General features: G+C 37.9%; 61 protein-coding genes (2 of these 61 cut by a window edge). 36 read left to right on the forward strand and 25 right to left on the reverse strand.

All coding sequences use genetic code 11. The annotated features are described in order from the left end of the window. From porW to LB465_RS08920, 16 genes are all read left to right on the forward strand, one after another. A protein-coding gene (gene porW, locus LB465_RS08845; protein ID WP_224469417.1) for a type IX secretion system periplasmic lipoprotein PorW/SprE crosses the window boundary here: on the forward strand, positions 1-1695 show its 3' portion. The gene continues 819 nt to the left of window position 1, outside the view; 1695 of the gene's 2514 nt are visible here — the last part of the coding sequence; its start codon lies off the left edge, out of view; the stop codon is at positions 1693-1695. Between the two features lie 17 nt (positions 1696-1712). Next, positions 1713-1943 carry an AtpZ/AtpI family protein gene (locus tag LB465_RS08850; protein ID WP_224469419.1) on the forward strand — a complete coding sequence of 77 codons (231 nt, stop codon included), beginning with the start codon at positions 1713-1715 and terminating at the stop codon, positions 1941-1943. Beyond that, on the forward strand, positions 1933-2316 hold the full coding sequence (locus LB465_RS08855; RefSeq protein ID WP_224469421.1) for a hypothetical protein: 384 nt from the start codon (positions 1933-1935) through the stop codon (positions 2314-2316). Before LB465_RS08850 ends, LB465_RS08855 begins: the two co-directional genes overlap by 11 nt. A 134-nt stretch (positions 2317-2450) precedes the next feature. Beyond that, entirely contained in the window at positions 2451-3536 is a 1086-nt protein-coding gene (gene atpB, locus LB465_RS08860) for a F0F1 ATP synthase subunit A (protein WP_224469425.1), read from the forward strand. A 23-nt stretch (positions 3537-3559) separates the two neighbouring features. Then, positions 3560-3790, forward strand: a complete 231-nt coding sequence (atpE, locus tag LB465_RS08865) for an ATP synthase F0 subunit C (RefSeq protein WP_224469428.1) — start codon at positions 3560-3562, stop codon at positions 3788-3790. A gap of 88 nt (positions 3791-3878) precedes the next feature. Next, positions 3879-4373 carry a F0F1 ATP synthase subunit B gene (locus tag LB465_RS08870; RefSeq protein ID WP_224469430.1) on the forward strand — a complete coding sequence of 165 codons (495 nt, stop codon included), beginning with the start codon at positions 3879-3881 and terminating at the stop codon, positions 4371-4373. Between the two features lie 6 nt (positions 4374-4379). Beyond that, entirely contained in the window at positions 4380-4934 is a 555-nt protein-coding gene (gene atpH, locus LB465_RS08875; RefSeq protein ID WP_224469432.1) for an ATP synthase F1 subunit delta, read from the forward strand. 130 nt (positions 4935-5064) lie between these two features. Next, a complete protein-coding gene (atpA, locus tag LB465_RS08880; protein WP_224469435.1) occupies positions 5065-6645 on the forward strand; it encodes a F0F1 ATP synthase subunit alpha in 1581 nt (526 codons plus the stop codon). 111 nt (positions 6646-6756) lie between these two features. Beyond that, positions 6757-7617 carry an ATP synthase F1 subunit gamma gene (atpG, locus tag LB465_RS08885; RefSeq protein ID WP_224469437.1) on the forward strand — a complete coding sequence of 287 codons (861 nt, stop codon included), beginning with the start codon at positions 6757-6759 and terminating at the stop codon, positions 7615-7617. A gap of 115 nt (positions 7618-7732) precedes the next feature. Next, a complete protein-coding gene (locus LB465_RS08890; protein WP_224469439.1) occupies positions 7733-8173 on the forward strand; it encodes a hypothetical protein in 441 nt (146 codons plus the stop codon). Positions 8174-8198: 25 nt separating this feature from the next. Further along, positions 8199-9650: an oligosaccharide flippase family protein gene (locus LB465_RS08895; RefSeq protein ID WP_224469441.1), complete on the forward strand. Its 1452-nt coding sequence runs from the start codon at positions 8199-8201 to the stop codon at positions 9648-9650. Between the two features lie 2 nt (positions 9651-9652). Then, positions 9653-10087, forward strand: a complete 435-nt coding sequence (dut, locus tag LB465_RS08900; protein WP_224469443.1) for a dUTP diphosphatase — start codon at positions 9653-9655, stop codon at positions 10085-10087. A gap of 89 nt (positions 10088-10176) precedes the next feature. Then, on the forward strand, positions 10177-11193 hold the full coding sequence (locus LB465_RS08905; protein ID WP_224469445.1) for a sugar phosphate nucleotidyltransferase: 1017 nt from the start codon (positions 10177-10179) through the stop codon (positions 11191-11193). 170 nt (positions 11194-11363) lie between these two features. Next, on the forward strand, positions 11364-12740 hold the full coding sequence (locus tag LB465_RS08910; protein ID WP_224469447.1) for a tetratricopeptide repeat protein: 1377 nt from the start codon (positions 11364-11366) through the stop codon (positions 12738-12740). After that, complete coding sequence (locus LB465_RS08915) at positions 12741-13511, forward strand: DUF4292 domain-containing protein (protein ID WP_224469449.1); 771 nt, start codon at positions 12741-12743, stop codon at positions 13509-13511. It begins immediately after the preceding gene. After that, positions 13511-14734: a murein hydrolase activator EnvC family protein gene (locus LB465_RS08920; RefSeq protein WP_224469451.1), complete on the forward strand. Its 1224-nt coding sequence runs from the start codon at positions 13511-13513 to the stop codon at positions 14732-14734. Before LB465_RS08915 ends, LB465_RS08920 begins: the two co-directional genes overlap by 1 nt. A gap of 142 nt (positions 14735-14876) precedes the next feature. Here LB465_RS08920 and LB465_RS08925 read toward each other — a convergent pair whose 3' ends face one another. Further along, positions 14877-15389: an acyl-CoA thioesterase gene (locus LB465_RS08925; RefSeq protein WP_224469453.1), complete on the reverse strand. Its 513-nt coding sequence runs from the start codon at positions 15387-15389 to the stop codon at positions 14877-14879. Positions 15390-15446: 57 nt separating this feature from the next. Then, positions 15447-16376, reverse strand: a complete 930-nt coding sequence (locus tag LB465_RS08930) for an HU domain-containing protein (RefSeq protein ID WP_224469456.1) — start codon at positions 16374-16376, stop codon at positions 15447-15449. 98 nt (positions 16377-16474) lie between these two features. Between LB465_RS08930 and dprA the strand changes: the two genes are divergently transcribed. After that, positions 16475-17575: a DNA-processing protein DprA gene (gene dprA, locus LB465_RS08935; RefSeq protein WP_224469458.1), complete on the forward strand. Its 1101-nt coding sequence runs from the start codon at positions 16475-16477 to the stop codon at positions 17573-17575. Here the strand turns inward: dprA and trpS are convergent. Then, entirely contained in the window at positions 17572-18540 is a 969-nt protein-coding gene (gene trpS, locus LB465_RS08940) for a tryptophan--tRNA ligase (protein ID WP_224469460.1), read from the reverse strand. The two genes, dprA and trpS, sit on opposite strands and share 4 nt — an antisense overlap. Positions 18541-18614: 74 nt before the next feature. Between trpS and LB465_RS08945 the strand changes: the two genes are divergently transcribed. Next, positions 18615-19373: a lysophospholipid acyltransferase family protein gene (locus LB465_RS08945; RefSeq protein WP_224469463.1), complete on the forward strand. Its 759-nt coding sequence runs from the start codon at positions 18615-18617 to the stop codon at positions 19371-19373. A gap of 33 nt (positions 19374-19406) precedes the next feature. Here the strand turns inward: LB465_RS08945 and LB465_RS08950 are convergent, their stop codons facing one another. The 4 genes from LB465_RS08950 to recA form a co-directional block, all read right to left on the reverse strand. Continuing rightward, positions 19407-20873, reverse strand: a complete 1467-nt coding sequence (locus tag LB465_RS08950) for a hypothetical protein (RefSeq protein WP_224469466.1) — start codon at positions 20871-20873, stop codon at positions 19407-19409. Then, positions 20870-21412, reverse strand: a complete 543-nt coding sequence (locus tag LB465_RS08955) for an RNA polymerase sigma factor (RefSeq protein ID WP_224469468.1) — start codon at positions 21410-21412, stop codon at positions 20870-20872. The genes LB465_RS08950 and LB465_RS08955 overlap by 4 nt, the downstream gene beginning before the upstream one ends. A gap of 12 nt (positions 21413-21424) precedes the next feature. Further along, positions 21425-21904 (reverse strand): hypothetical protein, encoded by a 480-nt coding sequence (locus tag LB465_RS08960; protein WP_224469470.1) that lies wholly within the window; start codon positions 21902-21904, stop codon positions 21425-21427. Between the two features lie 160 nt (positions 21905-22064). Continuing rightward, positions 22065-23081 carry a recombinase RecA gene (recA, locus tag LB465_RS08965; RefSeq protein WP_037318463.1) on the reverse strand — a complete coding sequence of 339 codons (1017 nt, stop codon included), beginning with the start codon at positions 23079-23081 and terminating at the stop codon, positions 22065-22067. 466 nt (positions 23082-23547) lie between these two features. Between recA and trhO the strand changes: the two genes are divergently transcribed. From trhO to LB465_RS08995, 6 genes are all read left to right on the forward strand, one after another. Beyond that, a complete protein-coding gene (trhO, locus tag LB465_RS08970; protein WP_224469473.1) occupies positions 23548-24579 on the forward strand; it encodes an oxygen-dependent tRNA uridine(34) hydroxylase TrhO in 1032 nt (343 codons plus the stop codon). A 205-nt stretch (positions 24580-24784) separates the two neighbouring features. After that, positions 24785-25945, forward strand: coding sequence for a PSP1 domain-containing protein (locus LB465_RS08975; RefSeq protein WP_224469475.1), 1161 nt, complete (start codon positions 24785-24787; stop codon positions 25943-25945). Continuing rightward, complete coding sequence (locus LB465_RS08980) at positions 25938-26426, forward strand: gliding motility lipoprotein GldH (protein WP_224469477.1); 489 nt, start codon at positions 25938-25940, stop codon at positions 26424-26426. Before LB465_RS08975 ends, LB465_RS08980 begins: the two co-directional genes overlap by 8 nt. A gap of 11 nt (positions 26427-26437) precedes the next feature. Continuing rightward, positions 26438-28750 carry a penicillin-binding protein 1A gene (locus tag LB465_RS08985; protein WP_224469479.1) on the forward strand — a complete coding sequence of 771 codons (2313 nt, stop codon included), beginning with the start codon at positions 26438-26440 and terminating at the stop codon, positions 28748-28750. A gap of 107 nt (positions 28751-28857) precedes the next feature. After that, positions 28858-29556, forward strand: a complete 699-nt coding sequence (locus LB465_RS08990) for a CoA transferase subunit A (protein WP_224469482.1) — start codon at positions 28858-28860, stop codon at positions 29554-29556. Between the two features lie 49 nt (positions 29557-29605). After that, positions 29606-30259: a CoA transferase subunit B gene (locus tag LB465_RS08995; protein WP_224469484.1), complete on the forward strand. Its 654-nt coding sequence runs from the start codon at positions 29606-29608 to the stop codon at positions 30257-30259. A 57-nt stretch (positions 30260-30316) separates the two neighbouring features. On the opposite strand, the gene LB465_RS09000 is transcribed toward LB465_RS08995, so the two are convergent. From LB465_RS09000 to hemA, 14 genes are all read right to left on the reverse strand, one after another. Beyond that, on the reverse strand, positions 30317-30676 hold the full coding sequence (locus LB465_RS09000) for a DUF6616 family protein (protein ID WP_224469486.1): 360 nt from the start codon (positions 30674-30676) through the stop codon (positions 30317-30319). A 112-nt stretch (positions 30677-30788) separates the two neighbouring features. After that, positions 30789-31502 carry a 3'-5' exonuclease gene (locus LB465_RS09005; RefSeq protein WP_224469489.1) on the reverse strand — a complete coding sequence of 238 codons (714 nt, stop codon included), beginning with the start codon at positions 31500-31502 and terminating at the stop codon, positions 30789-30791. Then, complete coding sequence (locus tag LB465_RS09010) at positions 31486-32640, reverse strand: serine hydrolase domain-containing protein (protein WP_224469491.1); 1155 nt, start codon at positions 32638-32640, stop codon at positions 31486-31488. The genes LB465_RS09005 and LB465_RS09010 overlap by 17 nt, the downstream gene beginning before the upstream one ends. Positions 32641-32652: 12 nt before the next feature. Next, entirely contained in the window at positions 32653-33147 is a 495-nt protein-coding gene (locus LB465_RS09015) for a methylated-DNA--[protein]-cysteine S-methyltransferase (protein ID WP_224469493.1), read from the reverse strand. After that, a complete protein-coding gene (locus LB465_RS09020; protein ID WP_224469495.1) occupies positions 33080-34210 on the reverse strand; it encodes a CNNM domain-containing protein in 1131 nt (376 codons plus the stop codon). Before LB465_RS09020 ends, LB465_RS09015 begins: the two co-directional genes overlap by 68 nt. 130 nt (positions 34211-34340) lie before the next feature. Then, positions 34341-34814: a hypothetical protein gene (locus LB465_RS09025; protein WP_224469498.1), complete on the reverse strand. Its 474-nt coding sequence runs from the start codon at positions 34812-34814 to the stop codon at positions 34341-34343. 91 nt (positions 34815-34905) lie between these two features. Beyond that, a complete protein-coding gene (locus LB465_RS09030) occupies positions 34906-35253 on the reverse strand; it encodes a hypothetical protein (protein WP_224469500.1) in 348 nt (115 codons plus the stop codon). Between the two features lie 123 nt (positions 35254-35376). Then, positions 35377-36366, reverse strand: coding sequence for a porphobilinogen synthase (gene hemB, locus LB465_RS09035; RefSeq protein WP_224469502.1), 990 nt, complete (start codon positions 36364-36366; stop codon positions 35377-35379). Between the two features lie 36 nt (positions 36367-36402). Next, a complete protein-coding gene (gene hemF, locus LB465_RS09040; protein ID WP_224469504.1) occupies positions 36403-37305 on the reverse strand; it encodes an oxygen-dependent coproporphyrinogen oxidase in 903 nt (300 codons plus the stop codon). 2 nt (positions 37306-37307) lie between these two features. Next, positions 37308-37766: a DUF6973 domain-containing protein gene (locus LB465_RS09045; RefSeq protein ID WP_224469506.1), complete on the reverse strand. Its 459-nt coding sequence runs from the start codon at positions 37764-37766 to the stop codon at positions 37308-37310. A 26-nt stretch (positions 37767-37792) separates the two neighbouring features. Then, positions 37793-38821 (reverse strand): uroporphyrinogen decarboxylase, encoded by a 1029-nt coding sequence (gene hemE / locus LB465_RS09050; protein WP_224469508.1) that lies wholly within the window; start codon positions 38819-38821, stop codon positions 37793-37795. Then, the gene (locus LB465_RS09055; protein ID WP_224469511.1) at positions 38818-39465 is read right to left on the reverse strand and encodes a uroporphyrinogen-III synthase; all 648 of its coding nucleotides are present in this window, start codon (positions 39463-39465) and stop codon (positions 38818-38820) included. Before LB465_RS09055 ends, hemE begins: the two co-directional genes overlap by 4 nt. Before the next feature lie 20 nt (positions 39466-39485). Then, positions 39486-40406, reverse strand: a complete 921-nt coding sequence (hemC, locus tag LB465_RS09060; RefSeq protein ID WP_224469513.1) for a hydroxymethylbilane synthase — start codon at positions 40404-40406, stop codon at positions 39486-39488. After that, on the reverse strand, positions 40403-41659 hold the full coding sequence (hemA, locus tag LB465_RS09065) for a glutamyl-tRNA reductase (protein WP_224469516.1): 1257 nt from the start codon (positions 41657-41659) through the stop codon (positions 40403-40405). Before hemA ends, hemC begins: the two co-directional genes overlap by 4 nt. 201 nt (positions 41660-41860) lie before the next feature. On the opposite strand from hemA, the gene LB465_RS09070 reads away from it, so the two are divergent. The 10 genes from LB465_RS09070 to LB465_RS09120 all read left to right on the forward strand — a co-directional run bounded on the left by LB465_RS09070 (position 41861) and on the right by LB465_RS09120 (position 51571). Beyond that, positions 41861-42760, forward strand: a complete 900-nt coding sequence (locus LB465_RS09070; protein WP_224469518.1) for an AraC family transcriptional regulator — start codon at positions 41861-41863, stop codon at positions 42758-42760. A gap of 3 nt (positions 42761-42763) precedes the next feature. Further along, positions 42764-43516 (forward strand): ThuA domain-containing protein, encoded by a 753-nt coding sequence (locus LB465_RS09075; RefSeq protein ID WP_224469520.1) that lies wholly within the window; start codon positions 42764-42766, stop codon positions 43514-43516. An 88-nt stretch (positions 43517-43604) separates the two neighbouring features. Next, on the forward strand, positions 43605-44639 hold the full coding sequence (hemH, locus tag LB465_RS09080) for a ferrochelatase (RefSeq protein WP_224469522.1): 1035 nt from the start codon (positions 43605-43607) through the stop codon (positions 44637-44639). Next, the gene (locus LB465_RS09085; RefSeq protein ID WP_224469524.1) at positions 44639-45994 is read left to right on the forward strand and encodes an MATE family efflux transporter; all 1356 of its coding nucleotides are present in this window, start codon (positions 44639-44641) and stop codon (positions 45992-45994) included. The genes hemH and LB465_RS09085 overlap by 1 nt, the downstream gene beginning before the upstream one ends. A 255-nt stretch (positions 45995-46249) precedes the next feature. Next, a complete protein-coding gene (locus LB465_RS09095; protein WP_394370926.1) occupies positions 46250-46570 on the forward strand; it encodes a type II toxin-antitoxin system RelE/ParE family toxin in 321 nt (106 codons plus the stop codon). A gap of 27 nt (positions 46571-46597) precedes the next feature. Beyond that, a complete protein-coding gene (locus LB465_RS09100) occupies positions 46598-47146 on the forward strand; it encodes a CopD family protein (RefSeq protein WP_224469611.1) in 549 nt (182 codons plus the stop codon). 39 nt (positions 47147-47185) lie between these two features. Beyond that, positions 47186-48640, forward strand: coding sequence for a sensor histidine kinase (locus LB465_RS09105; RefSeq protein WP_224469527.1), 1455 nt, complete (start codon positions 47186-47188; stop codon positions 48638-48640). Between the two features lie 27 nt (positions 48641-48667). Beyond that, a complete protein-coding gene (locus LB465_RS09110) occupies positions 48668-49450 on the forward strand; it encodes an enoyl-CoA hydratase/isomerase family protein (protein ID WP_224469528.1) in 783 nt (260 codons plus the stop codon). A 91-nt stretch (positions 49451-49541) separates the two neighbouring features. Continuing rightward, positions 49542-50618 (forward strand): PA0069 family radical SAM protein, encoded by a 1077-nt coding sequence (locus LB465_RS09115; RefSeq protein WP_224469529.1) that lies wholly within the window; start codon positions 49542-49544, stop codon positions 50616-50618. Positions 50619-50785: 167 nt separating this feature from the next. Beyond that, positions 50786-51571, forward strand: a complete 786-nt coding sequence (locus LB465_RS09120; RefSeq protein WP_224469530.1) for an Fpg/Nei family DNA glycosylase — start codon at positions 50786-50788, stop codon at positions 51569-51571. A 2-nt stretch (positions 51572-51573) separates the two neighbouring features. On the opposite strand, the gene LB465_RS09125 is transcribed toward LB465_RS09120, so the two are convergent. The 3 genes from LB465_RS09125 to LB465_RS09135 all read right to left on the reverse strand — a co-directional run bounded on the left by LB465_RS09125 (position 51574) and on the right by LB465_RS09135 (position 53727). After that, positions 51574-52227 (reverse strand): HD domain-containing protein, encoded by a 654-nt coding sequence (locus LB465_RS09125; protein ID WP_224469531.1) that lies wholly within the window; start codon positions 52225-52227, stop codon positions 51574-51576. A gap of 136 nt (positions 52228-52363) precedes the next feature. Continuing rightward, the gene (locus LB465_RS09130; RefSeq protein WP_224469532.1) at positions 52364-53095 is read right to left on the reverse strand and encodes a lysophospholipid acyltransferase family protein; all 732 of its coding nucleotides are present in this window, start codon (positions 53093-53095) and stop codon (positions 52364-52366) included. A gap of 221 nt (positions 53096-53316) precedes the next feature. Beyond that, the gene (locus tag LB465_RS09135; RefSeq protein ID WP_224469533.1) at positions 53317-53727 is read right to left on the reverse strand and encodes a BrxA/BrxB family bacilliredoxin; all 411 of its coding nucleotides are present in this window, start codon (positions 53725-53727) and stop codon (positions 53317-53319) included. A 218-nt stretch (positions 53728-53945) separates the two neighbouring features. Here LB465_RS09135 and LB465_RS09140 point away from each other — a divergent pair, with 218 nt between their 5' ends. Next, positions 53946-54683, forward strand: coding sequence for a TerB family tellurite resistance protein (locus tag LB465_RS09140; protein WP_224469534.1), 738 nt, complete (start codon positions 53946-53948; stop codon positions 54681-54683). On the opposite strand, the gene LB465_RS09145 is transcribed toward LB465_RS09140, so the two are convergent. Then, complete coding sequence (locus LB465_RS09145) at positions 54680-56950, reverse strand: TonB-dependent receptor (RefSeq protein WP_224469535.1); 2271 nt, start codon at positions 56948-56950, stop codon at positions 54680-54682. The genes LB465_RS09140 and LB465_RS09145 overlap by 4 nt on opposite strands. A gap of 98 nt (positions 56951-57048) precedes the next feature. Here LB465_RS09145 and LB465_RS09150 point away from each other — a divergent pair, with 98 nt between their 5' ends. After that, positions 57049-57671, forward strand: partial view of a metal-dependent transcriptional regulator gene (locus tag LB465_RS09150; RefSeq protein WP_224469536.1) — the 5' portion only. 34 nt of this gene lie beyond the right edge of the window; 623 of the gene's 657 nt are visible here — the first part of the coding sequence; its start codon is at positions 57049-57051; its stop codon lies off the right edge, out of view.

The following is a 57671-nucleotide window of genomic DNA, read 5'->3' on the forward strand; positions in this document are numbered from 1 at the left end:
CAAAAAGCAAGAAACTTTGAAATGGGGCAGGGGAATAATTATGAATTACGGGAAATGCTTCGGGAACTGGAAGAAGACCGCGAAAACCGACCGTTTTTGGATAAAATATATTTTCAAATTGGCGAATATTATAACCGTTTAGATTCCATAGATACAGCAGTAGATTATTATAAAAAATCCCTACGGGAACCCGCAAGTGATATTTTTTTACGTTCCATTAATTATGAAATCCTGGCCAATATTAATTTTGACCGCAGCAATTATCTTGCAGCCAGCAAGTATTATGATAGTACGCTGGCAGAAATGGATCCTCAACTAAGGGAATTCAGAACTATAAAAAAGAAAAGGGATAACCTGGAAGACGTTATAAAATATGAAGGCATCGCTTACAAAAACGACAGCATCCTGCAGTTAAGTCAGATGATGCCTGCTGAACAACTGGATTATTTTAAAAATTACACCACAGATTTACGTGCAAAATTGGAAGCCGATGAAAATGCAGCCGTAATGCCGGTAAACTTACCTGCAATAAATACCACGCAGGCACAGGGTTCTGCACGTACCTTCTATTTTTATAGCGAAGCAAGGGTGCAACAGGGAAGACAGGAGTTTTTAAACCAATGGGGAGATCGCCCGCTGGCCGATAACTGGCGCTGGGCAGAGGTAAGTTTCGAGAGAGAAGATGCTGTAGCTGAGGAAACCGGACTTTCACAACAGGTTTTAGATAACGATCCAAGGTTAGATCCTTATACGTATATCGATCAAATTCCTACAGATTTAGCTGTATTAGATACCATAACCCGAGACAGGGATTTTGCGTATTACCAGCTGGGGATTATTTATAAGGAGAATTTTAGGGAGTATGGAATGGCGCAAAATAGGTTAGAGGCGGTGCTGGAAATATCATCAGATGAACGACTTATCTTGCCTTCCATGTATAATCTGTACCAGATTTATCAAACCACAAATCAAAATTTCAAGGCCGAAGAAATGAAGGCGGAAATTTTGAACAATTATCCTGATTCCCGTTATGCCGCTTATATTTTGAATCCGGAAAGTATTCGAGAAGATGAAAATTCTCCTGAAGCAATTTACGCAGACCTTTATCGGGATTTTGAAGCACAAAATTTTAATGAGGTGATTGCTGAAACGAATCGTTACATTTCAGAATTTGCCGGTGATCCTATTGTTCCCAAACTCGAACTTTTAAAAGCCCAGGCCAGCGGAAGACTTTTGGGCTTGGAAGCTTATAAAAGCGCATTAAATCACGTGGCTTTAACCTATCCACAAACCCAGGAAGGTAAAAAAGCCCAGGAAATTTTAAATAAAACAATTCCGCAGCTAAGCGGACTGGAATTTAATACCGATAGCCTGCAGCAAAATTATAAATTGCTTTATAGGTTTGATGTTTCAGAACAGGAAGCGGCTTCAGCTTTAAAAGAAAAGATAGAAACTGCAATTTCAGATATTAATTATGATCATCTTTCGGTTTCTATAGATGTTTATGATCCAGATGAGGTTTTTGTAATGGTTCACGGCTTGCAAGATATTAACCGAGCTAATGGTTTTGCGGAGCTGCTTCAGATAAACGAAGATTATTTAGTTGAAAAAGAATCAATGCCTATTTCAACGGAAAATTATAGAATTGTACAAATTCAGAAGAATTTAGACGATTTTCCGCGTCCGGTTGAATAAGTTTTTTCAGAAAAACTATGAAAAACAAAGAGCTAAATAAATACCTGGGCTTTGTAAATATTGCCTTCCAAATGGGAATTATTATTGCCGGCGGTGTTTTTCTTGGAATTTGGCTGGATGAGAAATTTCCGAATAAATATTCAGCTTTTACCATTTCCCTGTCGTTATTGGGTGTTTTTATTGCCCTTTATCAGGTATACCGAGCTGTAAGTAAAATGAGTGAAGAAGACGAAAAAAATGAAAAATGAATTACTGGCTTTCCTAAAACGATTGCTTCCTTTTAGTATTTTACTATGGCTTATTCAGTTCCTTTTACAACGCTATGTATTGGAAATAGAATTCTATTACAGCAGTTTTAGTATTTACCTTTTCCATTTCCTGGCAACATTTCTTATTTATTTAAGCCTGGTTTTTGTTTATAAGAATTTTGCCGATAAAACCGGATTTGCCTTTATGGGATTAAGCTTATTTAAGATGTTTGCAGCAGTTATTTTTTTGCTTCCCTTAATCTTAAGGGGGGTAAATGCTGTGTTTGCCAATATTCTTGCTTTTTTTATTCCTTATTTTTTGTTTTTGGTCTTTGAGACCCTGTATGCGGTAAAACTTATAAACAAGGCTTAATTTCCTGTTTATCAGTTATAATGATAAAAATAACGCTTTTGCTAAAATTTTAGTTTGGGTGCTTTTAAATAACAATTAAAAGTATACCTTTGCACCCGAATTTAGAGCCCATAATTTTAAGCAGAACAGGTACTATGATAGCACATAAATCTTTAAAGATTATAGTGACGTTTACACTAGCCTTAGCCTTACTTCCTTTTAACGCTTTTGCCAAAGCTGATCCTCAGGCAGAAGAATCTGAAGAATTTAATCCTACCGACATGATCATGCACCACATTGGTGATTCTCATGGGTGGCACTTTTTTGGCGAAGGAGACAGTTCTTTTACATTGCCATTACCGGTAATTCTTTTTACTGATAACGGGGTGGTAACATTTATGTCTAGTGAATTCCATCACGATACCGAAGGGCAATACGTGGTAGAAAAAGACGGGATGCGCTTTGTGAATTATCACGAAGATATTTACAAATTAGATGCTGCTGCCGAGAGCGTAGAGTTTGATGAGAAGCATAATGTTATAAATGCCAGTAAACCCTGGGATTTTTCTATAACCAAGAATGTAGCCGCAATGCTTTTAACGGTTATTTTAATGTTGGTATTCTTCTTTGGATTGGCCGGGCATCATAAAAAGAATAAAAATGCTCCTGCAGGCTTCAATAATATTTTGGAAACCTTAGTGCTTTTCGTAAGGGATGAGATTGCAAAACCTCAAATTGGCGAAAAAAAATATATGAAGTTTATGCCGTTTTTGCTGACCGTATTCTTCTTTATCTGGATTACAAACCTTTTAGGTTTGTTGCCTGGTGCAGCCAACGTAACAGGAAATATTGCGGTGACTGTTTCTTTAGGACTTTTTACCCTCGCTTTAATATTGATTAATGGAAATAAAGATTTCTGGAAGCATACTTTATGGATGCCAGGGATACCTACTTTCGTTAAGCCTATTTTAGCAGTAGTAGAGGTGCTTGGTTTAATTATTAAGCCAGTAGCGCTAATGATTCGTTTGTTTGCGAACATTACTGCGGGCCACATTATTATTTTGAGTTTAATTGGATTGATATTTATACTGGAAAGTGCTGGAGTAGCCGGGATTTCGGTTCCTTTTGCCCTTTTCATCACAATACTGGAATTGTTAGTAGCATTCCTTCAAGCGTTTATTTTTACAATGCTGTCTGCCCTGTTTATCGGAATGGCAGTTGCGGAACATGAACATCATTAATTTTAATTTTTAATTTCTATACTATGGAGTATTTACACATTGGACTTGCAGCTTTAGGAGCTGGTTTAGCAGTTGTTGGAGCCGCTATTGGCGTTGGTAAAATTGGCGGTGCCGCAATGGACGCTATTGCCCGTCAGCCGGAGGCTTCTGGAAAAATCCAGACTGCAATGATTATCGCTGCTGCACTTGTAGAGGGTGTTGCCCTTTTTGGAGTTGTTGCTGCATTATTAGGGGTACTTACAGTACCGGCTTAGTCCTAAAATTTAAAAGCCTGTTCGTAACGGTTGGTTGCGAACAGGTTTATTTTAATGATTGAATAAGTAAAATATTATATAAATAATTATGGATTTAATTACTCCTGAAATTGGACTGTTGTTCTGGCAAACCATCGTATTTTTAATACTGATGCTTATTCTTGCCAAATTCGCCTGGAAACCAATTCTTGGTGCGGTAAGAACCCGTGAAGAATCTATTAATGAGGCCCTTGCTTCTGCTGAAGATGCCCGCAAAGAAATGCAGAATCTTAAGGCAGATAACGAAAAGTTATTGCAACAGGCCCGTGCCGAAAGAGATGAAATTCTTAAGGAAGCTCGGCAGTTGAAGGAGAAGATGATTGCTGAAGCTGAAGGTGAGGCTCAGAAAAAGGCAGATACTATTGTAGCGAAGGCTAAAGAAAGCATCGAGATGGAAAAACGTGCAGCGATGGCCGATATCAAAAATCAGGTAGCTACACTTTCTATTGAAATTGCTGAAAAAGTAATTGGAAAAGAATTATCTACCGAGGAGAAACAACATCAAATGATAGACAAGATGTTGAATGATGCTACCTTAAACTAAGATATAATGAAAGGAACCAGGGCAGCACAACGTTACGCCAAAGCGATCTTAGACTTGGCAAAAGAGAAAAATTCCGCAGATACTGTTTTTACAGATATGCAGCAAATTTCTCAAACTATCGCCAAGAGTGCAGATCTTGCCGATATGCTTAAAAGTCCGGTTGTTAATTCATCGGTTAAAAAAGCCAGTTTAAAAGAAATTTTTAAAAATGCCGGCGAAATTACCCAGGGCAGTTTTGATGTGCTTATTGAAAACGGAAGGATTAATATTCTTGATCTTGTAGCTAAAAATTATATAGTTCGTTACAATACGTTAAACAAGTCTCAGGAAGCCATTGTAACTTCGGCTGTTCCGTTAACAGCAGAATTGGAAGAAAAGATTTTAGCCAAGGTTAAAGAATTAACCGGAACCGGTGCTAAGATTAAAAATGTTATCAATAAAGATATTATAGGAGGTTTTATTTTAAGGGTTGGCGATTTGCAGTATGACGCCAGTGTATCCAGAAACCTCAGTAGATTAAAAAGGGAGTTAACAAACAACTCATATATTTCGTCTATATAAAATTACCGGCCATAAACCTGTTTTTATACTGAAGTGTTTTTGGTCTTATTTATAAAATGCCCATAATGGGCTTTGAAAATTTTAATAAAAACAGTCACGAGATTATAGTGGCATTTTATCTTAAATAATTATGGCAGAAGTAAATCCTGCTGAAGTATCAGCAATATTAAAGAAACAATTATCAGGTTTTGAAAGCGGAGCCTCTTTAGACGAGGTGGGAACTGTGCTTACTGTTGGTGATGGTATCGCCAACGTTTACGGTTTAGCCAACGCGCAATACGGAGAATTGGTTCAGTTTGACAGCGGCCTTGAAGGAATGGTGTTAAACCTTGAGGAAGACAATGTAGGTATTGTTTTACTGGGACCCTCTAAAGGTGTTAGAGAAGGATCTGTAGTAAAAAGAACCGAAAGAATTGCTTCCATCAATGTTGGTGAAGGTATTGTAGGTCGAGTGGTTGATACTCTTGGAAGTCCAATAGACGGGAAAGGAGCTATTGAAGGGGAAACTTTTCAGATGCCATTAGAGCGTAAAGCCCCTGGTGTAATTTACCGTCAGCCGGTAACTGAACCATTGCAAACAGGAATCAAATCTATTGATGCGATGGTACCTGTAGGTAGAGGACAGCGTGAGCTTGTGATTGGTGACCGTCAAACCGGTAAAACTACTGTTTGTATTGACACCATTCTTAACCAAAAAGAATTTTATGATGCAGGAGAACCTGTACATTGTATATATGTAGCGATTGGGCAAAAAGCCTCAACCGTTGCGGGTATTGCAAAAGTGCTTGAAGATAAAGGTGCTTTAGCTTATACTACCATAGTTGCCGCAAACGCATCAGATCCTGCTCCAATGCAGGTTTATGCTCCTTTTGCAGGTGCAGCTATTGGTGAGTACTTTAGAGATACCGGTCGCCCGGCTTTGATTATCTACGATGATCTTTCTAAACAAGCCGTTGCATACCGTGAGGTATCTTTGCTTTTACGTCGCCCACCGGGACGTGAAGCTTATCCTGGTGATGTTTTCTTCTTACACTCAAGATTATTAGAGCGTGCAGCGAAAGTTATTAATGATGACGAGATTGCACAAAATATGAACGATCTTCCTGAATCCCTTAAAGGAAAAATAAAAGGAGGAGGTTCTTTAACCGCACTTCCAATTATTGAAACTCAAGCAGGTGACGTTTCAGCATATATCCCAACCAACGTAATTTCGATTACCGATGGTCAGATCTTCTTAACTTCAGATTTATTTAACTCGGGGGTTCGTCCTGCGATTGATGTTGGTATTTCTGTATCTCGTGTAGGTGGATCGGCGCAAATTAAGTCGATGAAGAAAGTTGCCGGTACTTTAAAATTAGACCAGGCACAATATCGTGAACTAGAAGCATTTGCTAAGTTCGGTTCAGATCTTGACCCTACAACTTTAAGAGTTATTCAAAAAGGTAAGCGTAACGTAGAAATCCTTAAGCAGGCTGAAAACGATCCGTACCCGGTAGAAGACCAGGTTGCGATTATCTATGCAGGTTCTAAAAACTTGCTAAGAGATGTACCGGTAGAGAAAGTAAAAGAATTTGAAAGAGATTATTTGGAGTTCCTTGATACTAAACACAGGGATGTTTTAGATACTCTAAAAGCTGGTAAATTAACCGATGAGATTACAGACACTCTTACTCAGGTGGCGAAAGAAATTTCAGAGAAATATAAGAAGTAGTATTGAGTATTGAGCTTTTAATAGTTAGAAACTAAAGTTCATATTTAAACTTTAAATAATTGTAGGTATCGAGTATTTTGTCTAAATACTCGATACTCAATACTAAATAAAATGGCAAACTTAAAAGAATTACGTAGCAGGATTACTTCGGTATCTTCAACGATGCAGATCACCAGCGCCATGAAAATGGTGTCGGCGGCAAAGTTGAGCAGGGCTCAGGATGCGATTACGCAAATGAGGCCTTATTCTGAAAAATTAACTCAGCTGTTACAGGATTTAAGTGCGACCCTTGATGATGATGCCAGCAGCAAATACGCCCAGGAACGCGAAGTTAAAAACGTTTTGGTTGTTGCTATTTCATCTAATAAAGGGCTTGCAGGTGCTTTTAATACTAATATTGTAAAAGGCGTTAGATATAAAGCCAAAAATGATTATAAGTCTAATAATTTAGCACTTTATACGCTTGGTAAGAAAGCAAACGATGTGCTTAAGAAGGACCACGAAGTTTATAAGAACAATAATGAAATCTTTGAAGACCTTTCTTTTGAAAACGTTTCAGAGATCGCTGAGGAATTAATGCAGTTGTTCTTAGATGAGAAATACGACAAGATCGTATTGGTGTATAATCAGTTTAAGAATGCTGCTACTCAAGTTGTGCAACACGAACAATTCTTGCCTATTGAGCAATTTGATACCGATGAAGAAAAACAACTGGATTACATTTTCGAACCATCAAAGATCGAAATTGTAAAGGAACTTATTCCTAAGTCTTTAAAAATGCAATTGTTTAAAGCCCTTCGGGACTCATTTGCTTCAGAGCACGGCGCACGTATGACGGCGATGCACAAAGCAACAGATAACGCTAAAGAGCTTAGAGACGATCTTAAACTGTCTTACAACAAAGCAAGACAGGCTTCTATTACCAACGAGATCCTCGAGATTGTTGGTGGTGCCGAAGCATTAAATGGATAAAAGTATTTAATAATATTCCGGAAGTAATTCCGTTCTAAAAACCCGTAAGTTAACTACGGGTTTTTTATTTGGTATGCGTTTTGTTTTTGTATTTTTAAACATCAAACTTTCTATTATGAGGAAACTACTTTTTTTATTCAGCAGTATATTCGCTTTAAGTCTTGTTACCGGTTGTGGTAGCAATAAAGAACTTCAGGAGCGAGCTCCCGCCCAGTTTCAGGATATATATTATACACAGGATGAAAATGGTTTAGATCTTAATATTCCTGTTGCGGCTATTCAGGATAATCGTGTGAATTTGGAAAGTGTTTATTTTAGAGGAATGAAATCTCCCCTGGTTCAGGATAGCGAACAAACCAATCTTTTTACGGCAAATTTTAGCACAAATGGGATGGATATAATGAGTTCTGATCCTGCGGAAGAAAACAAAAACAGGGTTCCACAGAAACCTGAGAAAATGCCTTTTGAAATTGAAGACGATGAAGCTATTCTCATATTTGCGCAAAACGATAAAACCAAATATTATAAATTAACAGGAATAAAAGAGCAAAACTAAGCCTTAAATCTAATTTTCCCTCCTGTTGAGTACCTTTAAGAAACTCTTTCAGCAAACATTTGTCTACGGCCTCGCTACGGTGTTGCCGCGTATGCTTAATGTTTTATTAATACCGCTTTATACCCACGTTTTACCGAAAGAAGAATATGGCGAAGTTTCAATAATCTTCGCCTATTTTGTATTTTTTAATGTTATCCTGGCTTACGGGATGGAAACCGCCTTTTTCAGGTTTTACAATAAAATGAAAAATAGTAAGGAGGTTTTAAGTACTTCCGGCTGGTCTATTGTTGCTACTTCTTTAGTGTTTTTCGCAGCGGCATTTTTAATGCAGGATTTTATTGCTGAAATGGCCAGTATTCCGGTTAAATACATTCAACTCGTCATTTGGATTCTATTTCTGGACGCGCTGGTGATTATCCCGTTCACCTGGTTACGGGCAGCTGAAAAACCTATGCGTTTTGCTATAATTAAAATTATAAATGTTTGCATAAATCTTGGATTAAACATCTTCTTTTTACTATTCTTAGGAGATCTGGCCGAAGAAAATTCAGTTTTTCACAGTATTTATGTACAAGATTTTGAGATCAGTTATATCTTTATTTCCAACCTGGTGGCCAGCGGTGTCACGCTCTTAATTATGCTGCCTTTCTATTTTAAAATAGATTTCAGCTTTAATATCAAGCTTTGGAAATCCATGATGTCTTATGCGTTTCCGGTCTTAATCGCCGGACTTGCTTTTTCAATAAATGAAGTTTTTGACAGGATAATGCTTGATTATCTGCTTCCACAGGATATAGCTCGAGAGGAAATTGGTGCTTACGCGGCCTGTTATAAATTGGCTTTGTTTATGACGCTTTTTGCAACGGCTTTTAGATTGGGTATAGAGCCCTTTTTCTTTAGCCATGCTGAAGCTAAAAACGCCCAAGAAACCTATGCGATAATCACCAAGTATTTCGTGGTTTTTGGTAGTTTTATTCTTATTGCCGTAATCGTCTTTATAGATTTTTTAAAAGAACTTTTAATTCAGGATAGCTCCTATTGGGAGGCAATGCATATTGTACCTCTTATTTTATTAGCAAACCTTTTCCTGGGGATATACCACAACCTTTCGGTTTGGTACAAAATTACAGATCGTACCCGGTTTGGGGGCTACATTTCAGTAGTTGGTGCTTTATTTACCCTTGCGCTCAATATTTTGCTAATTCCGATTATTAGTTATACCGGTTCTGCGATCGCAACTTTGGTGGCTTACGGGGTAATGATGCTGCTTTCTTATTTCTATGGAAGAAAATATTATCCCATTCCTTATAACGTTAAAAAAATAGGCGGCTATTTAATGCTTTCCGTCTTATTTTCGGTATTTTCATTTTATGTTTTCCGCGGAAATTATTTCGTGGGAATTAGCTTATTAATCATATTTCTTGGAACGGTATATGTTTCTGAAAGAAAAGAACTTGTCAAAATTTTACAATCTTAACTATGCAAGTAAAGATCATCAATAAATCGGCACATAAACTGCCGCATTACGAAACTGAAGCTTCAGCAGGAATGGACCTTCGTGCCAATATTTCCGAAGCGATTACGTTAAAACCTTTGGAGCGTACCATTGTGAAAACCGGGCTTTTTATCGAACTTCCGGTAGGTTATGAAGCCCAGGTAAGACCAAGAAGTGGTCTTGCAGCTAAAAAAGGAATTACTGTACTTAATTCACCCGGCACCATCGATGCCGATTATCGAGGGGAAATTGGGGTAATTTTAGTGAATTTGTCCAACGATGAATTCACCATAGAAAACGGCGAGCGCGTCGCTCAAATGGTCATTTCCAAACACGAACATATTTCGTGGGAAGAAGTTGAAGTGCTAGGGGAAACCATCCGTGGTGCTGGTGGCTTTGGAAGTACGGGAAATAAATAAGAATATAATTTAGCCGGTTAATACCGGTTGTGCGGAAAATTAATATGAATAGGGATTTTCAAGAATTGAAGATCACAAAAACTAAATAAATGAAAATTATAGTACCTATGGCGGGTCGTGGTTCACGACTTCGTCCTCATACCTTAACCATACCAAAACCTTTAATTCCCGTAGCGGGAAAACCTATCGTGCATCGTTTGGTAGAAGATATTGCAAAAGTTCTTAACCAACCTATAGATGAAATCGCTTTTATTCTTGGCGATCCTGCGTTTTTTGGAGAAGACGTAGTAGCAAGTTTAAAAGATTTGGCAAAGGGCTTAAATGCGAAAGCTTCAATCTACAGGCAAGATCAACCTTTGGGAACCGGTCACGCTATTATGAGCGCCAAAGAATCGCTTTCAGGTCCTGCTGTGGTTGCTTATGCGGATACATTGATAAAAGCTGATTTTAAACTGGACAAAGATGCCGATGGCGTGATCTGGACTAAGAAAGTAGATAATCCCGAAGCTTTTGGCGTAGTGAATCTTAACGAAAAAGACGAGATTATAGAATTGGTTGAAAAACCTACAGAATTTGTAAGCGACCAGGCCGTTATTGGTATTTACTATTTTAAAGATATTGCGGTTCTAAAAGAGAAATTGGAAGAAGTGCTTAATGAAAACCTAATGCACGGCGGCGAATACCAGATCAACGATGGTATCAAGAAAATGATGGCTGAGGACAGAGTTTTCAAAACCGGAACGGTAGACGAATGGATGGATTGCGGGAACAAAAACGTAACCGTAGAAACCAATGGCAGAATGCTGAATTTCCTCCACCAGGATGGCGAAAAATTGATTTCAGATTCTGTAAAAATCACTAATTCTGAAATAACCGAGCCTTGTTATATTGGCGAAAACGTAGAATTGGTGAATGCCAAAATTGGGCCTAATGTTTCTGTTGGGGACGGAACAAAAATCACCGATGCTGAAATAAAAAACAGCTTAATCCAAACTTTTGCTGAAGTAAAAAATGCAAAACTTGATAACGCGATGATCGGGAATTTCGCGAAATTCAACGGCAAATTTACCCAGATCAGTATTGGTGACTATTCAATTTTAGAATAAGCTTGCTTGAGAGGTTGTATGAAAAGTTTTAAAATCGTCATCCTGAATTCATTTCAGGATCTAAAATATTGATAGTTAAAAAGATGTTAGAGGCTGAAATAAATTCAGCTTGACAAAACGAGACTTTTCAGACAGCCTCTTTATTTCATTTTTGTCCTGATAATTTATTTATGAAAAAGAACTTCTTCATTATTGCTGTGCTTTCAGGAGCTTTATTGACTTTTCAGGGGAGTTTTGCCCAGGAAGAGGAAGTTGTGCTAGAAGATGTAAATCAGGACGATCTTGGCAACGTAACCGACGAATTTCAGGAGCAATTCTTTGAAGCCTTAAAACAGAAAGGCATTGAGAATTACGAAAAAGCTATACTTGCATTAGAAGAATGCCAAAAGTTAGAACCTGGTAATCCGGTGGTGTATTTTGAAATGGCCAGAAATTATAATGAATTAGAGAATTATGATAAGGCGATTGCAAACCTTGAAAAAGCCCATCAGTTAGCCCCAGAAAGAGAAGATGTTTTAAATGAACTTTATAAAAGCTACACCCGGGCGCAGCAATATAATGCTGCTATAGAAACCCTGGTAAAACTTCAAAAGTTTGACGATGATTATAAAGAAAAGCTTGCCAATATTTATTTACTGAATCAGCAGTATGACGAGGCATTGCAAACTATAGATGAACTAGACCAACAGGAAGGCCCCAGCACTTACCGGAATAAATTACGAAGACAAATTTTTGCCCGCACCGGTGATACCGCGGCACAAATAGAAAATCTGGAAGAAAGTATTAGAAATAATCCTGAAAACGAACAGAATTATCTCAACCTCATTTATATCTACAGCGATTTAGGGGAAAATGAAGAAGCTTACAATACTGCACAGGAATTATTAGCTGCAAATCCTGGATCAAGCCTTGTACATTTGGCACTTTATAAATTTCACCTGGAAAGGGAAGAACCAGAAGACGCTGTAAATTCAATGAAAATTGTTTTTGAAAGTGAAGAAATAGATCCCGAATCTAAATTTAAAGTACTAAATGATTTTCTGCTTTTTGTAGATAATAATCCAGAATTTGAAGAGGAATTAATGGAGGTAAGCAAAATGCTTAGTGAACGTGAGAATGCTCCAAAACTCTATGGCCAATTGGGGCAATATTATTTAAATAGAGGTGAAATTGAAGAGGCGCTTAATTTTTTTGAAGCCGGGCTGGCAGAAAGTACCGAAGATTTTCAGTTCGTTAAAAATACTATTTTATTGCAAATAGAGTTAGAAAAGTATAAAGAGGCCCGGGATTTGAGTAAGGAAATGCTAGAGGTATTTCCCGCACAGCCTGTTTTGTTTTTATTACAGGGAATTGCTTTAAATCAACTGGAAGAATATCGGGAAGCCATAGAAATACTTACATTTGGCCTGGATTATTTAATAGATAGTCCCAAAATGCAGGTAGACTTCTATACCCAATTAAGCAGATCACATGAAGCACTGGGAGAAGAAGAAAAATCGGTTGAATTTTTGAAGAAGGCCGAAGCATTAATTAAAGAAATTGAATAGATGTATAGAAAGATTTTAGGATTGGTATTGTTAAGCCTTTTTGTTGTTTCCTGCGGAAGCCGAAGGGGAGTAAAAGGGATTGCTACTAAAAATGCCGAAGCCGCTAATATTATAGAAAGTCATTATAATTCTGAAACCGATTTTAAAACTCTTAGCGGAAAATTAAGAACGGTTTATCAAAGCGAAGAACGCACCCAATCGGTAAATCTTAGTTTTAGAATGGAAAAAGATAAGGCGATTTGGATGAGTGCTTCAGTGCTGGGATTCCCGGTGGCAAAAGCCTATATTACCCCTTCTCGAGTGAGCTACTACGAAAAAGTGAGTCAAACTTATTTTGATGGGGATTTTAGATTGTTAAGTGATTTGTTGGGAACACCTTTAGATTTTCAAAAACTTCAAAATTTGCTAATAGGGCAGGCAATTTACGATCTTAGGGAAGAAGAATTTGAATTCTCTCAAACAGCCAAAGGCTTTCAATTTATGCCTGCTGAAGAAGGATTAATAAAGAAAATGTTCCTGTTGAATCCCAAAAATTTTAAAACCGCTGCCCAGCAACTGGCGCAAACCCAGGAGAATAAAAGTGTAACGGTAACTTATTCAGATTTTCAGGAAGTAGAAGGAAAAATTTTCCCAGAAGAAATAAGGATTATTGCCAACGAAGCCGGTAGAAGTACAAGAATAGAACTTACTTACCGTTCACTGGAATTCGACCGCGGAGAATTGAGTTTCCCGTTTGATATTCCGTCAGGTTATGAAGAAATTAGTTTATAATGAAGCTTAAGCAATTTTCTGAAATTTTATTTTGCATTGGTTTTTTACTGCTTTCCGCAGGGAATTTGTCAGCTCAAACAACTCGTGAAACCCTTGAGAAAAAACGGATAGAACTTCGAAATGAAATTCGTAGAATTAACGAACTAAGAAGCAGTAATAAGCAAAAGGAACGTTCGGTTTTAAGTCAGGTAGAAGACCTGGATCAACAAATAAGAAGTACAGAAAACTTAATAAAAGTAACCAACCAGCAGGCGAATCTTTTAACCAATCAAATTAGTGCCAATACCAATAAAATTTCCCGACTTAGGCAAGAATTGGAACAGCTTAAGGAAGATTATGCCCGGATGATCGAGAAATCTTACAAAAGTAAATCTACCCAAAGCAGGATAATGTTTTTACTTTCTTCAAAAAACTTTTTGCAAGCTTATAAGCGCCTGCAGTATATGAAGCAATATACAAACTACAGGAAACAACAGGGAGACGAAATTCAAGCGCGTACAGAAGAATTGCAGCAGCTAAACGCCAATCTAGCCGATCAAAGGGAAACCAAGGATGCACTTATTGCCGAAAACAGGCAAACCCGTGCGCAATTGGAAAAAAACAAAAAGGCACAGCAGGATTTAATGCAGAATATTAGAAGTAAAGAAGGTGAATTCGCGGCACAGATTAGACAAAAACAACAGGAAATAAATAAAATAGACGCGCAAATTGAGAAAATGATTCGTGAGTCTATTGCGAAATCCAACGAAGAAAGCGGTTCTGCTGAAAGGGATGTTTACGAGTTAACTCCTGCAGCAAAAGCGCTTGCAGCCGATTTTGTTAAGAACAAAGGCCGTTTGCCCTGGCCGGTGAGATCTGGTGTTGTTACTTCCCGTTTTGGAAGGCAACCGCACCCGGTGGTAAAAACTATTTCCATTAATAATAACGGGGTAAACATCGATACCGATCCAGGTGGAAAAGCCCGTGCTGTTTTTAATGGTATGGTGAGTGAAGTGCAAGTGCTAAAAGGGGCAAATAAAGCCGTAATGGTGAGGCACGGAGATTACATTACTATTTACGATAACCTTGAACAAGTTTTTGTAAAAAAAGGAGATGTGGTAAATACAGGGCAGGAACTTGGCGCAGTTGCTACTAGCCGGACTTCAGGGAAAACTACCTTACATTTCCTGATTTATAAAAATATGCAGAAGATGGATCCGGCAGATTGGATCCTGGAAATGTAGTTTTTAAGATTTTTAGCTTCGGTTAGGTTAGATAGAATGGTTAAAGTCCATACTACTCATGTTTTTTAACCGATTACCTTAACAAATATAGTATACTAATAATTTTATTTAGAGTAAGGCTTCATTTACAAAATCCAAACGGTTAGTCTTTAAACAAAGCTTTAAGTTCTGTGGCTTCGTTGGGTTTCATTTTACCGGCGAGTACGAGGCTAAGTTGTTTTCTTCTTAAAGCGGCATCGTAGCGTTGTTTTTCGAGCTCTGTTTCGGGTTCTAAAGGTGGTACGGCAACAGGTGCACCTGTTTCATCTACGGCTACAAAAGTATAAATAGCTTCATTGGCTTTAGTTCGGTTTCCGCTTTCGCGATCTTCTACCCAAACATCGATAAAGATTTCCATAGAAGATTTAAAAGCACGGGAAACTGCTGCTTCTACGGTAACAACACTTCCTAAAGGAACGGCTTTATTAAAGGCAACGTGATTTACCGAAGCGGTAACAACTATCCTGCGGCTGTGTCGCCTCGCGGCAATACTGGCAGCGCGATCCATTCGCGCAAGGAGTTCTCCTCCAAAAAGATTATTGAGTGGGTTGGTTTCACTGGGTAAAACCAAGTCGGTTAAAGTAGTTCTGGATTCTTTTGGGTGTTTTGCCTGCATTTTGCCAATTTTGGGCAAAAATAAGGTGCTTTGCGCAATTTACGGCTTAAAGAACTATTAAAGTTCCTGTACCAGTAACCACGCACCTTCGTTAGAAGATTTTACTTCGCGTAGCATATTTATGGCATCACGTCTTTTTTCGTGGCTGGCGTAAACAACCTGATGTAGACCATATCTGTTTTCGCCAAGTAGATGTGCTTTAAAACCTTCTTTTCTAAGTTCTGCGACCTTTGTTTTCGCATTTTCTTCTACGCGAAATGCACCGGCTACAATATGGTAATTTCCGGTTTGTTTAGCTACGTTAAAAGTTACGGCCGGTAAAGGATTATCAATTATAAAAGTAGCCTGCTGAATTTGCTCCTGAAGTTGTTCTTGCGCTTGTTGTTGCTCGGCAATATTGTGTTTAGAAACCTGGCTGCTATATATATTTAAACCCGCAAAGCCTGAAATTCCCAGGGCAATAAGACCAATAGCAGCATGCTTAAGATAAGCAGGTGATTTTCTTCTTTCCGGAGTGAAATGTATTGGAGCCTTTTCTTCAAGTTCTTCAACTTGCTTTTTATAAACTTCCCGACTAATCGCAGATGCTTTTACGTTTTCCAGGCCAAAAGAATCGGTTAGGTAATTTACCTTTTCAACAGGTTCAAATTGAAGTTTTTCTTCAGCATAATAAAAACGGCCAATATTTTCCAGTTCAACCTTTCCGTCTTCCTTAAAAGACTCTTCCAGTTTACCCACAAATTCAGTAATCTTATTAACCGCAGTGGAATAAGATACATTTTGTGTGGCAGCGATGTAGTTGGCTAAAAGTCCATCGTTCTTTTTTAATTGCGAATTAAAGGAAACTACCTTCTTGGGCGGATGTAAAACCTCACTTTCTTTGTCTATATAAGCCGGCTCTTTTTGGGAAAGGAAAGCCCCGAAACCGGGTAATATTACGCATTCGTAACGATAAAGTAAATCCTGGATGTAGTTAGCTATCTTCATTGCCGCAAAAATAAGGTGTTATTTTGAACCTCCTAAAGTTACCCAAAGAAATTTTATTAACAAACCTTTTTTTCTGTAATTTTAATGAAAATAGAATTATGTCTACTGAAGAGTTACAGTATGTCTTGGCGTTACAACACATTAAAAATCTGGGAGATACCCTTTCGAAAAAATTAATCAGGCATTTTGGATCGGCAAAAAATGTATTACAGCAAAAGAAGCAAACTTTGCTTAAAATTGATGGAATTGGTATTGCCCGATTGAAAGACTTCTTTGATGCTTCCCACCTAAAAGCAGCCGAACAAGAGCTGAAATTCATTGAAAAGAACAATATTAAAACGCTTTATTTTAAAGATGAGCGCTATCCTGAAAAATTAAAACATTGTATAGACGGCCCGGTATTGTTGTTCCAGCGCGGAAATATCAATCTAAAGAAACAGAGAATTATTAGTGTGGTGGGAACCCGAAAAATCACTCAAAGTGGAGTTGCATTTTGCGAAAAATTCATTGAAGAATTAAGTCCGTTAAATCCGGTTATCGTCTCGGGTTTTGCATACGGAGTAGATATTACAGCGCAAAGAGCGGCTATCGCCAATAATTTGCAAACCATTGGTTGTTTGGCGCACGGGTTCGATCAGATTTATCCCAAAGTGCATCATAAGTATGTGCCTTCAGTTGAAGAAAACGGTGGTTTCTTTACCGATTTTTGGAGCAGCGATGATTTCGACAGGAATAATTTTTTAAAAAGAAACCGAATAATCGCCGGTCTAAGCGAAGCAACTGTGGTGATAGAAAGTGCCGAAAAAGGCGGTTCGCTGGTCACTGCCGATATTGCCAATTCCTATAACCGGGAAGTTTTTGCTGTTCCGGGAAGACCTTCAGATAAATTGAGCAAAGGCTGCAATAATTTAATAAAATCGCAAAAAGCGCATCTGTTGAATTCCGCCGCAGATTTGGTTTATATGCTTAACTGGCAACTGGAGGAAGCTGCGAAACCGGTACAAAAACAATTATTTATAGATCTTGATGAGGAGGAAAATAATGTGTTCGGATTTTTGCAAAAGGAAGGGAAAGCCCAGTTAGACAGCATTGCACTAAACTGTGACTTTCCCTCTTATAAAACTGCGGGTATTTTAATTAATATGGAATTAAAAGGCGTGGTGCGCCCATTACCCGGTAAATTATTTGAATTAATCTAGTAACCTACTTTTGTTCTAACTCTATTAATAACCTCATTGGCCACATTCCTGGCTTTTTCGGCGCCAACTTCCAGGGCTTTATCCAATTCTTCCAGGTTATTCATATAATATTCATACTTTTTTCTTGGCGTTTCAAACTGCTCTAAAAGTACTTCGTATAAGGCTTGTTTTGCGTGTCCGTAACCAAAGCCTCCAGCTTCATAATTCTTTCGCATTTCTGCAATTTGTGCTTCAGAAGCTACTAATTTGTACAAGTTGAAAACATTGCAGGTATCAGGATTTTTAGGTTCTTCCAAAGGCGTACTATCGGTTGCGATAGCCATAATTTGTTTCCTGAGTTTTTTATCGGTGACAAAAAGATTTATCGTGTTACTTTTAGATTTACTCATTTTGGCACCATCAGTGCCCGGAACGTACATCGTGTTTTCTTGAACTTTTGCTTCAGGAATTACAAAAGTTTCGCCCATTTTTGAATGAAAACGGGAAGCTACATCTCGCGTAATTTCCAAATGCTGAAGCTGGTCTTTTCCTACCGGTACAATTTCGGCATCATACAACAAAATATCTGCGGCCATTAGCATTGGGTAAGTGAAAAGTCCGGCGTTTACATCTTCTAACCTATCTGATTTATCTTTAAAAGAATGCGCCAGAGTTAAGCGTTGATAAGGAAAAAAGCAGCTTAAATACCAGGAAAGCTCTGCCGTTTGCGGAATATCGCTCTGGCGGTAAAATACCGTCTTTTCAATATCAATTCCACAAGCCAGCCAGGTTGCGGCCACAGAGTAAGTGTTATTTCTTAAAGTTTCGGCATCTTTTATTTGGGTTAGCGAATGCATATCGGCAATAAAAATAAAAGAATCGTTATCGGGTTTATTGGCCATTTCTATAGCCGGTAAAATTGCTCCCAATAAATTTCCCAGGTGGGGAGTTCCTGTGCTTTGTACTCCTGTAAGAATTCTGGACATCTGCTTTTTCTGTTTTCTGCAAAGGTACTTTTTTTACCGAATTCCCTCGGTTCAATTTAGTACTTTTGGTTCCTATGAGCATTCTACGCACAATACTTACTTTTTTATGGAGAATCTGGTTTTATATTCTTCTGGTATTACCAATTTTAGTAATGTTCCCCGTGCTTGTTGTTTTCTCTTCTTCTGAAAGACTTTATCCTAAATATTATGTTTGCGCCCGTATTTGGGCTAAATGTATCTTATACGGAATGGGTTTTTATCCTGAAATTAAAAGGATGCAGCAACTTGACCCGAAGAAGAATTATATGTTGGTGGCCAACCACACTTCTATGATAGACATTATGATGATGCTGGTAATAATTAAGCAACCATTTATTTTTGTTGGAAAGAGGGAACTTGCTAAAATTCCGGTTTTTGGTTTTTTCTACCGGAAAACAAACATAACCGTAGATAGAAATTGCGCTAAAAGCAAACAGCATGTAGTGACCGAGGCCCGAAGAAGATTAGATATGGGAATGAGTATTTGCATTTTCCCTGAAGGCGGAGTTCCTGAAGATAGATCGCTTGTTTTAGATACTTTTAAAGATGGTGCATTTAGATTGGCAATTGCGCACCATATCCCTATTGTTCCGATAACTTTTTACGATAATAAAAAGCGATTTTCCTATAAGTTCATTTCCGGTGGGCCGGGAAAACTCAGGGTGAAAATCCAAGAATTCATTAGCACCAAAGAAATGCAGCCGGGTGACAGGAGGGAGTTGAGAAACCAAACGCGGCAGGTAATTTTTGAGGAGCTCACTAAAGATTTGGAGAAAAAAAATCCTTCAAAATAAATATTCTGAAGGATCTAATTCATTTCATAGGTGTTAAAAATTAAAACTTATCCCCGAATATATACCAAAGTAAAACGGTCTAACGCCTGGAGCATCATCAAAAGTATCTAGCTGATATTTAAAGATCGGTTCTAAATTCAGCATAAAACTGTCGGTAATTTTATAATCCAGCCCCACGCCAACATTTGTGCTAAAGCTAACTTTATTGATGTTATTGGCTTCGCCAATTCTGGTGTTCTGATTATTGGTATTTACCTTTATACTGTTTTCATCTAAAAATAGGCTACTTCCTCCTGCAATTAGGTTAAGACCAATTTTACTGTCAATAAGATTATATTCTATTTCTAATGGAATTTCAATAAAACCGAACTGCTGATTGATCTCTCCCGGTAATGCCATATTATTGACAGAGGAAAAGTTAGAATTATTGTCACTATCAATATTGCCGGGAAGACCGCTTGGAGCCGCATTTTCTAATTGAACATTGTTCCCTGAAGATTCATAATTTATAGAACTAATAGTATTTGGATTTAATGAGGCAGAAAAAACGATGTCTTCTACATTATAGCTCATTGCTACCTTAGAAATCCCACTTCTTATCTTTATTTTTTCTGATATTGAATAAGCTAAATTCATACCATAGGCCATACTTACCTGGGAGCTGGTATTATTACTGGAAAATTGAGGGTCTATAGCATTCCCGCTGCCTATATTGTCATAAAAAACAGGAGCCGCAAAAGTGCTTAACCTAAGTTTCTTTTTAGAAGCTTCAGCAATAAGTTCTTCTTCCTTATCGAGATTTTTTTCTTCTTCTATTTGTGCTAATTGTTCTGCTATTTCAAGGCTGTCTTTGAGGGAAATCGCTTCTTCTTTTTCATTATTTTCTTTACTGTTTTCGGCGATTGCTTCAGGCTTCTGTTCGTTTTTTGATTTTGGATTGATGAAATCCTGATTTTGAATTTTTTCTTCTTCTGAATCTTGATGATCTTCTCCCACTATTGCTGAATTTTGCTCATTTAATTTACCTGCGGTATTTTCTGAATTTTGTTCTTCAGCTGAATCATTAGAAGTTTTTATGGCTTCTGAATTAGTATTTTCTGAAGCTATAGCCGAATTGTTATTAGCTGATGAGGTGTTGGCACCTTCAGCAGTTGAATAAGCAGCTTCATTAACATCTTTCAAGATTTTTGAAGCATTTATAAACTGTTCGTTTTTATTGATTTCGGGTAAATTTATTTGGGGTTTTGCAGTTTCTTCTACTTCAAAAACTACTTTGGTATTGGTAAAATTATTTTGACTAAAAAAATAACCGCCAAGCATTAAAGCTAAAACCGCGGCCACACCGCCAACTTTAAACCATAACGGAATTATAAAAGGCTTTTTCTTATCTTTCTCTTGCAGTTTGCCAGCAATATTATCCCATAACTCAGGTCGCGGTTCGGGGGCAAAATCCCTGAACTTTTCCTGGTAGAGCCGGTCTATGTTCTTTCTTTCTTTCATAGTGATTGCACCTTATTATCGTTGAGGTGGTTTTCTATTTTTTCTTTCAAAATATTCCTGGCGCGGGCCAGATTAGATTTTGAACTTCCAACACTTATGTTTAGCATATCGGCAATTTCTTTGTGAGAAAACCCGTCTAACGCATAGAGGTTAAAAATTTGTCGGTAGCGTTCAGGTAACTTATGAATGCTTTCTAATAGAAAATCGGTAGTAATTTCTTCGTCATCAATTTCAACTACTGGATCTTCCAGTATATTCTCATTAATGATTTCAAAATATTTTTCTTTTCGGTGCTTTTGTAGGGTGGTATTTATCACAATTCGTTTCATCCAACCTTCAAAAGATCCCTTGTCTCCATATTGATCTATTTTATTGAATATGGTCATGAAACCATCCTGCAGGTTGTCTTCGGCCTGCTGGTAGTTATTAGAATACTTAAGGCACAGGCCAAAAAGTTTACCGGAGTACATACGGTAAAGCTTTTCCTGTGCCCTAATATCCTGTTTTTTACACTGAAGTATGAGTTTTTCTAAACTCACTAACTTAGATTGTTATTCGTTAGTATTCTCTTGTGGGGTTTCCGGCTCCGGTTCTCCTACCGGAACATCAACGATTAAAAATTCCCCTTCGTCATTTTCATCAAAACCTGTAAGAAGCTTAAACTGGTAATTGTTATAGTCTTCACTGGTAATTCTTAGGTCTCTAATAGTTTTGGACTCATTTAAATCTCCTTCTTCTGTGCATTCTGTTAGATTGGCATCATAAGAAGTTACCGCATAAATTTCTATAACATAGATAGAGTCATTTTCTTCATCGATATATTCGTCGAAATCAAATGTGACGAAACTGTGGCAAGCGTTGGGCAACTCATAACTAACTTCCAGATCATAACTTTCGCCAATTTCAAAAAAACCAGGAAGATCTGCATCGGTTATTTTTGCGAAGTCATAATTTACATTCGGGCCGTCATCATTCGTATCACAACTGTAGATACTTACGGCTAAAATCATTAATAAAGCAATTCTTTTCATTTTAGATATATTATTTAGGGTTATCTATTTCATAGATGCAGCATGAATGAAAAGGTTGCGTCCGGAATCAAAAAAATCCCTCTTTTTAAGGGATTTTTAAGATTTGGTTATTTTTTACTTTTAAAATGCTAACAGGCTTAAGTGACGTTAGTCACTGATTTTAAGCTTCTTTGGCTACTTTTATAGCATTTTTAATTTTTTCTTCAAGTTCCTCCATTAAATCAGGATTGTCTTTTAGCAGTATTTTCACCGCATCACGACCCTGACCTAATTTTGTGTCTTCGTAGCTAAACCAGGAACCGCTTTTCTTCACGATCTCATAATCTACCCCAATATCTATAATTTCACCAATTTTAGAGATTCCTTCGCCATACATAATGTCGAATTCAGCCATTTTAAATGGTGGAGCTACTTTGTTTTTCACAACTTTCACACGAGTTTTATTACCCATTACATTGCTGTTGCTGTCCTTAATTTGCGTAGAACGTCTAATATCTAAACGCACCGAAGCATAAAATTTAAGGGCGTTACCACCGGTAGTAGTTTCGGGATTTCCAAACATCACCCCAATCTTTTCCCTAAGCTGGTTAATAAAGATTACGGTACAATTTGTTTTACTAATAGAAGAAGTAAGTTTTCTAAGAGCCTGAGACATTAAACGGGCGTGTAATCCCATTTTAGAATCTCCCATTTCTCCTTCAATCTCACTTTTTGGAGTAAGCGCTGCAACCGAATCTATCACGATAATATCTATAGCACCAGAGCGAATTAAATTATCGGTAATCTCTAAAGCCTGCTCCCCGTTATCGGGTTGAGAAATAATTAGGTTTTCTATATCTACGCCTAAGTTTTGAGCATAAGTACGGTCAAAAGCGTGTTCTGCATCAATAAATGCGGCAATTCCTCCTTTTTGCTGGGCTTCAGCTATTGCGTGTAATGTTAAAGTTGTTTTTCCTGAAGATTCCGGTCCATAAATTTCAATAACCCGTCCTCTTGGATATCCGCCTACACCCATAGCCAGATCTAAGCCTAAAGAACCCGTAGATATTGCATCTACATCGGCTACGGCCTGGTCACTCATCTTCATTACGGTACCCTTTCCGTAGGTTTTATCCATTTTATCCAGGGTAAGCTTTAAGGCCTTTAATTTTGCTTCTTTTTCTTTATCGTTGCTCATAATTTGAATAATCTATTTAGAGAGTTGCTAAATTACTATAAGTTTTGCTGCATCACAATTTTATATGCGCGGCTTTTGTATATTTACTTTTCTAGGGAGATTTAAAACAGTTTTACCCTTACGCTTAAGTGTTTTAAATTTTTTACATTGTGCCTTGCGGACTTGCTCCGGGCTATTTTACTTAAACAGAAATTTAAAAATTAACCCTGCCTATGAGATTTTTGAAAAAGAGTCTGTTTACGCCTGGTTTTGGTACTTCAGTTATTATTTTGCTGAATGTAAACTGCCGGGTAGATGGTGGCTAGAATTTAAAAATCTAATTTATGAAGCAAAGTAAAAAAGATTACAAACCGAATTAGCCACACAAAAAATACCCTGGGAAATCACTTTTCAGGGCATTTTTTCTTCCTTGAAATTTAAACGTATCTTTGCAAAAATTTTTCTTTAACCTTAACATTAGTATAGCATGCAACTGTACAATAAATTAAGCGCTAAAGAGAGGGAAGCACTTATAGACGAAGCGGGAGAAGACCGTTTAACGCTCTCTTTTTATGCCTACGCCAAAATTGGCAATCCACACTTATTCAGAAATCATCTTTTTATCGCCTGGGACCACATGGACGTGCTTGGCCGCATTTATGTTGCGCACGAAGGGATTAATGCCCAACTTTCAGTTCCGGCAAAACGATTTGAAGAGTTTAAAGAATTTATAGATAATATTTATTTTCTTGAAGGAGTTAGGCTAAATATTGCCATAGAACACGATGCCAAGGCCTTTTTAAAATTGAAGGTGAAAGTGCGTAAAAAGATTGTAGCCGACGGGCTTAACGACAGTACTTTTGATGTAACTAATAAAGGGGTGCATGTAGACGCTCTCAAATTCAATGAACTTATTAACGATCCCAACACTGTATTGGTAGATATGCGAAATCACTACGAAAGTGAAATAGGTCATTTTCAGGGTGCGATTACCCCAGATGTAGATACGTTTAGAGATTCGTTGCCGATTATAGAAGATGACCTAAAAGATTATAAAGAAGATAAAAACCTAGTCATGTATTGCACCGGCGGAATTCGGTGTGAAAAGGCCAGTGCATATTATAAACACAAAGGTTTTAAAAATGTGTATCAGCTGGAAGGCGGTATTATTGAATACGCTCGCCAGGTTGAAAAACAAAAACTGGAAAATAAATTTATAGGAAAGAACTTCGTTTTTGATCATCGCCGGGCTGAGCAGATTTCAGATGAAGTGATTGCGCATTGCCACCAGTGCGGTAAAGCTTGCGATAAGCATGTAAACTGTGCTAATGAAGCCTGTCACCTGCTTTTTATTCAGTGTGAAGAATGTGCAGAGAAAATGGATAATTGCTGTTCTAAAGCCTGTCAGGAAATTGCCGCTTTACCTTACGAGGAGCAAAAAGCTTTGCGAAAAGGAAAGGGAAACAGCAATAAAATATTCAAAAAAGGACGTTCTGAAGTTTTAAAATATAAAAGTTAACACAGCGTTCTAAAAAGGGAGTGCCAATTAATATTGGTATATTTACTCGATAATCCAGATTTAATTGTTCTGAGGCTTTTCTCTGTTCTAATTAATATTTTTTGTATCATAACTCTCGGGATTACCCGAGGTTCTTGATTAGAAACTCAATATAAACCCAAAAGTCTGCAAAGCAATTTGCAAGACTTACAACATATAAATATTTATGGCTTGTAGCAGTTGCTCAACCAAAGACGGAACACCAAAAGGATGCAAAAGTAACGGGACCTGCGGTACAGATTCCTGTAATAAACTTTCTGTATTCGATTGGCTTGCAAATATGTCTATGCCCAATGGCATAGAACCATTCAATTACGTAGAAGTTCGTTTTAAAAACGGAAGAAAACACTTTTTTAAAAATGTAGAAAACCTAAGCCTAAGTATGGGCGATGCAGTAGCTGTTGAAGCTTCTCCCGGCCACGATGTGGGTATGGTAAGCCTTACCGGCGAGCTGGTAAGGGTGCAAATGAAAAAGAAAAAAGTTAAACCCGATAGCGAAGAAGTACTTAAAATTTACCGAAAAGCGACCCAAAAAGATCTTGATGTTTGGGAGGAAGTTCGGAGCAAGGAAGAAGCGATAAAGAAAAGAGCCCGCGAGATTGCAATTAGGCTAAATCTAAGTATGAAGATTAGCGATATTGAATTTCAGGGAGATGCTTCAAAAGCAACTTTTTACTATACAGCAGATGATCGTGTAGATTTCCGCCAGTTAATCAAAGAATTCGCAAGGGAATTCAATACCCGAATTGAAATGCGGCAAATTGGTCTGCGCCAGGAAGCTGCCCGACTTGGCGGAATTGGGTCTTGTGGTCGTGAACTATGTTGTTCTACCTGGCTTACCGATTTTAGATCGGTAAGTACTTCTGCAGCGAGATATCAGCAATTATCTTTGAATCCGCAGAAATTAGCTGGGCAATGCGGTAAGTTAAAATGCTGTCTTAATTACGAGCTGGATTCTTATCTGGAAGCTTTAAAGACTTTTCCACGAACAGACACGAAACTTTTCACTAAAAAAGGAACTGCGGTTTGCCAAAAAATTGACATTTTTAAAGGCGTGCTTTGGTATGCATACGAGGGTGAGTGGATGAACTGGCATCAATTAACAGCAGAACAGGCGAATAAAATTATAGCTTCAAATCGTAAAAAAGAAGACGTTGCGAGCCTTGAGGAGTTTGAAGTACAGCTTCAGTTAGAAGAAAAACGAGATTTCAATAATGTAGTGGGGCAGGATAGCTTAACGCGTTTTGATAAACCTAAAGGTCAGAATAAAAAAAGTAAGTCTAAAAAGCGAAGAAAACGTAAAGGAAAACCTTCGAATAATGCGTAAAGCAGTGTTTTTAATTTTTATTGGCGCTTTTGCCTTATTTGCTTCCTGTGATAAAAAGCGGGTTTATGATGAATATAAACCTATAACAGGGGGCTGGGAAAAAGATTCTACTTTGGTCTTTAATTTAGGAGAGCTTGATTCTTTGCAAAACTATAATCTGTTTCTAAACGTTAGAAATAATAAAGACTATAATTACAGTAACCTGTTTTTAATTACCGAAATGCGATTTCCGCAAGGAAAAGTTATTACTGATACCCTGGAATATGAAATGGCTGCGCCAGATGGAACATGGCTTGGTACGGGTTTTGGTGATGTAAAAGAAAGTAAACTCTGGTATAAAGAAAATGTGAGTTTTACTGAACCCGGCGAATATAAAATTGCCATAAAACAGGCAATGCGTAAAAACGACGAGGTTGAAGGAATAGAAAATTTAGAAGGAATTACTCACATAGGTTTTAGAATAGAAGAAAACCTGCAATAATTTTTGAATAAATGGCCGCAACACAAAGGAAGCAGCAAAAGCCCAAAACCAGCAAGAGATCTTATATAATTGGTTTTTGGACGATTTTTGGTATAGGTTTATTAGCTGTAGTTTTAATATTCTTACTGGCTGGCTGGGGCGCGTTTGGTAAGATGCCCGATTTTGAAGAACTCGAAAACCCTGAAACCAATCTCGCTACCGAAATTTTTTCTTCAGATGGAGAGACTTTGGGTAAATATTACAGTGAAAACCGTACACCTATAAAGTATGATGATCTTCCCGATCACCTTATTGAAGCTCTTGTAGCTACTGAAGACGAGCGTTTTTATAAACACGCCGGGATTGATGCAAAAGGTACACTTAGAGCTGCTTTTTACCTGGGAACCCGTGGTGGGGCAAGTACCATAACTCAACAGCTTTCGAAACTTTTGTTTACCGAAGATGTTTCTAATAATACTTTTGCCAGACTTTTGCAGAAAGTAAAGGAATGGAATATCGCTACACAACTGGAAAGACAATACACAAAAGAAGAAATTATTACCATGTATTTTAATAAATACGATTTTGTGTATCAGGCTGTGGGAATTCGCTCAGCCTCAAAAATTTACTTCGGAAAAGAAGCTAAAAACCTTAATATAGAAGAATCTGCGGTTTTAGTAGCAATGCTAAAAAATGCTGCTTTGTATAATCCGGTGCGTAGACCGGAATTGGTAAAACAGCGCCGGAATCAGGTTTTTGTTCAAATGAATAAAAACGGGTATCTCTCTGAACAGGAAAAAGATTCTCTTCAAAAATTACCTCTTACCCTTGATTTTTCTCCCGAAGGTCACGATGAGGGAATGGCGACTTACTTCCGTGTTTACCTGCAAGGATTTATGAGAGATTGGATTGAGAAAAACCCAAAACCCGATGGTACTGAATACAGCCTTTACCGCGACGGATTAAAAATTTATACCAGCATAGATTCTAAAATGCAGCAATATGCTGAAACTGCGGTAGAAAAACACATTTCCCACCTGCAGAAGGAATTTGACAGGCAAAATAAAAACAATAAAACGGCCCCTTTTCGGGATTTAGAACAGGATCAGATTAATAATATTGTAAGAAGCGCTATGCAACGCTCGGTGCGATGGAGAGAGATGGAAGATCAGGGGAAATCTGAAGAAGATATTCTGGCTTCTTTCGATAAAGAAACCAAAATGCGTGTTTTTTCCTGGGATGGAGTAAAGGACACGATTATGACACCTAAAGATTCAATCTTTTATTACAAAGGATTTTTACAGGCCGGTTTAATGTCTATGACGCCTCAAACAGGGGAAGTAAGAGCCTGGGTTGGTGGAACCAATTTTAAGCATTTTAAATACGATCACGTAAAACAAGGAAAACGCCAGGTAGGTTCTACCTTTAAGCCTTTTGTATATGCAACAGCTATAGATCAGTTAAAGCTATCTCCTTGCGATATGATGCCTAAAAATAAATTTACTATTGAAGCCGGGAAATACGGGAATATTAAAGATTGGTCTCCGGCAAATGCTAACGGCGAATATGAGGGGATGATAAGCTTGAAAAATGCCCTGGCGCAATCGGTGAATACCGTAACAGCCAGATTGATCGATAAAACAGGACCTGGACCGGTTTTAGACTTAGTAAAGAAATTAGGTGTTGATACCGAAAACTTTTCTGAAGGCCCGGCAATTGCTTTGGGTACCGAGGATATGAGTCTTTTTGAAATGGTTTCGGCTTACAGCACGTTTGTAAATGAAGGTGTGTATGTAAAACCGGTAATTGTAAACCGAATAGAGGATAAAAACGGAACCGTACTTTATCAACACGTGCCGGAAACGCGAGATGTGCTGAACAAAGAAGCCGCTTATGTAACGGTAAATATTTTAGAAGGTGTTACTCAAAACGGTTCAGGGGTTCGCTTACGCGGAACATATGCTAAAGAATTTGATCATTATAAACGTGGGGTAACCGGTTATCCTTACGATTTTAAAAATCCTATTGCCGGTAAAACCGGAACCACACAAAACCAAAGTGACGGTTGGTTTATGGGCATGGTTCCCAACCTCGTAACCGGCGTTTGGGTTGGTGCCGAAGATCGTGCGGTGCATTTTCCGAATTTAACTTACGGCCAGGGTGCTACTATGGCGTTACCAATTTGGGGAATGTATATGAAAGATCTTTATGCAGATGAAGAACTGGATATTTCACAAGATGCTTTTCCAAAACCCGATAACCTATCTATTGCAATAGATTGCAGCGAGTATAATCAGGAAAATCAATCTGAAACCGATAGTGTTCCTGATGAGTTAGATTTTTAAGATTTAGCAAAAATCTTTCGTTATTTTTCAGAAAAATATAATCTACCAGGCTAAAAGCATTGTAGCAGCATTTTTATTTTCGTATTTTTCGGTAAAATTAAATACCGATGATTAGAAAAACTGTAGCAAATGTAGAAGATGCTTTGCAGGGCGTAGAAGATGGTATGACGTTTATGCTGGGTGGTTTTGGCCTTAGCGGGATTCCTGAAAACGCCATTTCAGAACTTGTGTGTCTTAATGTAAAAAACCTTACTTGTATATCAAATAACGCAGGGGTAGACGACTTTGGCCTCGGACTTTTACTTCAAAAAAAGCAAATAGATAAAATGGTTTCTTCCTATGTGGGGGAAAACGACGAGTTTGAGCGGCAAATGCTTAGCGATGAACTGGATGTAGAACTAATTCCGCAAGGGACTTTGGCAGCGCGTTGCCAGGCAGCCCAACAGGGATTTCCCGCAATGTATACACCAGCCGGTTACGGTACCGAGGTTTCGCAATTTAAAGAAACCCGTGAATTTGATGGTAAAATGTATGTGCTGGAGAAAGCTTTTAAAGCCGATTTTGCTTTTGTGAAAGCCTGGAAAGGTGACAAAGCCGGAAACCTTATTTTTAAAGGAACCGCCCGTAATTTTAATCCGTTAATGTGTGGTGCTGCAAAAATCACCGTTGTTGAAGTTGAAGAACTGGTAGAACCGGGAGAATTAGATCCTAATCAAATTCATATTCCTGGAATTTTTGTTCAGCGTATTTTTGAAGGAAAGAATTACGAAAAACGCATTGAAAAAAGAACGGTTAGAAAGAAGTGATTTGAAGATATAGATTTCCGCCTTCGCGGAAATGACAAAATACAAGTTTATGTTAGATAAAGAAGGAATAGCAAAACGCATTGCAAAAGAGGTGAAAGACGGGTATTATGTGAATCTGGGAATTGGGATTCCTACTCTTGTAGCCAATTTTGTGCGTGACGATATAGAAGTAGAATTTCAGAGTGAAAATGGAATCCTGGGAATGGGACCTTTTCCTTTTGAAGGCGAAGAAGACGCCGATCTTATTAATGCAGGAAAACAAACTATCACCGCGCTTCCCGGGGCGAGTTTCTTTGATTCGGCAATGAGTTTTGGAATGATTCGCGGCCAACACGTAGATCTTACTATTTTAGGTGCTATGGAAGTTGCCGAAAATGGCGACATCGCCAACTGGAAAATACCGGGGAAAATGGTAAAAGGTATGGGTGGTGCTATGGATCTTGTAGCCAGTGCTGAAAATATTATTGTAGCGATGATGCATACCAACAAAGCAGGTGATTCTAAATTGCTTAAAAAATGTTCGCTGCCTTTAACCGGCGTTGCCTGTGTAACCAAAATTGTAACTAACCTTGCGGTTATTGAAGTTACTAAAAATGGATTTAAACTGTTGGAAAGAGCTCCCGGAGTAAGTGTAGAAGAAATCGAAAAAGCAACAGAAGGGAAGTTACTTGTAGAGGGTGATATTCCTGAAATGCAGTTATAAAAAAATCCGGCAGTAACTTTAAATTACTGCCGGAAAATATTTCTATTTTAAATCACATTAAGTTAGTGAAGTTGATTCAGCTTCAAGATCTACTAAGAAATCAATAGCTTCTTTTTGCGAAATAATTTTTCCACGCGTATTGGCCTGGGAGAAATAATCGTACCAACCTACTTTCTTTAAGTTCTCTTCCAAAGTTTCTACATTATCTATAGAAGGCATTTTCCAAACCGTAAAGTAGCGGTACTGGCTTCTGTAATTAGTATGTTCATCATTTAAAGCCCAGCCTAGATTTTCTACACCATTCTCTTTCAAACCGGTAATTCTATCCTGCATATTTTCCATGAGCTCCCGTCTTTTATCTTTAGACAGGTCTATCCACTTTCCGGTTACATTCCACATTTCAATATACAAATACATAATTTTATGGTTTTAATAGTTATATACTTCAAGTTAGTGAAAAAATTATGAGAAATTCTTTAGCTTAGGTTAAAATGCTCTGGAAATGATAAAACTCATAAAAGGTGATATTTTAAACATTTACAACCTCTGAAGCTTCTAATAACTTTTCCTGGCGTAGTTTTAGAATTACCTGGGCGATAGCCAGGACATCTTTCTCGCAGTAGCTAACAATACGATTAAGATCTTTATCATTATAAAACACATTTCTAACATCACTACCCGAAATATCATCTTTTGGCGACGGGATTTTCAATACATTGGTAAGCAATTTAAGGGAAGTAAAATGCTTATAGTCGCCAAATTTCCATAATTCCAGCGTATCCAGATGAGGAACTTCCCATGGCTTTTTTCCAAATAGATTGAGTTTTAAAGGCAGTGCATGGTCGTGAATTAACATCCTACGCGCGATAAATGGGAAATCGAACTCTTTACCGTTATGTGCACAAAGTAAATGCTGAGGTCTTGCAAAATGCTCATTTAATAATTCAGAAAATTGCTGAAGCAGGGTTTTTTCTTTATCTTTAAATGTGGTGAGCCTAAATGTCCTGTCCCCATTTTTAAAGCTGAAAAACCCTACCGAAATACATACAATCTTACCAAATTCTGCCCAAATTCCCGCACGGTCATAAAACTCTTGTGCGGTAAATTCATCTTTTCGTTGATAATGGGTCTTCTCTTCCCAAAGCAATTTTTTTTCTTCAGAAAGTTCATTGAAATTTTCAAATTCGGGCACGGTTTCAATATCGAGAAAAAGGATGTTCTCGAGCTTAATTGTTTGCAGCATCGTTTAACATTTTATAAGTCTCATCAATATACTTATAGAAATCTGGAGCGTGTTCTTCATCTTCCTCTTTTTTAATAAGGTTTTCCCCCAATCTTACAATAATTAAATCGTCTTCAGGGATAACAATAACATACTGCCCATGAATACCACGCATATAAAAAATGTCTTTTTCTTTATAATCACTCAACCAAAATCCATAACCATATTGCGGATTATCATCAAAACGGGGTTCGGTAGATCTGGCTACAAACTCTGAATCCAGAAGCTGTTGACCCTTCCATTTTCCTTTGTTTTTGTATAGTTTCCCGAACCTTGCAAAATCGCGTGCGTTGGAGGCGATACAGCAATAAGCTTTTTCCATTCCGCTTTCTTCACTGTCTAATTGCCAAAGCGCATCTTCTTTCATTCCCAGGGGCTTCCAGAAACTTTTACTTAAATATTCTGAAAGATTTTCTCCAGTGGCTTCTTCTATGACCATACCTAAAAGAATAGTGTTTCCGCTAAGGTATTTAAAGCTTTCTCCGGGGGTACCGGTAACCTGGAGTCGAAGAACCAATTCCCTTATGTTTTCGTCGAAATAAGCCCTCGCAGTCATCCCAAACGGATTATAATAGTTCTCGTTCCAGTTTAAACCTGAAGCCATAGAGGCCAAATCCCCAACTTTTAATTCTTTTTTAAACTGCGGAAAAAAGTCTGAAACCGGCTGATCTAAACTTGTAATGTAACCATCCTGAATAGCCTTTCCCAAAAGTGCTGAAACAATACTTTTAGCCATAGAAAACGAATTCGTCTTAGAATCAGGGCCATATTCCTGGTAATATTCTTCAAACCAAATACTATCGTTTTTAATGATTAAAAAGGCTGCAGTTTCCAGTTCTTCGTTTAATTCAGCAAGATCATCAGTGGGCGTTGCAGAGTTATAATTTGAATGTTCGGGCCACGCATCAGCTTCAGTTCCCGCTTCAATAAGTCGGTTGTCAAAATGGGGATAATCGTCTATAAATGCCGTTTTTTCACCCTGAAAATAAGTAGCCTGCATTCCGCGGAAAATATATCCAAAATCGAAAATAATAAGAATAATAACAGCGATTAGAAGTACAAAAATTACGGTTCCGGAAATTTTTAAAAATCTAATCATAAAGCTGAAAGTTTAGAACATTGAAAGTTGCGAAGTATTATTTTCGTGATTTAAAAGCCACTGTTTTCTATGTAAGCCGCCGGCATAGCCTGTTAAAGATCCGTCGCTGCCAATTACACGATGGCATGGAACAACCACCCAAAGCGGATTTTTCCCGTTGGCAGAAGCTACGGCCCTTATCGCTTTTTCATCGCCTAATTTTCTGGAAAGTTCCAGGTAGCTGCAGGTTTTTCCAAAAGGAATTTCACTTAAAGCTTTCCATACTTTTTGCTGAAAATCGGTGCCTTTTGGGCTTAGCTTTAAATTGAATTTCTCAAGATTTCCTTTAAAATAATCGTTTAATTGTTGTGCCGCCGATTGAAGAAAATCGGGGATTTCTTTTGAAGAAGAAATTTCTTCATCCAGAATCTGAATTGCAGAAACCCCGGCTTCGTCGCCACTAATTTTGGCTGTCCCGAGTGGAGTTTTCAGAAATATCTGATTTTGGTGACTCCGTGTTTTCTTCATTATCTTTTCTTTGAATTAATCCAAGGCGTTTTGCGCGTTTTTCCCAGTTTTGGCGGGCCAGCATCTGCATATCTTCAATACTGTCGCTCTCGTCCATAATTTCAAGGCCCAGCAAGGTTTCTATTATGTCTTCCATAGTTACTAAACCAACGGTATTTCCGTATTCATCTACAATCATGGAAATATGTCCCCTTTTTTGAACAAAATTCTCGAAAAGTTCGGGAATTGGCGTGTCTGCAGAACTCATAAAGATTTCCCTTTTTAGCTTGCTTAAAGGTTCAGGACCCCTATCGTCTATCATTTCTTCCAGTACATCATCTTTCAAAATAAAACCAGTTACATTGTTGGTTTTATTTTTATAAACGGGAATTCGGGAGAATTTAAGGTTTTTATGCGTACGGTGAAATTCTTCAATACTGGTATCTTCATCTTCTATAATGGCTACAGAATAGGGAGTCATTACATCTTTTGCTTTAACCGATCTAAATACGAGAAGGTTTTTTATAACCGTGGTTTCACTTTCATCGAAAACGCCTTCTTCTTCGGCAGCATCGGTAATTGCGGCGAACTCTTCTCTATTCATAGAAGATACGTGTGCCGATTTTCCTATTAATTTTGTTGTAAGCATCATAAGCCAAAGTATCCCAGCATACTTCAGCGGAAAAATCATAAAAGAGAGGGTTTTTGCTGTAAAGTTTCCCAAAGACTGCCAATAGGTAGCACCGATAGTTTTGGGAACTATTTCTGATAAAATCAAAATAGCCAGTGTCATTACTGCTGAAACAATACCAACGGCATTACCACCATCGCCCCAAACTTTTTCAGCCTGTACCCCCACTAAAATTGCTCCAACGGTGTGAGCAATTGTGTTCACAGTTAAGAGTGCGATTAATGGTCTGTCTATATCTTGTTTGAATTGTGCCAGGGTTTCAGCATAACCCTGCCCTTCCTGTTTTTTAACCTTAATAAACGAGGGTGTAAAACTTAATAATGCGGCTTCTAAAATGGAGCACAAAAATGAGAAAAAAATAGAAATTAACGCATAAAAAATAAGTAAGCCCATATTGGTTTTTAGTTGTTTGAAAGACTAATTTAAAGATAATTCTATCAATCTCTAATAAAGAAATGGTAAAACATAAAAAACAGCCCCAACCGATTAAGGATGGGGCAGGACAAATTGTATTTAGAAAGGTTTAAGCAGAAAGTTTCTCGCTAATTATTCGGTTCCATTTTTGGGCGACGATCAGCCTTTCTGAAGCATTGTTGTTGGCGTTATCGTCCTCATCATAAAAAATAATTTCGGTGAGTTTTTTGTTGTTTCTGTTTTCAGAAAGATCCAGGCTAATCCTTTTTATAAGCTGGGCATTATCTGGAAAAGGATGCGAACTTACTGTGGTATTTTTTATATAGCTAAGATCCAGTACCTGATGTTTCATATTGTTTGTAGGTTCTATAACCAGCAATTTCTTGGCTTTACTGTCTAACCCCAATAGCAAAGTAGCGGAAAGTTCAACAATATCGGTAGTTAAATTATTTTGATTGCTTAATTTTTTAAGGTTTTTAAGCCTGTTTTTCTCTTTGTTGTTTTGTTGCCAGATTAAGAATAATATTGGCAGCACGAAAACTGCTAACAGCCCCAGGCCTATTAGCGTAGATGCGGTGTCCATTTTTTAATTATTTAAGTGAAATTTTTCTTATTTGCCTTTTTAAAAGCTTTTTGAGTATGAAAAACATAAAAGTTTTTCAGAAGAATTCATTTCACCAGAAAAAATGAAAAGGATAGATATGTTGAAGTATTAAGTATCGCTGATCTAGAAAGTTAAAAAATGAATGCTTTTCAACAGAAATCTGTAATTCTTTTTTTGAAGTAAAAGCAGAAGCTAAATCACCCGAAAAACCAGTAAAATTTTCTTCTGAAAAAATATTTTCAGAAGTGATAATTTCAGCAAATAATACGGCCTGCTGATTTTGCTCAGCTTGCAGATAATCATAGTTTCGGGAATCGAGATTTACAACCGTAGCCGAAAAAGCAAAAACTTTATTACCGGTGCTATTTAAAAGCAGACCGAGTAATAAAGTTATAATATAGAAATTCTGATTTTTCATAAAATCAAATACCCCGATTTAAATTCACAAGGTATTAAGTTGACAAGAGAATTTTTTCAATCTTATCAAACAGCAAAACTAGCTAAAAATCAGATTAGAAAATGATAAATTTTAGTTATAAAATCAGGAAATTAATTTCACGGCATCTTTGGCAAAATAGCTTGCAATCATAGAAGCACCGGCGCGTTTTATGGCGGTTAATTGTTCTAAAACTACGGCATCGTGATCTAACCAGCCTTTTTCGGCTGCAGCTTTAATCATCGCATATTCACCGCTTACCTGATAAACTGCTATGGGAATATTTACTACGTTTCTTAGGTCGCGTACAATGTCAAGATAACACAATCCAGGTTTAACCATTATAATATCAGCGCCTTCCTCAATATCCATAAGGGTTTCCTTAACTGCTTCTTCACGGTTTGCAGGATCCATTTGATAAGTTTTTTTATCCTTCGGAATATTTTCGGCATCTACGGGAGCAGAATCCAAAGCATCCCGGAACGGTCCGTAAAACGCCGAAGCGTATTTGGCACTGTAGCTCATAATCCCGGTTTCGTGATAACCTTCGTCTTCAAGCAGGCTGCGCATTTCAAAAATACGGCCGTCCATCATATCGCTGGGCGCAAGAATATCGGCTCCAGCTTTGGCGTGGGAAAGTCCCATCTCAGCCAGAATTGCCGTAGTATCATCGTTAATTACTTTCCCGTGAGCAATAACTCCGTCGTGCCCGTAAGCCGAATAGGGATCCAGGGCAACATCGGTCATGACCAGCATTTCGGGGACTGCATTTTTTACTGTTCTAATGGTGCGTTGCATTAGTCCGTCGTTGTTTAAAGCTTCGGTCCCGGCATTGTCTTTCAGGTTGTCGGGAACCTTTACAAACAACAAAACCGATTTTATGCCGAGGCTCCAAAGTTCTTTAACTTCTTTCTCCAGTAAATCCAGACTAAACCTAAAATAATTCGGCATAGAAGCGATTTCTTCCTTTTTATTTTTTCCTTCAACCATGAAAAGCGGCGCGATAAAATCGTTTGGAGTAATTGCAGTTTCACGCACCAAACTACGTATAGCTTCGCTGGTTCTTAATCTTCTATTTCTTCTTAATGGATACATAATTTCAGTTTTCGGTTCTCAGTAATCAGTTTTCAGTTAAACCCAATTTCGTGGGTTTTTCAAAACCTTCAATAATTTTTCTTCTTCGCTGCCGGGTTCGGGATGGTGGTCGTAAACCCATTGCACATGCGGAGGTAGGCTCATTAAAATACTCTCAATCCTTCCATTGGTTTTCAAGCCGAAAAGGGTGCCTTTGTCGTGTACCAGATTGAATTCCACATATCGGCCGCGCCGTATTTCCTGCCAATTGCGGTTTGCTTCAGAATATTGCAAGTTTTTACGTTTCTCTACAATAGGAGTGTAAGCTTCAAGGAAACTATCTCCAACTTCGGTTACAAAATTGTACCAGTGTTCAATACTTTTTTCTTCAGAGGCTTTTAAATAATCAAAGAATAAACCTCCAATTCCACGGGATTCATTTCGGTGGGAATTCCAGAAATATTCATCACATTTTTTCTTGTATTCCGGATAAAACTCCGGGGAATGTTTATCACAGGCTTCTTTTGAAACTTTATGAAAATGTTCGGCATCTTCTTCAAAAAGATAATAAGGCGTAAGGTCCTGCCCGCCTCCAAACCACTGGTCTAGAACGGTACCGTTTTTATCATACATTTCAAAATAGCGCCAATTGGCATGAACCGTTGGTACCATCGGATTTTTAGGATGAATAACCAAACTGAGTCCGCAGGCAAAAAAATCTACATCACCAACTTTAAAATATTGTTGCATTGCCGGGGCAAGAGGGCCGTGTACCGCGGAAATATTTACCCCGCCTTTTTCAAAAATCGCCCCGTTTTCTATAACCCGGGTTCTGCCGCCACCGCCTTCTTCACGCTCCCAAAGGTCTTGTTGAAATTTCGCCGTACCGTCTATTTCTTCTAGTTTTTTACAGATGCTATCCTGTAAATCTTCGATATATTTATAAAATTCCGCTCTCATTTTCAACCTTCGATATAAACCAGTTTATCTTTCGTTTTTCCTATTTCTTCTACTTTGGAAACCTTAATTGCCAATTTCATTTTTTGCTGAAAAAGATGAATGATTTCTTCAGTTGGAATTTCATTTCCTTTAAATAAAGCCTGCCCAAACCGGTTGTTGTGTAAATCCATTGTTTTGGCCAGTTTTTGGTTTGGAGAAAGTTTTTCGTGCAAACCAGTAAAATGGTCGCTCCAAATTCTGGCAGCTTCAACCGATCTGGAAATTTTAAAACATTTCTGGCAAATTAAATAATTCCACAGGGCGTGTCTAAAGGCATTTTCTTTTCCGTTGTTATGATGTTCTTCTGCATAGAGATCGTCACAAATTTTGATCGTCTGGATTGTTGCCCGGTAGGTTGGGAGAATATAGCGCGGTTTTCTTATAAAAACTTTAGAAACCGAAAACAGTTCCTTAAAATCCATATTTTTAATCCGCGCCCAGACTGCCACTAATTAGCTTTATATTCTTTTACCGCATCTACAAAAGCTTTTGCATTTTCTACCGGAATATCGGGTAAAATGCCGTGCCCAAGGTTTACGATATATTGGTCCTTTCCGAACTCATTAATCATTTGGGTTACCATTTTCTTGATCTCGGCTGGTGGTGAATACAATCTTGCAGGATCAAAATTACCTTGCAGGGTGATTCTGCCGCCACTTAAATATCGGGCATTTCGTGCACTTAAAGTCCAGTCTACTCCTAAAGCCGAAGCGCCTGAATTTGCCATTTCGTGAAGGGCAAACCAGCATCCTTTTCCAAAGGCTATAACCGGGATTTCATCCTTTAAAGCATCAATGATCTGCTGAATATATTTCCAGGAGAATTCCTGGTAATCTACGGGACTTAGCATTCCACCCCAGGAATCGAAAATTTGCACCGCATCTACACCTGCCGCAACTTTGGCTTTTAGGTAAGCGATGGTTGTGTCGGTTATTTTCTGCAATAACTGGTGGGCGGCTACCGGATTGGTGAAACAGAATTTCTTTGCTTTATCAAAATTCTTGGAGCCCTGACCCTGTACGGCATAACATAAAATTGTCCACGGGGAACCTGCAAAACCAATTAACGGAACTTCATTGTTCAATTCCTGTTTGGTCATCTTAATGGCGTCCATTACGTAGCCTAAAGTTTCCTCGATATCCGGAACAATTACATTGTCTACATCTTTTGTCGTCCTGATAGGGTTTGGCAGCCAGGGGCCAACACCGGGTTTCATTTCCACTTCAATATTCATCGCCTGCGGAATTACCAAAATATCGCTAAAAAGAATTGCCGCATCGGTCCCTACCTGGTGGATTGGCATCACCGTGATTTCGGTCGCGAGTTCAGGAGTTCTACAACGTGTAAAAAAGTCGTATTTTTCTTTAAGCTTCATAAAATCGGGGAGGTAGCGGCCTGCCTGGCGCATCATCCAAACCGGCGGACGTTCTACAGTTTCTCCTTTTAAAGCTTTTAGAAATAGATCGTTTTTTATCATTTTTTAAAATATTTCACCACCTGCACAATCACATTTTCAATAGAAGGTTTGGTGGCGGTTATTATATGGTTTGTATGTTTTTTAGCCTCTGAGGCAGTTGTTTTTCCTATGCAGAAAGCCGTAGTATCTTTTAGTTGATTTTCAGAAGTAAAACTTTGTACTGCACTCGGACTAAAAAATAAAATTCCGTCAAATTCCTGGGGAAATGGCTTCGGATTTAGTCTTGTTTTATAAACTTCAATTTCGGTAAATCCAATTTGATTTTTTTGCAAAATTTCCGGGATTTCATTCCTTCTTTTATTTCCACAGAAAAAAGTAAAGGTTTCTTCAGTATAATTCTGGACAATTATATCAGCCAAATCTTTCCCGTAATCTGCGATTTCCTGAATGTGAAATCCGTTTTCACTGGCTAAGTCTGCGGTTTTTTCGCCTACACAGAAGCAATTTTCAACCTGAATTTTTCCTGAAACCGCATTTATCGAATTTTTACTGGTGAAAATCGCGTTTTTAATCTTTTTTGAAGGGAATTTAAAATCGGTGGCTTTAGTAATAATCGCATTATATTCCACTAAACTCAAGCCCGAATTTAGAAACAATTGTTTCTGGGAATTACTAAGTTTTTTAGTGGTGAGAATGCTCTTCATTCAGGAGTATTTAAATGAGGTCAGCCTTCAGCATTGATTTCGGCTTTAATTTCCTGCATCAATTTTGCGCCGCCATTGTTTAAAATCTCTTCGGCACAGCGTTTTCCAAAATCCTCAATTTCGTCTATGGATACGGTTTTTTCTACGCCAATTTTTTCCTTTCCGTCCAAACTAAAAAGTGCACCTTTAAAATAGATAAGATCTTTATCTACCGTAGCTAAAGCTCCAATTGGTGCGGTACAGCCGCCTTCTAAAACCTTTAAAAACTCACGTTCAATATGTACGGTAATTTCAGATTCTTTATGATTTAACAGCGCGAGAGCTTTTCGGGTAAACTCATCATCCCCCATCGCTACCACAAGCATTGCTCCCTGGGCAGGGGCAGGAATCATCCAGTTAAGATCTATAAAATTATCTGGTTTTAATGCGATACGTTCCAATCCGGCAGCGGCGAAAATAGCTCCGTTCCATTCATTATCATCCAATTTTTTCATTCGGGTATTTACGTTTCCACGTAAATCTACCACTTTGTGAGTTGGATATTTGTTAAGCCATTGTGCTTTACGTCGCAAACTCCCGGTGGCAATGGTACCATCGCTTTCCATGAAATCGAGGCCTTTATGGATAAGAATATCTTTGGTGTTGGCACGTTTTAACACTGCAGCTTCTACAATTCCTTTAGGAAGTGCAGTGGGAACATCTTTCATAGAATGCACGGCAATATCAACATCGCCTTTAATCATCGCTACGTCCAGGGTTTTTGTAAAAATCCCGGTAATTCCCATTTCGTAAAGTGGCTGATCTAAATTAAGATCACCGGTTGATTTTACGGGAACTAATTCGGTTTTATGACCGGCTTTTTCCAGCGCGTTTTGCACTGTTTTTGCCTGCCAAAGTGCGAGTTCGCTATCCCTGGTGCCAATGCGGATTACTTTGTTCATTTTGCCTGTTCTTCAAGCTGAAATACTTTCTGGATCAATTCCAGGCTTTCATCGGTCGTGGTAGAATCTCCTTTTAAATGATTCGCAAAGTGTTTCATTATTTTTTGAATAATCCTGTCGCTAACAATTTCGGCCTGTTCATCGTTGAAATCTGAAATTTTTCTACGTTGAAAATCAAGTTCATCATCTTTCATACTTCTAAGCTTTTTCTTTAAAGCTTTTATGGTAGGGGCGAATTTTCGGGTTTCCAGCCATTTATTAAAATCGGTTTCTACTTCTTTAATAATAGCTTCAGCTTCAGGAATAAATTGCTTTCTGCGTTCTAAATTTCTATCGGTAATTTTTGAAAGCTGATCCAGATGAACCAGTTTCACATTAAGCAAATGCGCTACATCTTCTGAAACATTCTTTGGTATAGAAAGGTCTAAAACCAACAAATCCTTATTAGAATAAATTAATTCTTTAGAAATAGTAGGGTTATGCGCCCCGGTGGCGACAATTAGAATATCGGTATTTCTTATTTCCGCCTGTAAATCGGCGTAATCTTTTACAATAAGGTTGAATTTACCCGCAATTTTTTCCGCTTTATCTTTGGTGCGGTTAATAAGAGTAATATGTTCGTTTTGTGTATGTTTTATAAGGTTTTCGCAGGTGTTTCGTCCAATTTTACCTGTTCCGAAAAGCAAAATATTTTTGTCAGAAACGTTAGGAACATTATCTAAAATATATTGAACCGAAGCAAAAGACACCGAAGTGGCACCTGTAGAAATTTCGGTTTCATTTTTAATACGTTTACTGGCCTGGATAACCGCATTTGCCAGTCTTTCTAAAAAAGCATTTACCAACCCAAGTTTTTTGGAACGGGTAAAAGCAACTTTTAACTGACTTATAATTTCAAAATCACCAAGAATTTGGCTATCTAAACCGGTGCCAACCCTAAACATATGCGAAATAGCTTGCTTGTTTTTATGAACATAAGCAACTTTTTCAAATTCTTCTACAGTGCCGTGCGTATGTTCGCAAAGCAATTTAATAAGCTGAAAAGGGTGTTGGGCAAATCCGTAAATTTCGGTACGGTTGCAGGTAGAAGTGACTAGAATAGCATCAATACCTTCCTCTTTGGCTTGTTTTAACAAACCATTTTTAGCTTCTTCGTTTAAACTGAAATGTCCTCTTATCTCTGCATCAGCCTTTTTATAACTAAGACCTATGGTGTAAAAATGTTTTCCGCTTGCGATGTGATAATCTTCCATGTACCGATTTAGGGTATTTGGGACAAAATTAAGCTAATGTGAAAGCAAAAAGTAACGCTCAAAGTACTTTTTGTATCGCTTTCAGTTATTTTAAGTTTTTTATATCTTTAAAAATTAGCAAATACTTACTTTTGCAGTAGTGGTAGTCAGTTTGGAGCAATTAGTTTAGAACTATTCTAAATAGACTTAAAATTAAAAAATATGATCTCAGAAGATAAAAATAACGCTGTAGGATTTATTGAAGAGTTGAAAATTGAAGATGGTTTTTATCTTTTAAAGTTTCAAAATGAAACTACTGATAATCAGAAAATTATTAGGGATATAGACAGTAGCTTTATTCAGTTTCATTTCAATTTAAAAGGAGCCAGCAAGTTTCTGTTTAATAACAACAAATACGAACTGCCACTGAATGCAGAGAGCTCCCTGCTGCTATATAATCCGCAGCAAGATCTTCCGCTTAATTTAGTATTGGAACCAACTTCCTGGTTAATTTCCCTTGTGATTTCTATTAAAAAATTCCATTCTCTTTTTTCGCAGGAAGCCGGATATATCACTTTTTTAAGTGCCGATAACAAGGATAAAAAATATTATAAAGATGCGCCAATTTCTCCATCTATGGCTATTGTACTAAATCAGGTTATGAATTTTAACCTCACCCCAAGTATTAAAAATCTTTATTTTAAAGGGAAAGCTTACGAGCTTTTGAGTTTATATTTTAACAGAACCGAAGATCCTAATGTAGAACAATGTCCTTTTCTTAGTGACGAAGAAAATATTATTAAAATAAGAAAAGCCAAGGATATTGTGATTTCCAGAATGGCAGAGCCGCCATCGCTTCAGGAATTATCAGATGAGATTGGGCTAAGTCTTAAAAAACTTAAAGAAGGTTTTAAGCAAATTTATGGAGATTCGGTTTACAGTTTTCTTTTCGATTATAAGATGGAATATGCCCGAAAACTTTTAGATAGTGGCGATTATAATGTGAACGAAGTTGGTTTAAAAGTGGGCTACAGTACCGCAAGTCATTTTATTGCTGCTTTTAAGAAAAAATTCGGCACAACGCCCAAGAAATATATTATGTCTTTAACTTCAAATTCTTAGGTTATGTTTAAAAAATTTGTTGCAATTTATCTTCTCATCTTTTTCGGTTTAAATTCTGGATATGCCCAGGAAATAGAAGATGAAGACGAGAAAGATAGAAAAGAAGTACTTGTTTTCTATAAAACCGAAGGCTTCTGGCACGAATCTATTCCCACAGGAAGAGCTTTTATCGAAGATCTTGGCGAAGATCACGATTTTAAAGTCACCTCTACTAAAGATGCCGACGATTTTCATAGCGATGACCTGAAAGATTATGATTTAGTAATTTTTCTAAACACTACGGGGAATGTTTTTGATGAAAAGGAACAGGAAGATTTTAAAAATTATATAGAAAATGGTGGGAGTTTCTTTGGAATTCACGCCGCTGCAGACACAGAAGGGGATTGGCCCTGGTTTGTGGAATTGGTAGGTGGTTTTTTCGATGGACATCCCGCCGTACAACAAGCTGATATAAAACTGAATATGCCCGGGCATCCCGCAGTTGCATATTTACCTAAAGTTTGGACCAGAACCGATGAATGGTATAACTATAAAAACCTAAATCCTGAAATGCAGGTGCTTCTATATCTCGATGAAGATTCTTATGATGGCGGCACTAACGGTAAAGAACACCCAATTGCCTGGTTTAGGGAAACCGGCCACGGCGGAGTTTCAATTTATACCGGCTTGGGGCATACTATTGAATCTTATATAGAACCTTTGTTTCAGAAGCATATTCTCCAATCTATTTTATTTGCTTTAGGTGAAGAAAAATAGCCGTTCTATAGGTGTATAAAAAACAGTAATAAGTAATTGAAATTCCTCCAAGCAAATAGTCTTATTTTTGAATTGAAAAAGAAAAATTATGAGTAAAGGCGTACTATTGGTTAATTTGGGTTCCCCAAAAAGCACCGACCCCAAAGATGTAAAAACATACCTTGACGAATTTTTAATGGATGAACGTGTGATAGACGTTCCATATTGGGCCAGGGTGCTTTTAGTAAGAGGGATTGTTTTAAATACAAGACCTAAGAAATCGGCTGAAGCTTATCAAAAAATTTGGTGGGATGAGGGTTCACCTTTAATAGTTTTATCAGAACGACTGCAGGATAAAATGGATAAAAATACTTCGGTACCAATTGCTTTGGCGATGCGTTATGGTGAGCCGAGTATAAAATCGGGGCTGCAGGAATTGCATGATAAAGGAGTTGATGAGGTTTTACTTTTTCCATTATATCCACAGTTCGCGATGGCAACTACAGAAACCATTTTGGTTTTAGCCGAAGAGCTTCGGAAAGAGCATTTCCCCGAAATGCAATTTACTACCGTACCACCTTTTTATAATCACGCTGATTACATTCGAGTGCTGGCTGAAAGTATTTCAGAAAAATTAAAAGGAGTTGATTTTCAGCATTTATTATTTTCTTATCACGGCGTTCCCGAGCGGCATATTAGAAAAAGCGATGTAACTAAATCGCATTGTAAAATTGACGGAAGCTGTTGCCAAACCGCTTCAGCAGCACATCAATTTTGCTATCGCCACCAATGTTATGAAACTACCAGGCTTGTCGCTGAATATTTGGAACTAAAAGAAAATTCTTATAGTGTTTCTTTTCAATCTCGTTTAGGATTCGACCCATGGTTACAACCATATACCGATAGAACGATAGAGCGTTTTGGAAAACAGGGAATGAAAAAACTGGCCATAGTTACACCTGCCTTCGTTTCAGATTGTCTGGAAACTTTAGAGGAAATCGCAATGGAAGGAGAAGAAATCTTCCACGAAGTTGGTGGCGAAGAATTTACTGTAGTTCCCTGCCTTAACGATCGTGACGATTGGGTAAAAGTGCTTTCCCGTTGGGTAGATGAATGGGCATACCAAAAGCCTGTTGAAGCATAATGGCCTCGGTAAATTCTCGAAATCTTGGAGAAAAACCAATAGGTAAATTACTTGTACAGCAAGCGGCACCGGCTTCAGTGGGAATCCTGGTGATGTCGCTAAATATTTTAATCGATACCATTTTTGTTGGGAACTGGATTGGTTCTACGGCTATTGCAGCAATAAATGTAGTGCTTCCGGTTTCGTTTTTTATCGCTGCCTTGGGGATGGCTATTGGGATTGGTGGGTCTTCGATTATTTCTAGAGCACTGGGTGCAGATGACCGTAAAAAAGCCCTCAAAACTTTTGGAAATCAGATAAGCCTTACGCTAATCCTTACCATTGGTTTTGTAATTGTGGGCCTACTTTTCGTGGATTCCCTTATCCCAGCTTTTGGCGGAAAAGGCGATATTTTTGAACCAGCAAAAGTTTATTATACCATTGTACTTTACGGAGTTCCTTTCCTCGCGCTTTGTATGATGGGAAATACGGTGATTCGGGCTGAGGGGAAACCCAAATTCGCTATGATCGCGATGATTATTCCTTCGGTAGGAAACTTACTTTTAGATTATATTTTCATCAATCAAATGGGTCTTGGGATGTGGGGTGCAGCCTGGGCTACAACAGCTTCTTATCTTTTTTGCTTTGCGTATATTTTCTGGTTTTTTCTTTCCAAAAATTCTGAGCTGAGAATAAGTTTGCCAGATTTTGGGCTTAATAAACCTATTCTTAGGGAGATTGGTTCCCTTGGCTTTGTTACTTTATCCAGGCAGGCAGTAGTAAGTGTTATTTACCTGCTTATGAATAATATTTTATTTGATCTGGGCGGAGAAGATGCAGTGGCTATTTATGCAATTATAGCCAGGATGTTAATGTTTGCTTTGTTTCCCGTTCTTGGAGTTACGCAGGGTTTTTTACCAATTGCAGGTTTTAATTATGGTGCCGAAAAATATCAAAGAGTCCGCAAAAGTATCAATACCGCTATTATGTATGCCTGCGGATTAGGCCTACTGGTCTTCGCCGGGATTATGTTTTTCTCTGAAGAAATTGTTCGCATTTTTACTAAAAACCCCACGATCATTGCCGAAACTCCCGGGGCGATGCGCTGGGTTTTTGCCGCGACACCTATTGTGGCAATTCAGCTTATTGGTGCTGCTTATTTCCAGGCGGTGGGCAAAGCAGTTCCGGCGTTATTGCTTACTTTGTCCCGGCAGGGTTTCTTTTTTATTCCTTTAATTCTAATTTTACCGAATTATTTCGGAGAAATTGGAGTGTGGATCTCATTTCCCATTGCCGATTTACTCTCAACGCTGGTTACTGCCTATTTTTTAAACAGGGAAATGAGATTAAAACTGAAACCGGAAACCGTGCAGTAATTCTTCCGAAGAAAAAATGATAAATCCCTATCTTTGTTAGATAGCTTGAAAATGATGGATAAAAATGCTTTAAAAATAGAACTAATTCAAAAAATCATTGCCTGTAATGATCAATCTTTTCTGGAACAGATTGAGGAATTATTGAAGGAGAAAAAGTAAAAGAGCCTGAGGAAGATTATGAAGTAGAAAAACATAAAAACTGGCTTTCTAAAGAACAACTTGAAGAACCCGATCGCCGTTTGAAAGTATATGAAAGTGGTACGGAGAAGGCAATTCCGTGGGAAGAGGCAAAGAGAGGAATTGAAAAGAAATATGGGTTTTAGACTGAAAATAAACTCTTCAGCCCAATTGGATTTAAAAATTGCGATTGATTGGTATGAAGCCAAAAAAGTTGGTTTAGGAAAGCGTATTTTAGATGATCTTGAAAAAATATTAAACAGAATTCAATCTGATCCATATATATTTCGGTTGGAAGGCGGTTATAGAAATGCTCTCCTTGATGTTTTTCCATATATAGTGATTTTTGAAATAGATAGGCAAGAAATTATAATCCTGGCTGTCTCCAATACCCATTAAAACCCAACCAAAAAACCATAATTTGTGATAGAATATTACCAGTACATAAAAGCTTTACACCTTATTTTTGTGATAACCTGGTTTGCCGGGCTTTTTTATATTCCTCGTTTATTTATTTACCATATAGAAGCCACGCAAAAACCGGAACCCGATAAAAGTATTCTTGCTGGGCAATTTAAATTAATGACTAAAAGGCTTTGGTTTATCATTACATGGCCCTCGGCTATTTTAGCGAGTTTATTTGCTTTTATGTTGTTGCATTTAGCCCCGGGATGGCTTTCGCAAGATTGGATGCTGGTGAAACTGGGTTTTGTTGTTTTGCTTTATGCCTATCATATTAAATGTCACCTCATTTTTAAAGAACTTCAAAACGATGTGGTAAAATGGACTTCAAATCAAATGAGGTTATGGAACGAGGGTTCTACGTTAATTCTGTTTGCAGTTATTTTTTTGGTGATTATAAAGGATGCTATAAACTGGATATATGGAGTTTTAGGGATATTTCTCCTGGCGGGAATGCTTATGCTGGGCATTAAAATCTATAAGCGAATTAGAGCTAAAAATCCCAATGCCTAATTGGTGTGATAATTGATTAATTTGCGCTAATAATCATTTATGAAGCTTTCTAAACTTTCTTTAAGTACCCGCATATTTATCTCCATGATTTTATTGGTGCTGGGAGCTTCAATCTTAATTGTGGGTATCACAGTTTATCAATATAAGCTGGAAGCCGAAAACTATCACCGCGAACGCCTGGAAAGAAAGGAACAGGCTATTAGGGAAAATATAAAGTTTATTCTCGCGAGCACTACCTACCTAATCAATACCGAAAATATTGATATGATATTCGGGGAGCGAAATAAAATTCACGAAATGGCCCAGGTCCACGAGATGCAAATCAATATTTATGATTTTCAGGGTCGGCTTTTAATTAAATCAGATCAATCTTTTTTCAGGGATACCACAGATAATCAACTGGACAAAGATATTCTTAGAAAGTTGGAACGCTCAGAGAGCAAGCGATATATTGAAAAAACCGAAATTAACGGGCAAAAATTTCAATCTTCATATACATATATCGTAGATGGTAAATTTAAGCCCCTGGCCATACTATATCTTCCCTATGTTCAGGATGACACCGTTTTAAATCGTGATCTGAATAACTTCCTGATTAGAATGGGTGAGGTGTATTTATTTATGCTCGTATTGGCGATTATAATGTCTTATTTCCTTTCAAAATATATTACGAAATCCCTAAAAATTATTTCAGATAAAATTACTGAAACCCGTTTAGATAAACGTAACCAAAAGATCGATATTACCAACGCTTCTGAAGAGATTTATACGCTTGTAGCCGCATATAATAGTATGATAGATGAGCTGGAAGAAAGTGCCGTAAAACTTGCCGCAGGCGAACGAGAACAGGCCTGGCGGGAAATGGCCAAACAGGTAGCACACGAGATAAAAAACCCATTGACACCAATGCGTTTAAGCGTGCAAAGTTTTGAACGGAATTTTGACAGGAATGATCCCGAAATTGAAGCCAAAGTAGCCGAATACTCTAATACGCTTATCAATCAAATAGACACCATGAGCTCTATTGCTGAAGCTTTTTCGAATTTCGCGAAAATGCCGGCGCAACAAAACGAGATGCTGAATGTTCCGAAAATCGTGAAACTGGCACTGGATATTTTTAACGAAGAATACATTCAGTTTACTAGTGAAAAAGATGAAATCCTTGCCAAGTTTGATCGAACCCAACTTATTAGGGTGATTACCAATTTGGTGAAGAACGCTATTCAAGCTATGGATGGGCAGGAGAATCCGCGTATTATGGTAAGTATTCACGAAGAATCTTCAGATGTATTTGTGATTATTTCTGATAACGGGGCTGGGATTTCCGAAGAAAATCTAGAGAAGGTTTTTGAACCTAAATTCACCACTAAGTCCAGCGGAATGGGCCTTGGCCTGGCAATGGTAAAGAATATTGTGGAAACATATAACGGAAGTATTACCTTTACTTCTAAGTTGGGAAAAGGCACTACATTTAAGTTACGGTTTCCCAGATAAATGAAGAACGAACCAAAATTTTTAAATATGGAATTCGAAAATATTTTAACTGAAAATAACGACGGAATTTTACAGATTACAATCAACCGTCCTAAGAAATTAAACGCCTTAAACCGCGATACAATTGAAGAATTGCATCAGGCTTTTACTAAAGCAAAAGAAGATCGCGAAGTAAAAGTTGTAATCTTAACCGGAACGGGCGAAAAGGCTTTTGTTGCCGGTGCCGATATTAGTGAATTTGCCGATTTTTCTCCGGAAGAAGGCCGCGAACTTGCAGCTGAAGGACAGTCGAAATTATTCGATTTTGTAGCGAATTTTCCAAAGCCGGTTATTGCCGCAGTAAACGGTTTTGCCCTGGGCGGCGGACTCGAATTGGCAATGGCTGCACACTTTAGGGTGGCCAGCGATAACGCAAAAATGGGACTTCCTGAGACGTCCCTTGGGGTAATCCCCGGTTATGGCGGTACGCAGCGCCTTCCGCAATTGGTGGGGAAAGGCCGCGCGATGGAAATGATTATGACTGCGGGAATGATAGATGCCAACCAGGCGCTACAGTACAATTTAGTGAACCACGTTTGCGAGCCTGAAGAATTGATAGAATTTTCCGAAAATATTGCTCGCAAAATAATGAAGAATTCTCTGGTAGCTATTAGCGCCGCAATTCGAGCTATTAATTCAAATTTCGAAGATGGTGTAAACGGATTTGAAGTGGAAATTAGTGAATTTGGAAACTCTTTCGGAACCGAAGATTTTGAAGAAGGAACTTCGGCATTTTTGAATAAACGCAAAGCCGATTTCCCGGGGAATTAATATAAAAGCTTTAGCATTTAGAAATTAATTTTCGGAATGTTAAAGCTTATTTTTTGTTCACTATATTGGATATATTCCATAAATTTGTATTATGTCCAGTAAAAGTGAATTTATCTACGGTAGAGGAGCGCAGTTAAATGTGACTAGCCGATTTGATGCGCACGATCACGAATTTCGTGATGATTTTCTTAATCATTGTGCGACTGAAGGGGATGAGGTGCAAAATTCGAAGACAGTTTTAATAGATACTTTTCCTAAAACCATTGTTAATAAAGTCAACAGTCCGGATGTTGGCATGGGATTTTCATTAAATCCGTACCAGGGTTGTGAGCACGGCTGTATTTATTGCTATGCGCGCAATTCCCACGAATATTGGGGCTATAGTGCTGGACTTGATTTTGAACGAAAAATCCTGGTAAAAAGGAATGCAGTAGAACTGCTGGAAAAAAAGATAAGCGGCAAAAAATGGGAGGCAACGCCAATTGTACTTTCCGGAAATACCGATTGCTACCAACCCATTGAGAAGAAACTAAAAATTACCCGGCAGTTACTTCAAACCTTTTTCAAATATAAACATCCCGTGGGAATCATAACCAAAAATGCTCTTGTGCAAAGAGATATAGATATATTAAGAGACCTGGCGGCAGATGATTTAGTACATGTTAGTTTATCAGTTACCTCCCTGGACGAAGAAACGCGAAGAATCCTGGAGCCAAGAACAGCCAGTATTAAAAAGCGTCTGGAAACTATAGAAAAGCTTTCCGTAGCTAATATTCCGGTGAGTGTGATGATGGCACCTATAATTCCCTCTATAAATTCCCACGAAATTATGTCTTTGGTTAAAGAAGTTTCAGAAAGGGGAGCTTTGGGCGTTGGTTATACTATTGTAAGGCTAAACGGCTCTATTGGCGGGATCTTTTCCGACTGGATTAGGAAAGCGATGCCAGACAGGGCCGATAAGGTTTTGCATCAAATAGAAAGTGTGCACGGCGGAAGTTTAAACGATAGCCGTTTTGGAACCAGAATGAAAGGCGAAGGCGAATTCGCCAGCCAGGTGGCACAGCAGTTCAAAATCGCCAAAGCTAAATATTTAAAAGGAAGAGAAAGACCGGTTTTAAACTGCGATTTACACGAACAATACAAAGACGGACAAATGAAGCTTTTTTGAAAGACTGCCGTCATGCTGATTTCGTTTCAGCATTTAGCATGAAAAGTAAATATTTTTAGTAAATATAGTTCTTTGATCTTAAAATTTATGACGAATTTATAAACGTTTAGTTGAAATCATTAATATTTTAGGGACAACTGAGAACCCGTAACCGATAACTGAGAAATATGCCTGAATTACCCGAAGTTGCTTACCAGAAAAAATATGCCGACGCCACTATTTTGCATAAAAAGATTGTAAAAGTAGAAACCAGTGATAAAAAAATATACCAGTCGGCTAAAAGTGAATTTGAAGAAAAGTTGAAAAACAATAAATTCACCGGCACTGAGCGATTGGGAAAATATTTATTCCTGAATTTAGAAAATAATGGAGTGTTGGTAGTGCATTTTGGGATGACCGGCAAACTGGAATATTACCAGCACGATGAAGTACCTAAATATGCGCAACTCACGCTAACTTTTGAAGATCATTCCCGGGTTTCTTTTACCTGTCCGCGTAAGTTTGGAAAACTCTATTTAGCTGAAAGTTTAGGAGAATTTCAAAATGAAAATGATTTAGGAATTGATGCCCTCGCGCTTAAAAAAGATAAATTTTTAGAAATCCTGGAAGGCAAATCAGGAACAATAAAAGGTTTGCTAATGAACCAAAAACTCATCGCTGGAATTGGGAATTTGTATGCAGATGAGGTGCTTTTTCAGTCTAAAATTCATCCAAAAATTAAAGTTGATAAACTTTCTGAAAACGAGAAAGCGAATATTTACAAAGAAATTGAAAAAGTCTTGGAAGTGGTTAAAGAAGCCAGGGTGGAAGGACAAAAACTCCCGAAGGATTATATTACCACCGTTCGCAAAAAAGGGGAAGATTGTCCAAGGAATAACGGTAAAATAGAACAAATGAAAGTTTCAGGTAGAACTACTTATTTTTGCCCTACTTGCCAGGAAGAGAACGCATAAAATTATACTTTTCCGTTCCACTCTGCATAAAATTGTTCCAGGTAAAGTTCCATAAACTGGTGACGTTTTTGCGCGATTTCACGCCCGGTTTTGGTATTCATCCGGTCTTTTAGCAAAAGAAGTTTTTCATAAAAATGATTGATGGTTGGTGCGTTAGAAGTTTTATACTCTTCTTTACTCATATTCATTTCAGGCTCAATTTCAGGATCGTAAAGCGCGCGACCTTTAAAACCGCCGTAATTAAAAGTACGGGCAATTCCTATGGCACCCAGGGCATCTAATCTATCTGCATCCTGAATAATTTCCAGTTCTATGGAATTAAATTCCTGCTGAATATTTCCGCCTTTAAAAGAAACGTTTTCTATAATCTTCACCACGTGATCTATAATTTCAATTGAAACCTGTTGTTTTTGAAGAAATTCTGAAGCCATTTTTGGCCCTACGCTTTCATCACCATTATAAAATTTCGAATCGGCAATATCGTGAAGTAGAGCCCCGAGTTCCACTATAAAAAGATCGGCATTTTCATTTTTAGTGATAAGCTTTGCATTATTCCACACCCTTTGTATGTGAAACCAGTCGTGACCACCTTCAGCATTCCTAAGACTTTGTTTAACGAAAGTTTCTGTGTTTTCTAGGATTTTGGATTTGTTCATAGTGGAAGATAAATGGTGGTTTTAAAGTTATTTGTCATTACGATCTCGATAATTATGGGGAGACGCAATCTGCCATAATCTTGTAAATATGTTAGAGATTACTTCATTCTGTTCGTAATGACGACTGTTTTGCTTTTTATTTTACATCAGCAATAATTGTTCGCTCCACTCTGGCAACCAGTCCGTCAGGATCGTCTGAAGCTACTGGAATTGGTTTGTGAACTTTCAATTTAATATGTACGCCGGGTTCCATTGGGAAGTTTCCGTGTTTAAAGAGTTTCCAGGAATTGTTGATGGTTATGGGGACGATTAAAGCTTCGGGCATTTGTTTAAAAAGCATTTGCATTCCTCTTGCCGCAAACTTTTTTGGTGCTCCGGTTCGGCTACGTGTTCCTTCAGGAAAGATTACCGCAGAGCGATTTGTTTCGTTGAGGTATTTGGCGAATTTGCCCATTTTAAGAAGTGATTCCCGTGGATTTTTTCGGTCTATTAAAACCGAACCTCCGTGCCGTAAATTATAAGAAATACTTGGAATTCCTTTTCCCAATTCTTTTTTGCTTACAAACTTTGGGTGGTGTTTTCTTAAATACCAAATTATTGGCGGAATGTCGTACATTCCCTGGTGGTTCGCCACAAAAATACAGGGCTTTTCTATGGGAATATCCTGGGGGTTTTCTACAGTAAAGCGTGTTCCCAGAATATTGAGGCAACGCATTAGAAAGAAATTAAAGATATCTACACTTTTTTTATGTGCCTGGTAGCCGCCAAGTTTTAAACACACCCATTGGATAGGATGAAAAACCAGTAGGTTTAAAAAAAAGAAAAAATAGAAGAGAACCGATAAGGGGTATGAAAGTATTTTTTTCATCACTTAGATTATGCGGCTAAATTAAGGTTTTAAGCCTTAAACCTACAAATACAAATCTGGGAATTGGAAATAAAAATGGCTGGTTGAAAGGCTATTTTAATCGTCATCCTGAATTTATTTCAGGATCTAGGTTCAAATCAACTTAGAAGCTGAAATAAATTCAGCTTGACGAAATAAGACTTTTTAACCAGCCATTTAATAATTTTACTAGTGGTTGCTGCTTAGCAAAACTCGTTATAAGCTCCTGTAAGGTTTTCAGCAATCATTTCAGCCGGACGGCCTTCAATGTGGTGACGCTCTAACATGTGTACTAACTCACCATCTTTAAAAAGTGCCATAGAAGGCGAAGACGGAGGAAAAGGTACCATTAAACTACGAGCCTTTTCGGTAGCTTCTTTATCTACACCTGCGAAAACGGTAACAAGGTTATCTGGTTTTTTTGCATTCTGTAAAGAAATTCTGGCGCCGGGTCTTGCATTGGCGGCAGCACATCCACAAACCGAATTTACTACTACCAGGGTAGTTCCTTCTTTCTTCATTGCGTTTTCTACATCTTCTACACTGTGTAATTCTTCAAAACCAATGCTGGTAAGGTCTTCGCGCATAGGTTTTACTAAATCTGCTGGATACATATATTTTGTTTTTTGTATTAAACTTGAGTAAGTAGCAAAGATACCAAATTAACTTCAGCTGCCCATATTTCAAATAATTATGTGTGAATAAGTTAAATCGATTAGCCGGTGATCTTGTGATACTGGAAGTATCATTGATTTAGGTATAAGGCTTTGCGTAAATAAATCTCATTTAATGAGTAAAATAGTATCTTTGCCGCTTATTTAAAATTTTCTTCATGTTTAAATGGATTGCCGCCGTGATTGGCTATATGTATTTCCGGTTTCCGGGAGCAATTTTAGGTTTTATAATAGGAACGTTGATTGATAACTGGACCAAGGGAAGTGGCGGAGCTTTTAAGCAAATGTTCGGGCAGCAGGAGGAGCAAAAAGTTTCTCCCGGCGATTTTGAACTTAACTTACTCTCGCTCTGTTCCCTGGTAATTAAAGCCGATGGCCAGGTTTCGCAGTCTGAAATGGATTATGTGCGTTCCTATTTTGTACAGGCTTATGGGAAAGAGCGTGCCAATGCTACTTTTAGAACTTTTAATGACCTGATAAAGAACAGGGAAATTTCTGCTTCCCGTATTTCACAATATCTGGCGGCAAGAACCAAATATCCAGCACGATTACAAATTATACATTTTCTCTTCGGAATTGCGCAAGCCGATGGCCGCGTTAGTGAAGCTGAAGCTCGCGTAATCCAGGAAATTGCCGGATATCTTAGAATTGGCCGAATGGATTTTGAAAGCCTGAAAGCGATGTTCTTTAAATCGGCCGATAATGCTTATAAAATCCTGGAAATTGAAAAATCGGCTACTGATGCTGAGGTGAAAAAAGCATACAGAAATATGGTGAAGAAATATCACCCCGATAAATTGGGTCATATGGACGAAGCTTATCGGAAAGGAGCTCGTGAAAAATTCAATAAAGTGCAGGAAGCTTACGATCAAATTCAAAAGGAACGCGGGCTTTAGAAATTATATTTCACATTCAGCATAAAATTTCTCCCAGGACTGCTCACATTAAACGCTCTTAAAATAGACATATGATCAACATAAGTTTTATTTAAAGCGTTGTAAACAGTAATCCCTGTTTTCAGTTGATCTTTTCCTATATTGAATTTCTTACTAATTCCCAAATTCAGTAAAGTATAACCGGCCGTAGTTTCCTCATTCAGTCCGGCACGGTCTTGATCACGTATTACTCTCATTTTTGAAAAAGCATAAAGCGATCTATCATTTAAGCCGAAATATCCAACTTCCAGGTTAAAATTATCTGGGGGAATAAAACTTAGATTTCGATCGTTTTTTAGGTCTTCGGCTCTTACAATTGCTCCCGAAAATTTTGTTTCCAGTCGTTGCTGGTTTAACCAACTGTGCTTTAGCTCAAATTCGAATCCGTATAGATTGGCGTTGGTTTGAAGGTAAGACCAAACTTCCAGGTTTTCTTCCGGAAGAGTTTCATCAGTAGCCGTAAAATAAATATAGTTATTCACTCTGCTACCAAATGCTGAAAATGTGCTTTCAAACCTCTTATTTCGGTAAGTATAACTCACATCGGCCTGTAAACTTTGTTCTCTTCCAAATTGATCGTTCCCTTTTTCGAACCTACTGGTACCGGGATGCGGGCCGTTGGAGAATAATTCAGCCAGATCGGGTGCTCTGAAACCGGTAGAAAAATTTAGTTTTAACTGATTGCGTTCGTTAAATTTTTTAGTCGCGCCCATGGAACCGGTAAAACCGTTAAAATTTCGGCTGAGTTTTCGGTTTTCAGGATTTCCGGGAAGGATAAATTCATCGGTAATAAGTTCGGGTGAACTGGCATCAGCTGTAACCTCCCTGTAATCATAACGCAAAGCTCCCTGAAAGAACCAGGAATCTAAATCGAGACTTGCTAGATAATATAATCCGCTTTCAAAAACATCGGCATCGGGAATTAAAAATTCCTGGGAATTTTTAATGTTTTCGGTTTTAACAAAACTTCCCTGGGCGCCTAAACTATGTTTTATTTTTCCGTTGGGTAAACTTATTCTGGCGTTGTAAAAAGTATGATTTTGCTGTAAACCAAGGTCTACGAGGTTAAAATCTTGCTCAATTTCTTTTCGATTATTAGAATGATGTGATAGATGAAGAGAAGTCTCAAATTTCTCGTGTTGGGTGTTTTGATTATAAGAGAGCAAATAATCTTTTACTTCCTGAAATGGCAATTGCATCTCCCTGTCGTTTCGGGTTGTAGCAAGGCTTTGGGAATTCTGCATTTCTTCATCTAAAATAATCCCGAGGTTTTGATCGTTAAAAGAAAAGGATAATTTATTCTGAAAATCTTCTTTTTCAATCCCGGTATGTACTCTTAGTGTTTTGGTGTTAAACCGGCTATTTCCAATAATCCTGTCATCTCCGTTTTTATAGTCGGCGTGGTTTTCAAACGCTAGATCTGTGGCTATAAATATGCCGTTTCTAAATGATTTTCCTATTGAAGCATATGTGCGTACACCGTTAGAAATATTGTTAAATGTAGTTCCTATATTCCCCGATATTTTAGTTGAATTCTTATAGAATTCGTCATCCTGGGCTAACAAAACCCCACCTAATGCTCCAGAACCATATAAAACCGAAGCAGGTCCTTTAATTACTTCTACTTTTTTTATACCGAGATCATTAATCCCAAGTCCGTGATCTGCGCCCCACTGATGGTTTTCCAGCTTATTGCCCTGGTAAATAGTTACAACCCGCGAAAAACCAAGCCCGCGAATAAATGGTTTTACAATGCCCTGGCCGAACTCTGCACCGTATACACCGGGCACTTCCCGTAAACTTCCCATCATTCCATTGGGATTTCCTTTGTTTTCAATTCCCTGCATACTAATGCTGGAGACATTATAAGGAGTGCGCCGGGTAAGTCCGGTTTGGGTGTCTACAATAAGTACTTCATCGAGTTCTGAAGAAGATTCTTCAAGCTTAAAATTCTGGGTTTTTATTTGTCCTTTGGTAATTACGATTTCACGGCTAAGCTTTTTGAATCCTATTGCGCTAACCTGAATAGAATGATTTCCAGATGGAATATTTTCCAGAATAAAATTTCCATTTTTATCAGCGGTAGTGCCAAGGTCTGAATTTTCTATATAAATATTTGCAAAGCTTACCGGGCTTCCTTCGGAAGTAATTCTTCCTAAAAGTTTGCCTTCCTGAGCAAAACCCGAAAATACCATTAATATTAGAATCACTGTCGCTAATTGTTTCATTTGCTTATTTTTGACAAAACTATAAAATATATTTAGATAAGACTAAAAATAGGTTTTTAAATTTAAAAATGTATTTTTGGAAAATATAAATTAGGATTATGTTTAGTTTTTCAGAAGAGAATTACCTTAAGGCGATTTTTCATTTAGAGCGAAAATACCAGGCGGGGGTTAGCACCAATGCGCTGGCAGAAGAAATGGAGACCAAGGCTTCTTCGGTTACCGATATGATCAAGAAATTATCGGAAAAAGAACTGGTGATTTATAAAAAATACCAGGGGGTAAAACTCAGTGAGTTAGGCAAGAAAACCGCAATTGAAGTAATTAGAAAACACAGGTTGTGGGAATATTTTCTTGTGGAAAAGCTCAATTTTAACTGGGACGAAGTACACGATGTTGCGGAACAATTAGAACATATAAAATCTGAAAAACTTACACGAGAACTAGATGAATTTCTAGGTTTTCCAAAGCGTGATCCCCACGGAGATCCAATACCCGATGCAGAAGGTAACTTTAGTGTAGCAAATAAAGTACTGTTGTCGGAATTGGGTAAGACAGAAAAAGGGATTTGTGTGGGAGTAAAAGATTCTTCATCAGATTTTCTAAGATTTCTGGATAAGAATAATATTTCGCTTGGGAAAAAGATCAAAGTCCTCGAAAAGGAAGCATTTGATGGTTCTATGCTTATTTTAATTGAAGAGCGACAATTAAGGATTTCACAATT

The organism is Salegentibacter lacus (assembly GCF_020164555.1).
GTDB classification, from domain to species: domain Bacteria; phylum Bacteroidota; class Bacteroidia; order Flavobacteriales; family Flavobacteriaceae; genus Salegentibacter; species Salegentibacter lacus.

Coding starts and splice junctions, on each gene's coding strand:
- LB465_RS08850 (WP_224469419.1), top strand. CDS start 1,713: ATGAAAAACAAAGAGCTAAATAAATACCTGGGCTTTGTAAATATTGCC.
- LB465_RS08855 (WP_224469421.1), top strand. CDS start 1,933: ATGAAAAATGAATTACTGGCTTTCCTAAAACGATTGCTTCCTTTTAGT.
- atpB (WP_224469425.1), top strand. CDS start 2,451: ATGATAGCACATAAATCTTTAAAGATTATAGTGACGTTTACACTAGCC.
- atpE (WP_224469428.1), top strand. CDS start 3,560: ATGGAGTATTTACACATTGGACTTGCAGCTTTAGGAGCTGGTTTAGCA.
- LB465_RS08870 (WP_224469430.1), top strand. CDS start 3,879: ATGGATTTAATTACTCCTGAAATTGGACTGTTGTTCTGGCAAACCATC.
- atpH (WP_224469432.1), top strand. CDS start 4,380: ATGAAAGGAACCAGGGCAGCACAACGTTACGCCAAAGCGATCTTAGAC.
- atpA (WP_224469435.1), top strand. CDS start 5,065: ATGGCAGAAGTAAATCCTGCTGAAGTATCAGCAATATTAAAGAAACAA.
- atpG (WP_224469437.1), top strand. CDS start 6,757: ATGGCAAACTTAAAAGAATTACGTAGCAGGATTACTTCGGTATCTTCA.
- LB465_RS08890 (WP_224469439.1), top strand. CDS start 7,733: ATGAGGAAACTACTTTTTTTATTCAGCAGTATATTCGCTTTAAGTCTT.
- dut (WP_224469443.1), top strand. CDS start 9,653: ATGCAAGTAAAGATCATCAATAAATCGGCACATAAACTGCCGCATTAC.
- LB465_RS08905 (WP_224469445.1), top strand. CDS start 10,177: ATGAAAATTATAGTACCTATGGCGGGTCGTGGTTCACGACTTCGTCCT.
- LB465_RS08910 (WP_224469447.1), top strand. CDS start 11,364: ATGAAAAAGAACTTCTTCATTATTGCTGTGCTTTCAGGAGCTTTATTG.
- LB465_RS08915 (WP_224469449.1), top strand. CDS start 12,741: ATGTATAGAAAGATTTTAGGATTGGTATTGTTAAGCCTTTTTGTTGTT.
- LB465_RS08920 (WP_224469451.1), top strand. CDS start 13,511: ATGAAGCTTAAGCAATTTTCTGAAATTTTATTTTGCATTGGTTTTTTA.
- LB465_RS08925 (WP_224469453.1), bottom strand. CDS start 15,389: ATGCAGGCAAAACACCCAAAAGAATCCAGAACTACTTTAACCGACTTG.
- LB465_RS08930 (WP_224469456.1), bottom strand. CDS start 16,376: ATGAAGATAGCTAACTACATCCAGGATTTACTTTATCGTTACGAATGC.
- dprA (WP_224469458.1), top strand. CDS start 16,475: ATGTCTACTGAAGAGTTACAGTATGTCTTGGCGTTACAACACATTAAA.
- trpS (WP_224469460.1), bottom strand. CDS start 18,540: ATGTCCAGAATTCTTACAGGAGTACAAAGCACAGGAACTCCCCACCTG.
- LB465_RS08945 (WP_224469463.1), top strand. CDS start 18,615: ATGAGCATTCTACGCACAATACTTACTTTTTTATGGAGAATCTGGTTT.
- LB465_RS08950 (WP_224469466.1), bottom strand. CDS start 20,873: ATGAAAGAAAGAAAGAACATAGACCGGCTCTACCAGGAAAAGTTCAGG.
- LB465_RS08960 (WP_224469470.1), bottom strand. CDS start 21,904: ATGAAAAGAATTGCTTTATTAATGATTTTAGCCGTAAGTATCTACAGT.
- recA (WP_037318463.1), bottom strand. CDS start 23,081: ATGAGCAACGATAAAGAAAAAGAAGCAAAATTAAAGGCCTTAAAGCTT.
- trhO (WP_224469473.1), top strand. CDS start 23,548: ATGCAACTGTACAATAAATTAAGCGCTAAAGAGAGGGAAGCACTTATA.
- LB465_RS08975 (WP_224469475.1), top strand. CDS start 24,785: ATGGCTTGTAGCAGTTGCTCAACCAAAGACGGAACACCAAAAGGATGC.
- LB465_RS08980 (WP_224469477.1), top strand. CDS start 25,938: ATGCGTAAAGCAGTGTTTTTAATTTTTATTGGCGCTTTTGCCTTATTT.
- LB465_RS08985 (WP_224469479.1), top strand. CDS start 26,438: ATGGCCGCAACACAAAGGAAGCAGCAAAAGCCCAAAACCAGCAAGAGA.
- LB465_RS08990 (WP_224469482.1), top strand. CDS start 28,858: ATGATTAGAAAAACTGTAGCAAATGTAGAAGATGCTTTGCAGGGCGTA.
- LB465_RS08995 (WP_224469484.1), top strand. CDS start 29,606: ATGTTAGATAAAGAAGGAATAGCAAAACGCATTGCAAAAGAGGTGAAA.
- LB465_RS09000 (WP_224469486.1), bottom strand. CDS start 30,676: ATGTATTTGTATATTGAAATGTGGAATGTAACCGGAAAGTGGATAGAC.
- LB465_RS09005 (WP_224469489.1), bottom strand. CDS start 31,502: ATGCTGCAAACAATTAAGCTCGAGAACATCCTTTTTCTCGATATTGAA.
- LB465_RS09010 (WP_224469491.1), bottom strand. CDS start 32,640: ATGATTAGATTTTTAAAAATTTCCGGAACCGTAATTTTTGTACTTCTA.
- LB465_RS09015 (WP_224469493.1), bottom strand. CDS start 33,147: ATGAAGAAAACACGGAGTCACCAAAATCAGATATTTCTGAAAACTCCA.
- LB465_RS09020 (WP_224469495.1), bottom strand. CDS start 34,210: ATGGGCTTACTTATTTTTTATGCGTTAATTTCTATTTTTTTCTCATTT.
- LB465_RS09025 (WP_224469498.1), bottom strand. CDS start 34,814: ATGGACACCGCATCTACGCTAATAGGCCTGGGGCTGTTAGCAGTTTTC.
- LB465_RS09030 (WP_224469500.1), bottom strand. CDS start 35,253: ATGAAAAATCAGAATTTCTATATTATAACTTTATTACTCGGTCTGCTT.
- hemB (WP_224469502.1), bottom strand. CDS start 36,366: ATGTATCCATTAAGAAGAAATAGAAGATTAAGAACCAGCGAAGCTATA.
- hemF (WP_224469504.1), bottom strand. CDS start 37,305: ATGAGAGCGGAATTTTATAAATATATCGAAGATTTACAGGATAGCATC.
- LB465_RS09045 (WP_224469506.1), bottom strand. CDS start 37,766: ATGGATTTTAAGGAACTGTTTTCGGTTTCTAAAGTTTTTATAAGAAAA.
- hemE (WP_224469508.1), bottom strand. CDS start 38,821: ATGATAAAAAACGATCTATTTCTAAAAGCTTTAAAAGGAGAAACTGTA.
- LB465_RS09055 (WP_224469511.1), bottom strand. CDS start 39,465: ATGAAGAGCATTCTCACCACTAAAAAACTTAGTAATTCCCAGAAACAA.
- hemC (WP_224469513.1), bottom strand. CDS start 40,406: ATGAACAAAGTAATCCGCATTGGCACCAGGGATAGCGAACTCGCACTT.
- hemA (WP_224469516.1), bottom strand. CDS start 41,659: ATGGAAGATTATCACATCGCAAGCGGAAAACATTTTTACACCATAGGT.
- LB465_RS09070 (WP_224469518.1), top strand. CDS start 41,861: ATGATCTCAGAAGATAAAAATAACGCTGTAGGATTTATTGAAGAGTTG.
- LB465_RS09075 (WP_224469520.1), top strand. CDS start 42,764: ATGTTTAAAAAATTTGTTGCAATTTATCTTCTCATCTTTTTCGGTTTA.
- hemH (WP_224469522.1), top strand. CDS start 43,605: ATGAGTAAAGGCGTACTATTGGTTAATTTGGGTTCCCCAAAAAGCACC.
- LB465_RS09085 (WP_224469524.1), top strand. CDS start 44,639: ATGGCCTCGGTAAATTCTCGAAATCTTGGAGAAAAACCAATAGGTAAA.
- LB465_RS09105 (WP_224469527.1), top strand. CDS start 47,186: ATGAAGCTTTCTAAACTTTCTTTAAGTACCCGCATATTTATCTCCATG.
- LB465_RS09110 (WP_224469528.1), top strand. CDS start 48,668: ATGGAATTCGAAAATATTTTAACTGAAAATAACGACGGAATTTTACAG.
- LB465_RS09115 (WP_224469529.1), top strand. CDS start 49,542: ATGTCCAGTAAAAGTGAATTTATCTACGGTAGAGGAGCGCAGTTAAAT.
- LB465_RS09120 (WP_224469530.1), top strand. CDS start 50,786: ATGCCTGAATTACCCGAAGTTGCTTACCAGAAAAAATATGCCGACGCC.
- LB465_RS09125 (WP_224469531.1), bottom strand. CDS start 52,227: ATGAACAAATCCAAAATCCTAGAAAACACAGAAACTTTCGTTAAACAA.
- LB465_RS09130 (WP_224469532.1), bottom strand. CDS start 53,095: ATGAAAAAAATACTTTCATACCCCTTATCGGTTCTCTTCTATTTTTTC.
- LB465_RS09135 (WP_224469533.1), bottom strand. CDS start 53,727: ATGTATCCAGCAGATTTAGTAAAACCTATGCGCGAAGACCTTACCAGC.
- LB465_RS09140 (WP_224469534.1), top strand. CDS start 53,946: ATGTTTAAATGGATTGCCGCCGTGATTGGCTATATGTATTTCCGGTTT.
- LB465_RS09145 (WP_224469535.1), bottom strand. CDS start 56,950: ATGAAACAATTAGCGACAGTGATTCTAATATTAATGGTATTTTCGGGT.